Here is a 57,127-nt window from a genome sequence, read left to right on the forward strand (position 1 = left end):
TCATGAAAAAACCTAACGCGCGATGGCTGCTTTAAGGGCGTGATATGACGCTTTGGGTGTGCGCTTCAAGCTATCAAAATCAACATGTACCATGCCGAACCGCTTTTCATAGCCAAAGGCCCATTCATAATTGTCGAGCAACGACCAATAAAAGAACCCTTTGACGTTGGCACCTGCGTCAATCGCGTGTTTTGCTGCCATGATGTGGTCAGAAACATATTTCATACGAACCGGATCATAGACCGACCCGTTTTCAACATGATCATCCCAGGCCATACCGTTTTCGGTGATATAAATTGGCATATCACCCACATAATCGTGGGCCATGCGAGTCAGTATGTTTTGCAGACCCGCTGGATAGATTTCCCACCCCATTTGCGTCACATCCAATGTGGTTTCGGCGGCTTTCAGGCTGGGCCAAGGGGCGGTGGGATCGGGCAGTATTTCATGACGGGTGTAATAGTTCACGCCAAGCCAGTCCATTTTTTGGCTGATTTGGGCCATGTCGTCCTGCCAGCCCTTTGGCATATGGTTGCCAAACCCATCTAGCACCTCTTGCGGGTAACTACCTTTGGTCGCCGCTTCGATGAACCAACGGTTATAGATTGCATCTTGCAACGCTGCTGCCGCGATGGTTTCAGGGGCATCATTGGCGGGGGGGCTATGTTCAAAATTCAGCACTATCCCGCAATTATCCATGCCTTTTGCGCGCAGGCGTGTCATGGCCTCGCCGTGCGCGAGCATGATATGGTGCATCGCACGCGCAGTCGCGCGGATATCGCGTAAACCGGGGGCGTGGTGGCCCAAGAAATGCGATAGAAATGATACACACCACGGTTCATTGATCGTCGCAATTGCCGCCATCCGGTCACCAATTTTATCCGTGATAACATCTGTGTAGTCACCAAAGTATTTGGCGGTGTCACGGTTCGTCCAGCCACCTTTGTCCGCAAGCGCCGACGGCAATTCCCAATGGTACAGCGTTTGATAGGGCTTTAGCCCGCGCTCCAAAATCGCGTCAGTGAGACGGTCGTAGAAATCGAGCCCTTCGGGATTGACCGTGCGCCCATCCGGCATGACCCGCGCCCAAGATGTGGAAAAGCGGTAAGCGTCCATGCCCGCATCTTTGAGCAGGTCAAGATCTTCGGGGAAACGGTGGTAGTGGTCACAGGCCAGCGCACCGTCTTCGGCGCGGATGACGTTGCCGGGTGTCGCTGCAAATGTGTCCCAATGTGTGGACCCGGCGCCGCCAAATTTGTGCCCCTCAATTTGATAGGCCGCCGTCGCTGCCCCAAATAGAAAATCTTGAGGGAAATTAGAGCGTTTAAAATCCATGTTCATCCTTTCGGGGGGCCGGGCCCGTTGAGTGTCCGACCACAAATTCACATTTAAGAATGGTTTCTTGTGGCGGGTTATTTGGGTGTTCGATGGCGTGAAGCAGGCTTTCTGCCAATCGCCGCCCTGCGGTGCGCACAGAGGAGCGTGTCGCGGTAAAAATTGGCGTTTCCCCGCCGTTTTGAAGATACGACAGCATATCGTCATGGGTAATCACAGAGACGTCTTTGCCCATTACCAAGCCGCGTTCTTCAATCGCGCGGCGCACGCCAAGTGCGCTGATTAATGACGCGCAAATAAAGGCGGTCGGCGCGTTGCTGTTTCCAAGTAAATCGCGCGCGGATTCATATCCGAGCACTTCGGTCATTTCGCTTGATCGCATCAGCGCAGGATCGATTGCCACCCCATGGGCGCGCAGCGATGCTTCGTAACCAGAACGCCGCCGATAAGCAAAATCCATGGTTTCAAGCCCGTTGATCAGCGCGATCCGTCGATGCCCAAGATCAAACAGATAGTCGGTCGCAGTTGCAAACGCATCGTGGTTGTCGACGTCCAAAAACGTATAGGGCAGGACGTTATGGGTGACTTGCCCGTGGACCGCGAAAGGCATCCCAATTTCGGACAAAAGGGCAATACGCGGATCATCAATGCGCGGGCCGTGGACGATCACACCATCCACTGCGCGCCGTAATTTGAGGCTGCGATAAATCTGATCTTCATTGGAATCGTCGACGATCGACAGGATCATCTCATAGCCGTTACGCGCATAAGTTTCGCCTGCGCCCGCGATGAAATCACCAAAAACAGGGTTCACCATTTCATGTTTGGTGGACATCGGGATGACATGTCCAATGGCTAATGCACGCCCTGTTGCCAGTCCTTTTGCACGCGTGCTGGGGTGATAATTAGATTCTTTTGCAGCGGCTTCAACGCGGAGCCGGGTGGCAGCGCTCACCTCTGGATAGCCGTTCAGTGCACGGCTGACGGTTGTTTGGCTAAGGCCAAGTTGTTCAGAGAGCTGCTTAAGGTTCATCTGTCTTCAAAATGCTGCTTTGTTGGTCCGCGTTCCATGGTTTAAGCCCGCGAAATGGGCAAAAGTAATAAGCGTAATCGTTTCAGTACTGAGCATTCGTGCAAATTCCAAGACATTTTTATAGAAATGATCTGGTTGACACTATCGCGGAGTTGGCAGAGTTTAACCATACCCAAAGCGCTTTGGAAGCCATTGATTCCACCGCTCACCAATAGGTCCAAACGCTTGAACACGCATTTTAAACCACGCCAATTGGCGTGACAGGGAGGAGAGACAGATGAAAACGAACCTATACGTAGGCGTCGCTGCAATTGCTTTGAGCGCAGGCATGGCCCACGCGGGCGGTCATGTTGAGCTAACACCGGGCGAGGGTGATTTCACTTGGGATAGCTTTACTGCATTTGCTGACGCAAACGATTTCGCCGGTGAAACAGTCACAATCGCGGGTCCTTGGTTGGCTGAAGAAGCTGACAATTTTACAAACATGGCGCATCTGTTTGAAGCCGCGACTGGCGCATCTGTCTCTTATGTTGGCTCAGATGGTTTCGAGCAGCAAATCTTGATAGATGTTGAGGCCGGTTCCGCGCCTAACATCGGTGTATTTCCGCAGCCGGGTCTTGCTGCTTCACTGGCATCGCGCGGCCTTTTGACACCGTTGCCAGCAGGCACAGATGCATGGATTGCCGATAACTATGCTGCTGGATCATCATGGGTTGATCTGGGCAGCTATGCCAATGCGGATGGCGCGACAGAAACCTATGGGTTCTTCTTTAACGTCAATGTGAAATCATTGGTTTGGTACATTCCTGAGAATTTCGAAGACGCAGGGTATGACGTTCCCGAAACGATGGAAGAATTGCTTGCGCTTTCCGACCAAATCGTCGTTGACGGTGGCACACCTTGGTGCATCGGTCTGGGGTCGGGGCCCGCAACGGGTTGGCCTGCGACTGACTGGGTCGAAGACATCATGCTGCGTACCGCATCACTGGAGACTTACGATGGTTGGACAACAAACGAAGTTGCGTTTGACGATCCGGCTGTGATCAACGCGATTGAAACTTTCGGCAAATTCGCACGGAATGATGCCTGGGTCGCTGGTGGTGCAGGTGCTGTTGCAACGACTGATTTCCGCGAAAGCCCAAAAGGCATGTTTGACAGCCCGCCACAGTGCTACATGCACCGTCAGGCATCATTCATTCCGTCCTTCTTCCCAGAAGGCACAGAGCTGGGCGAAGATGCGGATTTCTTCTACTTCCCATCTTTTGAAGCCGAAGATCTGGGCAATCCAGTTTTGGGTGGTGGCACATTGATGGCGATTACATCTGCGTCAGACGCAACCAACGCATTCATGGAATTCATGAAACTGCCTGTCGCCCACGAAGCAATGATGGCCCAAGGCGGTTTCTTGACTCCATATTCTGCTGTGAATACAGCGACTTATGCGGACGACACGCTGCGCGGGCAAGGCGACATCTTGCTGAACGCGACTTCGTTCCGCTTTGACGGCTCTGACCTGATGCCGGTTGCCGTGGGTGGCGGATCTTTCTGGACAGGTATGGTTGATTTCACAGGCGGTAAAGATGCAGCTGAAGTAGCGGCTGACATCCAAGCGTCATGGGACGCAATCAAGTAAATACACGCGTCTATGAAACTAAAGGACAGCGCAACTAATGTTGCGCTGTCCTTAACTTAATTGATCCCGAGGGGGACGGACAATGCATCCTGCGTTTCAGGGCTTCGTGACAATTTTTCTAGGAGTAGGTGGCTGCCTTGCCTATTTCTATTTCTCGAACCAGTTCTTGGATAAGGTGCTGTTTCCGGCCAAAGGTGAAAACATTGGCCGCAATATCAACCGCGCGAACCTTGTGCGCCCTTGGCTGTTTCTTTTCCCCGCAATTTTTGCGCTTGGCCTGTACCTCGCTTACCCTGTTTTTGCGACGCTGTGGTATTCTTTGACGGATCGGGAACAAGGCGGTGCGTTTGTCGGTCTTGCGAATTACCAACAAATGTTCGCGGACCCAAAATTCTGGGAAGCGCTGAAGAATAACATGCTTTGGCTGGTTGTTGTGCCCGCGGCATCGACTGCGTTTGGTATGCTGGCCGCGCAACTAACCGACCGGATCAAATGGGGGGCGATCGCAAAATCCCTGATTTTCATGCCGATGGCGATTTCCTTTGTTGGGGCCTCGGTGATTTTTAAACTGATCTACGACACGCGCCCGGTTGGCCAAAGCCAGATTGGGGTGTTGAATGCGGTTTGGCTGCAATTTGACGGCGGCGTTGGATCGTTCCTCATTCTACGGCTTGTCCCTGGGTTGCTGATGATTTGTGCCGCTGCCGCAGCGTTGTTTGTTGCGTGGAATTTGGTGCAGACTGCGCGCAGCAGTAAGGGCGGCGGCTTGGCCAAGGGATTGCGCGCGTTGGGCGCCATGACCCTTACGGCAATTGCCTTGACCGCGCTTTCGTTCGCGTTTGGGGCGTTCACGAAAGCCTATAATTTTGGTGTGCCGCAAACATGGCTGACCATTCCGGGATGGAATTCGTTTTTCTTAATGATCGTGCTGATCTGGATTCAAACAGGATTTGCGATGGTGATCCTCTCGGCGGCGCTGCGCGGTATCCCCGAAGAAACCATTGAGGCGGCGATTGTCGACGGCGCAAACCCGTTCCAAGTGTTCTTTAAAATCAAAATGCCACAGATTTCAGGTACAATCGTCGTGGTTTGGACAACAATTACGCTGGTTGTTCTCAAAGTGTTCGACATCGTCTTTGCGATGACAAATGGGCAGTGGGAAACCCAAGTCTTAGCCAACTACATGTATGACAAATTGTTCCGCGCGAACGACTGGGGATTGGGATCGGCTAGTGCCATGATCATCATGTTGCTTGTCTCACCGATCCTCATTTGGAACGTCTATAACGCCCGCAAGGAGATGCGCTGATGGATAACATCGCTGGTAACAAGTCGTCACTGACGTGGATCGTGCATATTTCTGTGGTGCTGTTGGTCGCACTTTGGCTGTTTCCGACCGTTGGTTTGTTGGTGTCATCGTTCCGCACGACAGATCAAATTTCTAGTTCTGGCTGGTGGCAATCGCTGTTCCCGACGGAACAGAACGTAACGCTGCGCGCAACTGATCCTGATGATGAAGGTGTGCAGACCCTGATCGATGGCGTTTACACCATCACGGGCAATCTGTTCGAGGAACCAGGTGCTGAAATCGGGGTTTGGGGCACGTCTTCGCGGGCGATTGATAGCTATGTTGCCGGTGACACGGCAGATTTAGGCGATGGTGAGACAATTACGGTACAGGCCAATGGGGACTATGTCTGGACGGGCACCGTTGAAATGTCGGGCCGTGGGCAGCGTGTGTTTGCAACCGCTGCGACCCCGCCCGATTTCACCCTTGATAACTACGATAAGGTTTTGTTCAGCGGGTCACAGACCGACAATATGCTGAAGGCCTTTACAAATACGCTCACGGTTACAATTCCGGCAACGATCATCCCAATCGTGATCGCGGCCTTCGCGGCCTATGCGTTGGCGTGGATGGATTTTCCGGGGCGCGCGATCTTGATTGCGATGGTTGTGGGGCTTTTGGTGGTGCCGCTGCAGCTCGCGCTGATCCCACTTTTGAAGCTGCATCTCAATATTGGGATCGGCAAAGGGTATTTGGGGGTTTGGTTGGCTCATACGGGCTTTGGCTTGCCGCTCGCGATCTATTTGCTCCGTAACTATATGGTGGGGCTTCCCCGCGATATTATCGAAAACGCGCGCGTTGACGGGGCGACGGATTTCCAGATTTTCACCAAAATCATCCTGCCGCTGTCATTTCCCGCGCTCGCGTCATTCGCGATTTTCCAGTTCTTGTGGACGTGGAATGACCTGCTGGTTGCCAAAGTCTTTTTGATCGATTCAACCGGCCAAACCACGGTGATGACCAACCAGATCGTTGAACTTTTGGGGACGCGAGGCGGCAATTGGGAAATCCTGGCGACGGCTGCTTTTGTTTCGATCGCGGTGCCATTGGTCGTGTTTTTCGCGATGCAAAAATACCTTGTGCGTGGGCTCTTGGCGGGGTCCGTCAAATAATCTGTTTACAACCAACTAACCACCTCGGGCCGTTCATGGGCAGAGGCGAAGGAACGACACTATGACGACGGCACTTGCCACAACACCTGAAACCGCCACCGATAAAGACTGGTGGCGCGGCGCGGTGATTTATCAAATCTATCCACGTAGCTATCAAGACAGCAATGGCGATGGCATTGGTGACCTGATGGGGATCGTGCAGCGGTTACCCTATATCGCGACGCTTGGTGTCGATGCGATTTGGATTTCGCCCTTCTTCATGTCGCCCATGAAGGATTTTGGCTATGACGTCAGCGATTACTGTGACGTTGATCCGATGTTCGGGAGCCTCGCTGATTTTGACGCGGTGATTGAAACCGCGCATCAGCTGGGGATCAAAGTGATGATCGATCTCGTGCTAAGCCATACAAGCGAACAGCACCCGTGGTTCATCGAAAGCCGGGCGAATAAATCAAACGAGAAATCAAATTGGTACGTCTGGGCAGATCCGAAACCGGATGGCACCGCACCCAATAATTGGCTGTCGATTTTTGGCGGCTCTGCGTGGCAGTGGGATGCGCGCCGCGAACAGTATTACATGCACAATTTTCTGGTCTCGCAGCCTGATCTGAATTTCCATGAACCCGCCGTGCAAGAGGCGCTGTTGGATGTCGCTCGGTTCTGGCTGAATCGGGGCGTTGATGGGTTCAGGCTTGATACGATCAATTTCTATATGCATGACGAACAACTGCGCGATAACCCGGCCTTGCCGCCTGACCAGCGCAACGCCAATACTGCACCGGCTGTGAATCCTTACAACCACCAAGAACATATCTACGATAAAAACCACCCCAAGAATGTCGATTTCTTGCGTCGTTTGCGCGCTGAGATGGAACCATTTGGTGCCGCCGCCGTGGGCGAGGTCGGCGATAGCCAGCGTGGGCTCGAGATTTTGGGCGAATATACACGCGGTGATGATCTCATGCAGATGTGCTACGCGTTTGAATTTTTGGCAGCGGATGCGCCAACTGCCTCGCGTTTCGTCGAAGTTATGGACGAGGTCGATCGCGTCGCCGGGAATGGTTGGGCCTGTTGGGCGTTTTCCAACCATGATGTCGTGCGCCACGCGACCCGCTGGGATCTGGCACCTGGCGCGCAGCGGATGTTTGCGACATTAATCATGTGTTTGCGTGGATCGGTCTGTATTTATCAGGGCGAAGAATTGGGCCTGCCAGAGGCTGATGTGTCTTTTGACGATCTGCAAGATCCTTACGGTATCGAATTTTGGCCCGAATTCAAAGGCCGGGACGGGTGCCGGACGCCCATGGTCTGGACTCCTGACAATCAAAACGGCGGCTTCTCAGATGGCAAACCTTGGTTGCCTGTTGGAACTGAACACTTGCACTTGGCCGTTGCCGCACAAGAGGACTCGCCGGGCGCATTGCTGCACCACTATCGCAAAGCCATTGCATTTCGTCGGGAGCATCCCGCGCTAAGCCGGGGTGACAATGACAAGATGCGCGCCAATGGCGATGTCTTGTACTTCACGCGACGCGACGATGACCAAGAGATTTTCTGCGCGTTCAACGTCAGCGCAACACCGTCAGATTTCGATATGCCAGCTGGGAACTGGTCAGAGATTGGCGGCGAACTGGGGGCTGCACATGTATCAGTGGACGGGAAATTACACCTTGGGCCTTGGCAGGTTTGCCTCGCGCTGAAGGCAGAAGGTTAAGAGGGGAACGACAAATGGCTGACCTAAAACTCACGGATATTGCCAAGACCTACGGTGGCAAGGTTGATGTGCTCAAACACATTGATCTTGAAATCGAAACCGGCGAATTGATCGTTTTTGTGGGCCCCTCTGGCTGCGGGAAATCGACACTTTTGCGGATGATCGCCGGGCTTGAAAAGATTACAGACGGCACGTTGGAAATTGATGGTCAGGTGGTCAATGATGTGCCGCCCGCACAGCGCGGCATCGCGATGGTGTTTCAGTCCTATGCGCTTTACCCGCATATGACCGTGCGCGAAAACATGTCGTTTGCGTTGAAGCTGGCCAAAAAAACCGCGACTGAAATCGACGCCGCTGTCAGCAAAGCCGCCAAAATTTTGCAGCTTGAAGACTATCTTGATCGGCTGCCAAAGGCGCTGTCTGGCGGGCAACGCCAACGGGTTGCGATTGGGCGGTCCATTGTGCGCAATCCCAAGGTCTATCTGTTTGATGAACCGCTTTCGAACCTTGATGCTGCATTGCGCGTGGCGACGCGCATTGAGATTGCGCAACTCAAAGAATCGATGCCTGAAAGCACGATGATCTATGTGACCCATGATCAAGTCGAAGCGATGACACTGGCCACGCGGATCGTGGTTTTGGCCAATAAAGGGATCGCACAGGTCGGCACCCCGCTTGAGCTCTACGAACGTCCTGAGAATGAATTTGTGGCGCAGTTTATTGGATCACCTTCAATGAACCTATTAGCGGGGGAAATCGTCGCTACAGGGGAACAGACAGTTGTAAAGCTCGACGGTGGCGGCACGGTGACATCTGCGGTGCCAACGCTAGATTCTGACAAGGGCCTCAAAGTGAACGTTGGTGTGCGTCCCGAAGATATGATCGCGACCACAGACGACAGCTATCTGTTTGAAGGAAAAGTGCATATTACCGAAGCCCTGGGCGAGGTGACGTTGCTTTATTTTGATAAAATCGGCGGTAATGATGCGGTAATCGGTAAGCTACCCGGCATTCATACGGGCCTGCGGGGGGAAACGGTTCGGATGCATGCAGCACCCGAAAAAGTGCAGATTTTCCACAACGGTCAATCGCTCTATTATCGCTAGGGTACTTTGCAAAAAAAAAGGCCGCTGATTTGTTCAGCGGCCTTTTTCTTTTCGTAGCTGTTTAGCCTTATCCGCGACGACGTCGCCCCGTGCGTGCGCGCCCTTCTCCTGCTTTGACAGGGGCGCGGTTGAATTTGATCCAGTCAGCGCCTGACGGGTCATTGTCGGTCAAGAAGTTTGCGGCGCGAATGGCTTCCATTTCGGAGCCCGCCTTGGCTTTTGTCGATCCCATGCCAAAGAGCGTCACAAACAGTTCATCGTCGATATCTTCTGGCAGGATAATGCCGGCAGCGGCTATTTCAGCCTTTTTTTCGGCGATCTTTTTGGGCCCGACGGGCAGGGCGATTGGGTTCATGATGGCCGATGTCATGCCGGCTTCCATTGCCATTGGCAGGAACGCGTTGTTGACGCCGTGCCGGTTGGGCAGACCAAAGCTGATGTTGGACGCACCGCAGGTGGTGTTGACGCCCAATTCGTCGCGCAGACGTCGGACCAAGGTGAAAACCTGTAAACCAGCTGTGGCCATTGCACCAATCGGCATCACCAGCGGGTCAACCACGATGTCATGCGCTGGGATGCCAAAATCAGCAGCTCGTTCGACGATCTTTTTGGCAACAGCAAAGCGCACGTCGGGGTCTTCGGAAATGCCCGTATCATCGTTGGAAATCGCAACGACAGGAACATTGTATTTCTTGACCAGTGGCAGCACCAATTCAAGACGCTCTTCTTCGCCGGTGACGGAATTGAGCAGCGGGCGCCCTTCGGCTGCGGCCAGACCGTTTTCAAGCGCGCCGGGCACAGAACTATCAATACACAGCGGCGTATCGACAACCGCTTGCACGCGCTCAATCAATTCCTTCATTAGCGGTGGTTCAACAAAGTTATTGTCGGCGTAACGTGGATCTTCGGCCATCTTGTTGGAAAACACAGCGCCTGAATTCACGTCGAGAATATTTGCGCCCGCAGCAGTCTGTGCGATGGCATCGGCTTCGACGCGGCTGAAATCGCCTTGCTCAAGCTCTGCGGCCAAAATTTTACGGCCCGTCGGGTTGATCCGTTCACCGATCACGCAAAATGGTTCATCGAACCCGATGATAGCTGTCTTCGTTTTTGATTCAACAATCGTACGGGTCATTGGTTTTCCTTGGTCAAATTAGCTGGGGTAGCGTTGCTACCGCCGTTCTGGATGGCCCAATTTGCATTTGTTTTGATCCCGCCAAGCGGAAAGAAATGCACATTGGTGATGTTGAAATCCGGATGTGCGGCTTTGTGAGCCGCCAATTCGGTAAGCACATCAGTTGGTTCGTATGGCAAAAGAAGCTTCGTCACATCCATCGCGCGTTTTTGCAGGACCTTCAGTGATGGCCCAACTCCGCATGCAATCGCAAATTTGATCAGCGTTTGCAACTTGGCCGGGCCAGCGATACCAATATGGATCGGGATCGTTATCCCTGCATCTCGTAGCGCATCCGCCCAGGCGATCATCGGCTTTGCTTCAAAGGCGAATTGCGTCGCGAGTGCCATGTCAGCGCTTGTTGTTTCGGAAAATCGTTGTTTCCAACGCAACGCTTCCATCACGTTGTGATCACTGCCGTCCTTGTCGATATCGCGGTTGCCTTCGGGGTGGCCTGCAACATGCAAGCGTTTGAAATCACCAAACAGCCCGGTTTCCATCAACTGCATTGAACTATGAAAATCACCCTTGGGCTGCGCAACACCGCCAGCCAGTAAAAGCGCCTGATCAACACCAGCTTCGCCCTGATAACGCGCGATCCAGTCGGCAAGCTCAGCTCTATCCGCAATGATGCGCGCCGGGAAATGCGGCATAACGCGGTAGCCATCATCCGCCAGACGTTTCGCTGTCGCGACCATGTCGTCAATCGGCGTGCCATCGATATGAGCGATGTAAACGCGTGTGCCTGTGGGCAGATAGTCTTTGAAATCATCGACTTTTTCAGCGGTCCGCGGCATGACCTCGATAGAGTAATCTTGCAAAAACGCCGTGATTTCAGGGTTTTCACCCGACGTCGTGATATCTTTGCGTTTCATAAAAGGCAGCAGCGACATGGCGATCTCCGATATGCGGGTAAAAGGGGTCAAGCCCAACCGTCGTTTGCGATCAGGGTTTTTAGACGGGTTTGGTCGAACTCAGCATCAATGCGGGCGGCTTCGGCTTCGGCGGCCTCTTGGGGCGTGCCTTCAACCGGGTAGGGGGCGGCTTTGCGGAAACCAGCAAGGTAATCATCCGATTCAGCCGCACCTGATTTCATTGCAGCGCGGTCGATTGCCTGTTCAAACCGCTCTGGCAGCGGCATTTTCGCGCCTTTGCGCCCACGGCCAACGATGACTTGGGCGGGCATATCGCGCCAATAAACTATGGTGACATCGGGCATGTGGGTGATTCCCCTTGTTGTGTTACTTCGGTTCTAGCATTCGAAATGCGTCCACAATGTCGGTTTTCGACATCGCAGACGCATTGAGCGACCGACCTTTGCTAACCCGTTGGTCACGCGCGGGCCAGTGGGCGGCAAGATCATAATTTTCATGTTCCAGATGTGCGAAATTCAGATTGGGGCTGCATTGCGCGATGCCCAGTCGATGAAACTGATCACAATAGGTCGACGCCCCTTGCGTCGCGGCCCGCTGCGGCCTAGCTTGGGGATAACTCGAAATGGAGGGCGTGTATCATGGCGCCCAAGCGTCCCAAAGGTGCGGGCGCGTTCCCCAAAGCGGTCGAAACCCCCGCGCCAAATCCGCCTGATCCGGCGTCGCTTTATGCAGCACTGGATTTAGGAACAAATAGCTGTCGCATGTTGATTGCCCAACCGAAGGGTAGCCAATTTCATGTGGTAGATAGCTTTTCAAAGTCTGTGCAACTTGGGCATGGGCTAGAAAGCACGGGGCGGCTATCGCGCGCCTCGATGAATCGTACCGTGTCTGCGATGCGGATTTGCCGTGAAAAACTTAAACGACATGGTGTCAAACATATGCGGCTTGTGGCGACCGAAGCCTGTCGGCGTGCGCAAAACGGCAGCAATTTTATCGCGCAGGTGCGGCGCGAGACCGGGTTGAAGCTTGAAATTATTAAACCCGAAGAAGAAGCACGTCTTGCGGTGATTTCCTGCGCACCGTTGGTTAGCGTCAACACAGAGCAGCTGCTTGTTGTCGACATCGGCGGCGGGTCGACTGAACTGGTTTGGATTGATTTAACCAAGGTTCCCAAACGCGAAAGACCGCGCGCAATCATGCGCTTACACGCCGGATTTAAATCTGATCCGGGGCCGTTTGCAGCGGCCAAAGTCGTTGATTGGATTTCTGTGCCTCTTGGCGTTGCGACGCTGCGCGATCAATTTGCCGATGTTGAAGATGACGCCGCACGCTTTGCCTTGATGAGCTGGTTTTTTGAAGAAAACCTTGAAGAATTTTCACCCTATGCCGCGACGCAAGCCCGCGAAGGGTTCCAAATCATCGGCACCAGCGGCACGGTGACAACGGTTGCGGCCAGCCATCTGGGGCTCAAACGTTATGACCGGACCAAAGTTGATGGGTTGCGCATGACGTCTGACCAGATCGACACGGTGATCCGGGATTACTTGTCGCTTGGCCCGATTGGCCGGCGTGCAGACCCGCGTATAGGCAAGGATCGGCAGGCACTGATCATGTCAGGTTCTGCGATTTTGCAGGCGTTAATGCGGCTTTGGCCGACCGATCGGCTTTCTGTGGCGGATCGTGGGCTGCGCGAAGGGCTTCTTTATGCGCAGATGTCGGCAGATGGGGTCTTGGAAGATGCGCCGTTTTAGGCGATAGGCAGTGGTATGGCCAAGAAAACAACAAAAAACTCATCCGGACGCGGGCAACGCGATCTGACCGTGAAGGTAAAGACGGCGAAAGGGCGCAAGATTAGCTCGACGTTGTGGTTGCAGCGGCAGTTGAATGATCCTTATGTCAAACGCGCACAAGCCGATGGCTACCGTGGGCGCGCGGCCTATAAGATTCTGGAACTTGATGATAAATTCCGCTTTCTTGTGCCGGGTGCGCGGATTGTTGACCTTGGCTGTGCGCCGGGCGGCTGGTTACAGGTGGCTGTCAAACGCGCGAATACTTTGGGCGAACGTAAAAGCAAGGCACAAGGCTATGTGCTGGGTGTCGACCTGCAAGAGGTAGAACCGATTGCGGGCGCCGAGGTGCATCAGCTTGATTTTCTCGAAGATGACGCTGACAAAAAGGTTATGGGATGGCTTGGCGGGCCTGCCGATGTTGTGATGTCTGACATGGCGGCTTCGGCCTCTGGGCACAAGCAAACCGACCACTTGCGGATCATGACCCTGTGCGAGGCCGCAGCCTATTTCGCTTTTGATGTGCTGAATGAGGGCGGCACATTTGTGGCCAAAGTTTTGGCAGGGGGCGCCGAGGCTGATTTGCAAAAACTGCTCCGGATGAACTTTACCAAAGTCTCTCATGTGAAACCGCCTGCGTCGCGGTCTGACAGTTCAGAAAAATTTGTCGTTGCGACCGGGTTTAAAGGGCGTCCGTCAGAAGAAGACTGATCACGATTGCGCCTGTTCCCATGTCTCAAATTCTTCAGGGCGCTTCGCGTGCAACCGGGCTGAAACTTCTGGTGAAAGCGCAAGTTCCATCCGAGGTGAGACGTTTTTGCGCGGCAGATCGATTACACCCCCAAGACGGTCTTCTAGGAACATTCTAATCTTGTCTTGTGCCTCGTATTTAAACAGATGATCCACGCCAATTTGACCGTCATTCAGACGGACAAATTTACTTTGTGATCCAAGCGCGGCAAATGGCGCTGGCGTGCCCTTGCAGTATTCCAGCACAAAATCATCGAAGCTGACATCTATGGTGCTGTTTTCATGACCTTGTAAGGCCTCGCGTGAACGGTAACGATACCAGCTGCCAAGCCAGTCGATAGGGTTTCTAACAATCGCCATGATTTCCGGTGTCCCGCCCAGTGATTGTTCCACAAACGGGCGTAAGAATCGGTGGTAGCGGCGCATTGGCGTGTGTTTCATAGCGGGCGGACTACGCAAAACCATAGAGGCGCGGGGGGCAAGAACGGCCGAGATCGCCGTGGTTCCTGTTTTGGGCACCGCAAGGATAACCAATTGTTCTTTTGAAAAAACAAGCATTTACGCGGCAGTCCTTAGTTAACGCTGTCGAAGTTATACGGCATCAACACATTTTTAACCACTCTCATCAAATCTGTTGAAAGAAAAATTTTAGTTGCAATGTTCCTATTTTGATCTCATGTATATTGAGAACATAAAAAGAACAAAGCAGTGATTGCTGCCCCGGCGGGCGCGTGAAATAAGGGTTAGAAACATGGCAACGGCAGAGCTTCTCAAAATGGCAGATAAGAAAACCGCAGACAAAGAAAAAGCGCTCGAAAGTGCATTGGCACAGATCGAACGCCAGTTCGGTAAGGGCTCTATTATGAAGCTCGGCGGCGATAATAAGATGGCCGATATCGAGGCGACATCAACCGGATCGCTTGGTTTGGATATCGCGCTCGGCATTGGCGGTCTGCCTAAAGGGCGCGTGATTGAAATTTACGGCCCAGAATCATCCGGGAAGACAACGCTAACGCTGCACGCGATTGCGGAAGAACAGAAAAAGGGAGGCGTTTGTGCTTTTGTTGACGCGGAACATGCGTTGGACCCGCAATATGCCAAAAAGCTTGGCGTTAACCTAGATGAATTGCTGATCTCGCAACCTGATACGGGTGAACAAGCGCTCGAAATTGTCGATACGCTTGTACGGTCAAACGCCGTGTCACTGGTTGTGGTCGATTCTGTTGCTGCGCTGACACCAAAATCAGAACTTGAAGGCGATATGGGCGACAGCAGCGTTGGCGTGCATGCCCGGTTGATGTCACAGGCGATGCGCAAACTGACCGGCTCTATCAACCGTTCCGGCTGCATGGTGATCTTCATTAACCAAATTCGGATGAAGATCGGCGTGATGTTTGGGTCACCTGAGACAACGACTGGCGGGAACGCGTTGAAATTCTACGCCTCTGTCCGTCTCGATATTCGCCGCATCGGCGCAATCAAAGACCGGGATGAAATCGTCGGGAACGCGACTCGCGTGAAAGTCGTTAAAAACAAGGTGGCGCCGCCGTTTAAACAGGTGGAATTCGACATCATGTACGGCGAAGGGATTTCCAAAATGGGCGAGCTGCTGGATCTTGGCGTTAAAGCTGGCGTTGTCGAAAAATCCGGCGCTTGGTTCAGCTATGGCGATGAACGTATGGGGCAGGGGCGTGAAAACTCTAAAAGCTTCTTACGTGAGAACCCCGCTGTGGCCGAGGAAATCGAAGATAAAATTCGCGCGGCACATGGGTTAGATTCGACTGGGGCCGTTGGCGGCGCGGATGACGACGATCTTGTCGAAATCTAGGGCAATTTTTCTGTTTTGTGAAACAAAGGCGTCGCACAAGCGGCGCCTTTGTTCGTTTCATTGGGTCATCAGCGACAAGATGTTGCGCGCGCTGTGGACAGTGGGCGGGCACAGGGCTATTTCTGCCTATCAAATGACGTATAAATGAGAGCCTGCCATGACAAGCCTTGCTGAAATTCGATCTACCTTTCTGAACTATTTTGGCAAGCAAGGCCACGAGGTTGTCGCCTCCAGCCCGCTTGTGCCACGCAATGACCCAACCTTGATGTTCACCAACTCGGGTATGGTCCAGTTTAAGAACTGTTTCACTGGCGTCGATAACCGCGATTATACACGCGCAACGACCAGCCAAAAATGTGTCCGCGCGGGCGGCAAGCACAACGATCTTGATAATGTCGGGATGACCGCGCGGCACCTGACATTCTTTGAAATGCTCGGCAATTTTAGCTTTGGCGATTATTTCAAAGAACAAGCGATCCCCTACGCATGGGAGATGGTCACCAAAGAGCTTGATATCCCCGCTGAAAAGCTGCTGGTGACGGTCTACCACACGGATGACGAAGCCGCTGATCTGTGGAAAAAGGTCGCAGGCTTGCCGGACGAACGGATCATCCGTATCCCGACAGATGACAATTTTTGGCGAATGGGGCCAACCGGGCCATGTGGCCCCTGTACCGAGATTTTCTTTGACCATGGCGATCACATCTGGGGTGGCCCTCCGGGATCACCCGAAGAAGACGGCGACCGCTTTATCGAAATCTGGAACCTCGTTTTCATGCAAAATGAGCAATTCGAAGACGGCACGATGCAACCGCTTCCCATGCAATCCATCGACACCGGTATGGGGCTGGAACGTATTTCATCGCTGCTGCAAGGCACCAATAACGTTTTTGAAACAGATCTGATGAAGGCGCTTGTCGATGCGTCTGCCAACGCGACATCGACCGGCACGGACGAGAGCATCGTAACGCACCACCGCGTGATTGCGGATCACTTGCGGTCTACCTCATTCTTGATTGCCGAAGGTGTGCTGCCTTCAAACGAAGGGCGCGGTTATGTGCTGCGCCGTATCATGCGCCGTGCGATGCGCCATGCGCATTTGCTGGGAGCAAAAGACCCTGTGATGCATCAATTGGTGCCCGCGTTGGTGCAACAGATGGGTGCCGCCTATCCTGAGCTAGGCCAAGGCCAGCGTTTGATTGAAGAAACGCTGCTCAACGAGGAAGTGCGCTTTAAGCAGACGTTGGACCGTGGGCTTAAGTTGCTCGATGATGAGGTGTCAGGGCTGTCAGAGGGCGATGCCTTGCCCGGTGAGGCCGCGTTTAAACTATACGACACCTACGGGTTCCCGCTTGATTTGACCCAGGATGCGCTGCGCGAACGTGGTGTGGCTGTCGATACTGACGGGTTCGATACCGCAATGGCTGCGCAAAAAGCCAAAGCCCGCGCCGCATGGTCCGGTACAGGTGAGGCCGCGGATAGCACCATTTGGTTCGACGTGGCTGATCAACACGGCGCCACAGATTTCTTAGGCTATGACACGACAACCGCTGAAGGGCAGATTGTGGCGCTGGTGGCCGATGGTGGCATGGTTGATAGCGCGGATGGTGCCGTACAGATCGTATTGAACCAAACCCCGTTCTATGCCGAATCCGGTGGCCAAGTTGGCGACGCTGGGCAACTGGCAACCGATACAGGTACAGCCGAAATCACCGATACCAAAAAGGTTGAAGGCGTCTATATCCACTTTGCGCGTGTGACCTCTGGTACGATCAGCGCGGGGCAGGGTGCGGCGTTGGCTGTTGATCCGGCACGCCGTGACACAATTCAGGCCAACCACTCGGCGACACACCTGTTGAACGAAGCGTTGCGTGAGGTGCTTGGTGATCATATCGCACAGCGCGGGTCGCTGAATGCGCCCGATCGTTTGCGGTTCGACTTTAGCCATACCAAAGCACTGACTGCCGATGAATTGGCAAAGGTTGAACGCGATGTGAACGCGGTGATCCGCCAAAACACCAGCGTTGAAACCCGGATCATGACCCCGGATGATGCACGCGCGCTTGGAGCGCAGGCGTTGTTTGGTGAGAAATACGGTGATGAGGTCCGTGTCGTGTCGATGGGTCGTCAAGATGGGTCCGGCAAGGGCACATCAGGCGATACTTATTCGCTTGAGCTTTGCGGTGGTACGCATGTGAACCAGCTTGGTGAGATCGGCGTTTTTGTGGCTTTAGGCGATAGCGCCTCTAGCGCAGGTGTCCGTCGGATCGAAGCATTGACGGGTCAGGCGGCCTTGGATCATCTGCGTGCGCAAGATGCGGGGCTGAACGCCACCGCCGCTGTTCTTAAGGCACCGGCTGGCGAAGTGGCCGACCGGGTCAAAGCCTTGATGGACGAACGCAAAGCGCTGGCAAACGAGGTCGCGCAATTGCGTCGCGAGGTTGCGATGGGCGGCGGTGCCGCCGCGGCCGCCCCGGCTGAAACGATCAATGGCGTCCCCTTCCAAGCACAAGTCTTGCAAGGCGTGACCGGCAAAGACCTACCCGCGTTGATCGATGAGATGAAAACCGCAATGGGCAGCGGCGCTGTGTTGTTGATCGCGGATACTGGCGGTAAGGCCGCAGTCGCTGTGGGCGTGTCCAAAGATTTGACCGACCGTGTGTCAGCGGTGGATATTTTGCGCGCTGTGACTCCTGAACTGGGCGGTAAAGGTGGCGGCGGCCGCCCCGATATGGCCCAAGGCGGCGGCGCATCGGCTGAAAATGCAACAGCTGCGATTGCGGCTGCAAAAACTGTGCTGGAGGAATTGAAATGAGCGCACTCTGGATTGCCCATGTCACCGTGACGGATGATGAGGCCTATAAGAAATACGCGGAACTCGCGGGACCTGCGATTGCTGCACATGGCGGATCATTCATTGCCCGTGGTGGCCGTTACGTGCAGCTCGAAGGTAAAGAACGCCCGCGCAATGTCGTGGCACGGTTCCCTTCGGTAGAGGCGGCGGTGGACTGCTATAATTCCGACGCCTATCAAGCCGCACTTGATCATGCGCGCGGCGCATCTGAACGTGAATTGATGGTTGTAGAAATTTCTGAATAAAAAATCATAGTTTGATGCACAAAGGGCGGCCCGTTTGGACCGCCCTTTTTTCGTGTTTTGTCAGCGAATTACGCAGAGCGTGACTGGCGCTTGCGCTCATGCGGATCAAGGTAACGCTTGCGCAGACGGATGGCATTTGGTGTGACTTCAACCAATTCATCATCGTCAATGTAAGCGATCGCTTGTTCGAGTGACATCGTCACAGGTGTTGTCAAACGGACCGCTTCGTCGGTGCCAGACGCACGCACGTTGGTCAGTTTCTTACCTTTCAGCGGGTTCACTTCAAGATCGTTTTCACGGCTGTGTTCGCCAATGATCATCCCTTGGTACACAGGTTCTTGTGCGCCGATAAACATTTTGCCGCGGTCTTCGAGGTTCCAAAGCGCAAATGCGACCGATGTGCCGTTTTCCATAGAAATCAGAACACCTTGGCGACGGCCTTCGATCTTACCTTTGTAAGCGGTGGTCCCGTGGAAGATACGGTTCAATACGCCAGAGCCGCGCGTATCGGTCAAGAATTCGCCGTGATAGCCGATCAGGCCACGTGATGGGACATAAGCGATAATCCGTGTTTTGCCAGCGCCTGCTGGCTTCATCTCGATCAGCTCGCCTTTGCGCGGGCCGGTGAGTTTTTCAACAACAACACCGGTGTATTCGTCATCAACATCGATGGTGACTTCTTCGACGGGTTCCATGCGTTGGCCGTCTTCTTCGGTAAAGATCACCTGCGGACGTGAGATGGACAGCTCAAAGCCTTCACGGCGCATGTTTTCGATCAAAACACCCATTTGCAATTCGCCACGACCTGAAACTTCGAATGCGTCGCCGCCGGGGGTGTCGGCGATTTTAATCGCAACGTTCACTTCGCATTCTTTTTCAAGACGGTTGCGGATGACGCGTGATTGCACGTGTTTGCCGTCACGACCAGCAAGCGGGCTGTCGTTGATGCCAAAGGTCACGGTGATCGTTGGCGGGTCAATCGGTTGGGCGGGGATCGGTTCATCGATGCTGACATCACAAAGCGTGTCGGCAACGGTTGCTTTGGTCATGCCTGCGATGGTGACGATATCGCCAGCTTCGGCCACATCAATGGGCTGCTGTGACAAACCACGGAACGCCAAAATCTTGGAGACGCGGAATTGTTCGATCTTTTCGCCTGTGCGTGACAGCGCTTTGATGGTGTCGCCAGCTTTCAATGTGCCAGTTTCAACGCGGCCGGTCAGAATACGGCCAATGAACGGATCCGCAGACAGGGTGGTTGCCAGCATTTTGAATGGCTCGTCTTTGTGTTCGATCTGCTTTGGCGTTGGGACGTGTTTGACGATCATGTCGAACAGCGCATCAAGGTTTTCACGCGGCCCGTCCAATTCATCATCACACCAGCCAGAGCGGCCAGAGGCAAACATGGTTGGGAAATCAAGCTGATCGTCGTCAGCTTCAAGTGCTGCAAACAGATCGAATACAGAATCAACGGCCTGATCAGGCTCGCCATCTGGTTTGTCGACTTTGTTCACGACAACGATTGGACGCAGACCAAGGGCCAGCGCCTTTGACGTCACAAATTTTGTTTGTGGCATCGGGCCTTCGGCGGCATCCACCAACAAGACAACACCGTCAACCATCGACAGAATGCGTTCAACTTCGCCACCAAAATCAGCGTGGCCGGGCGTATCAACGATGTTGATACGTGTGCCTTTCCATTCAACGGAGGTACATTTCGCAAGGATCGTGATGCCGCGTTCGCGTTCGATGTCATTGCTGTCCATCGCCCGTTCTTGGGTGGCTTCGTTTTCCCGGTATACACCGGATTGCTTAAGAAGTTCATCGACAAGGGTCGTCTTGCCGTGGTCAACGTGCGCGATGATCGCGATATTGCGGATATCCATAGGTCTGCCTTTTGGGTAAGTTGCCGCGCGGATACCGTGCAATCGCAGCAAAAGCTAGCCCTTATTATCAAGACGCGCCGTTAGTGTGCCGAAGTGTTGGAAAACAGGTGGATGACGAGGATGCCGATAAGAATCAGCGCGAGACCTATGACCGCGGGTAAGTCCAACTTCTGTCCGAATACCACATAGCCAATCCCTGCGATCAAAACGATCCCAAGACCGGACCACATCGCATAAAGAATACCAACCGGGATGACCTTTAGCGCAAGCGCCAAAAGATAAAACGACGCCGCATAGGCGACCACCACGACAACCGAGGGCCAGAACCTTGTAAACTGTGCGCTGGCTTGCAACGCAGAGGTGCCAATCGTTTCAGCGATCACGGCGATGATGAGGTATATATAGTGTGCGGGCATGGCAGAGGCATAGCTGATGGGCCGGGCGCTGTCTGCGCCATTTACGACGACTTGTTGAAAAAATCCGCCGATCTTGATTCTGCCTATAGAGGTCTGGCGCAGACACGCTATAGTTTGCTTAATTGTGCGGCACAAAATGGTCGCGTGGCCAAACCGATGATGCAAAGGGACACTTATGACCACCACTGCGACGAAATCGATGATTCTAATTGCATTGCTTGCCACGACAGCGTGCGGCGGCGGGGGCGGAGATGAAGACCCGGTGGTCACACCTGACCCTAGCTCGAATGGGTTGCCATACGGTGTGGTGGGTCAAGATCTTTCAGATGCTGAAGGAACAGAAATGTCTTTGGCAGCTGCTGGCTATGATACGACGGCTGGTGCCACTGTCACGCAGGGTGGCACAGTTACGTTGGCGACGAATTTCCTGACTGGCGGACCCGCTAACCTTAGCGCGCTTGACGCCACGATTGAAATGTTCGGCGAGACAGTCACAATATCGAACGGTAGCGGGACATTGCCGAACGGCAATATTGTGACCTTAACCTATGAACCAAGTCGCACTGGCGATTACGCTGGCGCGATTTCGATTGCGAACCATACATCGGGTGGTGTTTATCAGGGCGAAACGGCTTATGTATTTGGCTTTGAAACCGACCCTGCAGATTTGGAAACGATTGGAACTGTGAACTATAGCGGCGGTTTCTTGGCGCAGGGTATTTCGGGCGGATCCGAAGCCGAATATGAGGGCACGATTGCGATTGCCGTGAATTTCGCAGGCACCGCAACGGGGTCGCTTGACGGGGTAGTCGGCGGGTCAACTGATATGGATATGACTTTGTCCGGCGGCACTTTGTCTGGGAATACAATTACAGCAGGTCTGGACTGTAGTGTAGGCTGTTCAGGCGACGGCGATTTGGACGCGACTTTTTATGGGCCAAACGCAGATGAGCTTGGCGGCGTTTTGGCGATTGATACAAATACATTTGAAGGTGCTGGAACGTTTATTATCACCGTAACGGGCAGTTAGCGCGCCATGTAGCGATCGGGCCGGTGGTTCACTGCGATTGTCAGGTTGATAATTACCGCGCCCAGTAGCGACCAGATCACCAGATGGAATGGTAGGATAAAGAACGCGACGCCGAACAAGATCGCGTCAATCAGCAATTGGAAATACCCGGCGCGAAATCCGGTGGTGTCTTGTACGATCAGCGCCATGACACCGAATCCGCCAAGTGATCCATTGTGGCGGAACATGGCTAGCAGCCCGATTCCAGTTGTGCAGCCTGCGATCACCGCGGCTAACCAAGGCGTGATCGTGCCCATTTGCCAGCCTAAGGGGAGTAATTCGGTCACGGCGGACAGCACGGTCACCGAAATCAGTGATTTCAGCGTGAACACCGCCCCAAGCCGGAAATAGGCGAGCGCGTAAAAGGGGATGTTGATGACAAAGAAGACAGCCCCAAACGACCACCCCGTAAGATAGCTGATAATCACGGCTAGTCCAGCCGTCTGTCCGGTGATCAACCCAACATGGGTCAGAATGTGCAGGCCAACGCCGCATAAAAACACCCCGAGCGCGAGCCCTTGGAGATCGTCAATAAAACTATGCTTGGATGATGTGGCGGATTCTGTCATGGCGCATATATAGGTCAATATTTATGACCTTTGCAATCGTTATTGCGCCAGCGGTGGGGGGCGGCAGATCCGCCCCCAATCTATCATTACATCGCGGCGTTCAGGTTCTCATCGATCTTTTCAAGGAAACCTTCGGTGGTGAGCCAGCTTTGATCGGGGCCAACCAAAAGTGCGAGATCCTTGGTCATATGGCCGCTTTCGACGGTGTCCACGATGACTTTTTCAAGCGTTTCCGCAAAGCCCATCAGCTGCGCGTTATCATCAAGCTTCGCACGGTGCTTCAAGCCCCCCGTCCAAGCAAAGATCGACGCGATAGAGTTGGTCGATGTTGCTTGCCCGGCTTGGTGTTGGCGGTAGTGACGGGTCACGGTGCCATGCGCAGCCTCAGCTTCGACGATTTTGCCATCGGGGGTCATCAGTTGCGATGTCATCAAACCCAGAGATCCGAACCCTTGCGCGACAGTGTCGGACTGTACGTCGCCATCGTAGTTTTTACAGGCCCAAACAAATTTGCCCGACCATTTCATAGCGGACGCGACCATATCATCGATCAAGCGGTGTTCGTACCAGATGCCCGCCTCTTTGAATTTCTCGGCGAATTCTTCGTCGTAAATTTGTTGGAACAGGTCCTTAAAGCGGCCGTCATAAGCCTTAAGGATTGTATTTTTTGTCGATAGGTACACGGGCCAGCCAAGGTTCAAGCCATAGTTCAAAGACGCGCGTGCGAAATCGATGATGGATTGATCAAGGTTATACATGCCCATCGCGACACCTGCGGCGGGGGCGTCGTAGACTTCTTTTTCTATGACAGTCCCGTCTTCACCGACAAATTTCATCGTCAGCTTTCCCGGTCCGGGCATCAGGAAATCGGTGGCCTTATATTGATCACCAAAGGCGTGACGGCCAATGACGATAGGGTGGGTCCAGCCCGGTACAAGACGCGGCACGTTTTTACAGATGATTGGTGCACGAAACACAACACCACCCAGAATGTTGCGGATCGTGCCGTTTGGGGACCGCCACATCTGCTTAAGGCCAAATTCTTCTACGCGGCCTTCATCGGGGGTGATCGTCGCGCATTTCACGCCAACCCCATATTTTTTGATCGCCTCGGCTGCATCAATTGTGATCTGGTCGTTTGTTTGGTCGCGTACTTCCATGCCCAGATCGTAATATTTCAGATCCAGATCCAAATAGGGCAGGATCAGCTTTTTCTTGATGAAATCCCATATGATACGGGTCATTTCATCACCGTCGAGTTCGACGATCGGGTTCTCTACCTTGATCTTTGACATGGGGTTCTCCGGTTTGGGTGGATTCTATAACGGCATAGCGTAAATATGTGATTACGGGAAGGCTGTATGCGGTGGTATACATAATATAATGATGTGGTTTTTGTGGCTCTGCGTGGGGGCGTGGGCGAGGATTTAGTGCAAATTGGCCACCACGAAATATTTCATAATTGCAATGGGATGGCGGTATTCGCTGCAAAACATAATCTGCGTCCAGATACGGCGCAATTGCCGTGTTCTTATTAAAAAGGTTTAAATAATGTCTTCACTCTTTAACGTTAGCTGTATTGCAATTGTTGCCGCGTCCTTCGCAATTTCCGCGCAGGCGCAATCTGTCGAAATCTACGGCGGTGCAACCCTTGGCGGGCAAGATCTTAATTACGGTCCCGTGCCACCAAGCAACCCAAATTTGCAACAGATGGACGCGGGATATTTGTTCGGTGCCGGTGTTTATTGGGGCATCCCTGGCGGTTTCGAGGCAGGTCTCGACGCGATGTATACGAATCAAGGCTATAGCAGCTGGGGGCCGGGTTCGACACTCGAATCGCTTTCAGTCATGGCGAACGGCCGCTACGTCTTTGCGATTCCTAACGTAAATATTACGGGTTATGTCGGGGCAGGTGTTGGTTCAATCCAGCTGACCTATGATGACCCCGCTGCATTCTTGGACGGAGATGATTCCGTGATGGGCTGGCAGGTTGAGGGCGGTTTGCGTTACACATTGGGTGCCTATGAAACATTCACCGCCATCAAATACCAAGAAGGGTTTGATGAAGCGTTGATTCAGTCTGAATCGGTTGAGTATAATTCACTAAGCTTGCTCGGCGGTATCCGCTTCTAATCGATGATGGCGCCGGGATTCCGGCGCCATCTTTTTGGTGGTAAAGGGAAGTCGGTATCAGAAGGAATTGCGATCGAATGGTAACGGCAGTTCTGAGCCCAAAGCGACAAAGACGCAGCCACCTTGACACATTCAGAACATTAGTCCCTCTTACGGCGTATGAAAAAACTGATCCTAACTCAGTCAGCCAGTGCCGGTGGCACAATCCGTAAGTTGTTGAGAAGCAGGCCACAAAAAGTGGAGTATCGGGTCGAGGCAGGTTTTGACGATTTTTCGCATGGGTCGCTAACGTCGAGTGGTACTGTCGCTGACTTTTGTCAAACCCGCCAAGCGTTTTGGAAGTCGGTGGACTTAGCTGACGTTGATCAGGCCTACTCATTTGACTATCTATCCGAGTTTCAGAAGACTATTGATGCGGTTCTGCGTGCAGACCAAATCGAATTTTGGTGCACTCATACTGTTAAAGATCAGTTTTATCTGACCGTGATGCTCCACCTTTTTGAAGTCCAAGGTGTAAGCTTTCATAAGTGCAAGGTTCGTCAGATGACATATCAAGATACCGATCTTGGTCTAGGAGTTTTAGATTTCAAACGGTTAGGTGAAATTGCAGATAGAACTGATACGGTTGCCATCAACGCAGGTCTCTATCGCGAAGCTTGGCATGTCCTTGAAGAGCAAACGGGAGCAAGAGTTAATGAATTCGTTTTCAACGCAAACGCAGACGAACCCATTGCAAGGGCATTTGCCGCCTTCTTAATGCGGTTTCCCGAGTTTAACGGTGGTCTAGGGTCGATAGAACGCGCATTGCTTGGTGCGGGCAACATAGAAATGAGGAAGTTTCCTTACACTGTGGGCACAGCGATGGCTTTCGGTGAACCAACCATTGATGTCATTGGCGACTGGCTCCTATCCAAACGGCTTGTTGAGCTAAGCAAAGTTCAAAGCTCTCCTTGGTTCGAGGTAGAGGGCGACCTGCGAAAACCAAGGTTTTGCAATGCTCGACTTACCGCCAGTGGCGATCAAGCTAGGCGGCAATTTTCGGTCAAAACTCTCTAGCTTCGAACGGCGGCAAATTCCGCATTGCGGCCGTCCACCTTTGCACGATGCGGCTAACTACTGGGGCGAAACGCTGGGGTAATCCGTCACCTAACTATTTGATATTGTTATTGGTGGGGTTTGCCCCACTTACCTCACGAATAGTTATAAAACCACCAATTTAAGGGGATGTGGTAGGCCCGGAGGGACTTGAACCCCCAACCAAAGCGTTATGAGCGCTCTGCTCTAACCAATTGAGCTACAGGCCCCCTTGCTGCCATGAAGTACCAGACATGGCCGAGGCGTCAAGCAACAGTTTGATAGGCTTGCCAAAATGAACAGCAGGCGCGTTCGGAAATCCCGAACCGCCTGCCGTTGCTTACACCTAGAGATACCGTTGAAGTCGAGGAGGGCTCCGATCTCGGGTCTATATTGACCTGCAAATAGTTAATAAGGAGTAAGCAAATCGCGATTTTATCGCAGTTTGTGCGAGCGCATGCGTTGCGTCACGGCGGGGCTTGGGCTATCGCAATTGCAACTTATGAATGGGGTATCACGATGACCAAGAACGGCCTGACCTACGCAGATGCAGGGGTGGATATCGATGCGGGCAATACGCTTGTGGATCGTATTAAACCGGCGGCAAAGCGCACGGCGCGTCCCGGAGTTATGGCTGGGCTTGGTGGTTTTGGGGCGCTGTTTGATCTGAAATCTGCCGGATATAACGACCCGATCTTGGTCGGGGCCACTGACGGTGTTGGTACCAAGCTGCGCATCGCGATTGATACGGGTAACGTGGACACTATCGGCATTGATCTGGTGGCGATGTGCGTCAATGATTTGGTCTGCCAAGGGGCAGAGCCGCTGTTTTTCCTTGATTATTTCGCGACCGGCAAGCTCGAGCTGGATCAAGCGACCCGGATCATCGAGGGGATCGCTGCTGGCTGCGAGGCATCAGGTTGCGCATTGATTGGCGGCGAAACGGCTGAGATGCCTGGCATGTATCACGATGGTGATTTCGATCTCGCAGGCTTTGCCGTGGGGGCGATGGAGCGTGGCACTGATTTGCCTGCCGGTGTGGTTGAGGGTGATGTCTTGCTTGGCCTCGCATCCGATGGGGTGCATTCGAACGGTTATTCGTTGGTGCGCCGCGTGGTGGAACTCTCTGGGCTGGATTGGTCGGATGCTGCGCCATTTGCAGATGCGACATTGGGCGAGGCATTGCTTGCGCCGACACGTCTTTATGTAAAACAAACACTTAGCGCCGTACGGGCAGGGGGCGTGCATGCGCTGGCCCATATCACCGGGGGTGGTTTAACCGAAAACCTGCCGCGCGTGCTGCCTGAAGGGTTGGGCGCGCAGGTTGATCTTGGCGCTTGGGAATTGCCGGCGGTGTTTCGTTGGTTGGCAGAAACGGGCGGTATGGCCGAGGCTGAGTTGCTTAAGACATTTAACGCAGGCATCGGAATGGTACTGGCGGTTGACGCCGCCGAAGCCGAGGCGCTGACTGTTCTCTTGGCAGAAGCGGGCGAAACGGTGCACCACCTTGGCACCGTGACCAAAGGCGAAGGCGTTAGCTATACAGGCGCGCTTTTGTGAGCAAACGCGTTGCGATTCTGATTTCTGGCGGCGGCTCCAATATGGTGTCGTTGGTCAAGGATATGCGGGGCGACCACCCGGCACGCCCCGTCTTGGTCTTGGCAAATGACCCAAATGCGGGCGGGCTTGAAAAAGCGCGCGCATTGGGCGTGCCGACCGCAACGGTGGATCATAAGCCCTACGGCAAAGACCGCGCCGCCTTTGAAGGCGCGTTACAAGACACCTTGATGGCCGCCCAACCTGACATCATCTGTCTGGCTGGTTTTATGCGTATTCTGACCCCTGAATTCACACGCAAATGGGAAGGCCGGATGATCAACATCCACCCGTCGCTTTTGCCGAAATACAAAGGGCTGCATACCCACGCACGCGCCTTAGAGGCCGGGGATGCCACGCACGGCTGTAGCGTGCATGAGGTGATTGCCGAATTGGATGGTGGGCCGATTTTGGGGCAGGCGAAAATTCCGGTAAACGCAGATGATACGCCTGACAGCCTAGCCGCCCGTCTACTGCCGTTTGAGCACCAGCTTTACCCGCAAGTGTTGCGCCGTTACGCCGCTGGAGATCGGACACCGCTGTTGATCAACGGCTAAGCTTTCCATTGTTAGGTCAATCGCCTATCAAGCGGGACCACTGTAGTACTGCAATGAACGATTGACGGGCGACGTATGAAAAAGATTACCACGACCGAAGCTTTGGCGAGTTTTTGCAAGGAAGCTGCGAAGCGGGCCTATGTGACCGTCGATACTGAATTTCTGCGCGAACGCACCTATTATTCCAAACTTTGCCTTGTCCAACTGGCCTATCAGGATGAGAATGGCGAAGACGCTGTGCTGGTCGATCCGCTGGTTGATGGGATTTCGCTTGAACCGCTTTATGATCTGTTTCGCGATCATGGCGTCGTTAAAGTGTTCCATGCGGCACGCCAAGACCTTGAAATTTTCTATGTAGACGAAGGTGTTATCCCAGAACCTTTATTCGATACACAAGTTGCCGCGATGGTCTGCGGCTTTGGCGAACAGGTCGGATATGAAACGCTTGTGCGCAAAATCGCCAAGGCCGATTTAGATAAGTCTTCTCGGTTTACCGATTGGTCCCGCCGCCCGTTGACGGATGCGCAGGCGACCTATGCTTTGGGCGATGTGACGCATTTGCGCGATATTTATGAATTCCTCTCGGCGCAGCTTGCTAAGACGAGCCGCAAGAAATGGGTCGCCGAAGAAATGGCCGTTTTGCAAAACCCGGAAACCTATCAGGCGGACCCGGAGAATGCATGGAAGCGGGTCAAGACGCGCACGCAATCGGGACGCTTTTTAGCAATCGTACGCGAACTTGCGCGGTTCCGCGAAATCTATGCCCAAGAACGCAATATCCCACGTAACCGCGTGTATAAAGACGATGCTTTGGTTGAGCTCGCATCCACCAAACCGAAGTCTGAACAGGATCTAGGTCGTTTGCGCCTTTTGCTGCGCGAAGCTCGCAAAGGTGATATTGCGCAGGGCATTCTGAAAGCCGTGCAAGACGGGCTGAACGTGGCCCCCGAAGACATGCCAACCGTCGTGAACCCGCGTGCTAAACTGCAGGTAAACCCGGCCTTGGCGGATATGTTGCGCGTTTTGCTCAAGGCGAAGACAGACCATGAAGGTGTTGCGCCAAAGCTGATCGCGACCTCTGCCGATTTGGATGCGCTTGCTGGCGGCGAACGCGATGTGCCTGCTCTCAAGGGGTGGCGACGTGAGGTCTTTGGTCATGATGCGCTGCGCATGTGTGATGGGCTTGTGGGGCTAGCTGTAAAGGGCCAAAAGGTTGTGACCGTCGCCCTTTGAACGACAAAGATTGAGAATACAAATGGCAAACGCTGACTTTGAAGACCTCGTCGACACCTTTGAATTCCTTGAGGATTGGGAAGACCGCTATCGCCATGTGATCGACATGGGCAAGGCGATGGACCCGCTAGAAGAAGCACTGCGCGTGCCTGCAACCAAGGTTGATGGCTGCGCCAGTCAAGTCTGGCTCGTGCCACAGATCAATGACGGTGTGTTTACCTTTCGCGGGGCATCGGATGCGATGATCGTGCAGGGGCTGATTGCGGTTTTATCAGCGCTGTATAATGGCCAGCTTGTTGCGGATGTGCTGAAAACGGATGCGCCCGCTGAATTAGCGCGTTTGGGGTTGAATGATCACCTTTCGGCGCAGCGCTCCAATGGGTTGCGCGCGATGGTCGAGCGTATTCGCGAAACGGCTGCTGCAGCTTAAGCTTCCCCGATTGCCGCGGCTAAGTCGCCATAGCCGGTAAACCGATATTCGAATTCCAGCCCCAGCCGATCTGCGCATTCACGTGCCTTTTCAAACAGTTCTGGGTCTTTGACTTGCGCTTGATAAACCAGCTTTTCGTAGTTCCCAAAATACATGTCGCGCAGTTGCGGATGCTTGGAAAGGCCCAGAGGTTCCCAGACAAAGGCATCAAATTGGCGGACCAAGAAATCCGTGAGATAAAAGGACGTGACCTCATCAAGGGCGGCAAAGGCGTCATTGCCTTCATAAAATGAATAGCAATGCGGCCCGGCGATCATTTTTACGCCCATTTCATCGCAGGCGGCTTGTAGCCCTCCGCCGGTGCCGCAATCTGCGTATACAACAAAGATACGATCATACTGGGCGCGGTTTTGCGTTACGATTTCGCGGACGGCTGGCGTGATTTTTTCGGGGTGATTGTGATAGATGGCAGGTAGGCATTGCAGGTCAAGGTGGTCCCACCCGTTCCCTTTGCGCAGCGCAATGATTTCACGCGCAAGCGCCCCGCAGGCGATCAACAAGACCCGTCCATGCCCTTTGGGCGCTAAACCATCATGCGTGAGGCTGGCGTCTGTGCTCATCGTTTCGTCGCAAGAAAGCGTAGGCCAATGGTCAGCGCCAAAAGGATCACGACGCCAAATGGGGTCAACCCGCCTGCGCGGGTGAGTACCCAAACAGTCACCGCCGCAAGGGCGATGACGCTGATGAGAAGAATGGCAAGTGTTCTGCGCGGCATCTGATCTCCTGTCATGGGATATAGATAAGATGCCGCGTCATAATTGCTAGATGGCAGCAGCACCTTGATTGTGTTTGCGGGCCATGAAATCTTTGGCGGTTTCCACGGCGACAGCCGCATCACGGCAATAGGCGTCTGCGCCAATGGCTTTGCCGAATTCTTCGTTCAGCGGCGCACCACCGACCAGCACGATATAGTCGTCGCGCATGCCTTTTTCGATCATCGTGTCGATCACGACTTTCATATAAGGCATTGTGGTGGTCAACAGGGCGGACATGCCCAAAATATCAGGCTGTTCTGCTTCGATGGCTTCGAGGTAGGATTCAACAGCGTTATTGATGCCCAGATCCAAAACCTCAAACCCGGCGCCTTCCATCATCATTGCAACAAGGTTTTTACCGATGTCGTGAATATCGCCTTTGACGGTGCCAATAACCATTTTGCCCATGCGCGGTGCGCCTGTGGCAATCAGTAGTGGCTTGAGGATGGCCATGCCGCCCTTCATCGCGTTGGCGGCCAGAAGAACCTCTGGGACAAAAAGAATCCCGTCGCGGAAATCATGGCCGACGATGGTCATGCCACCGACAAGCGCTTCGGTCAGGACCTTGTAAGGTGCCCAGCCGCGCGCGATCAGAAGGTTCACACCTTCTTCGATTTCGTCCTTCATCCCATCATAAAGGTCGTCAAACATCTGCGCGACAAGATCTTCGTCGTTCAGTTCGGACAGGATGATGTCATCTTCTTCGTCGGACATTTGGCACCTCGTTTGCGTTTCTCCTTACGTAATGCGCCCAAAATGATTTGGCCAGCCAGTGAATTGCGACATTCGCAAATTCAAACCCGACTTACCGTTGCTTGCGTTCTTCATTTGTTCTAATTTGTGGATGGGCAAGGTGCCCATTGTGAATAGATTTGCCGTTATGACTGATTTTTGGTCCCATTTCCCCCCCCAAAATACCCGCACCCACGAGGCATGCGGGCTTTCGGCGCCTGCGTTTGCTGCTGCTTTGGCGGGTCATCTGTGCGGGGCGAACGGTAAAACGGTGTTTTGGCTGCGCGAATCGTGGCAGAACGCGCAGCTGAACCCGGTTGGGTTTGCGTCTTATTTGGACCCCAAGCAGTTGCTTATTGCCCAAGCTGCGCGCCAGATCGATGCGCTCGCCGCCGCAGAGGAGGCCTTGCGATCAGGCCATATCGCCCTTGTGGTGATCGAACTGAGCCAAGGGATCGGGTTGACCGAAGGGCGGCGATTGCAGCTCGCCGCCCAAGAGGGGGGGGCGACGGGTCTATGTCTGCTGTCCGAGGAAATGGGCAGTAATGCCGCACAGACCCGCTGGCGATGTACCCCGGTTTTTGATCCAAACGAGGCGGCTGTGGACTCGACTTTGCAGAATTGGGAAATTATAAAGAACAAATCGGGAACGTTGACAAATTGGAACGTAGGGTGGCATGCGCAAACGCGTCGTATCAATGTGGTTTCCAAATCTGCCCAGCGATAGGGTTGTGCGCGCTGGAGCGCTAAATGGCGATGACACGGGCCCCTTTGTTGTCACACATCACGCGAAAAATACTGACCGGATTTATTGCCTGAACAATGCGGCTGCGGCCCAAGGGCTGCACCGGGATATGGGGTTTTCGGACGCGCGCGCCTATTGCCCTGATCTGCAAAGCTGTCCCGCTGATCCGATTGCTGACGCGCGGTTTCTGCACATGCTTGCACGCTGGGGAAAACGCTATTGCCCTTGGGTGGGGGTCGACGGGAGTGATGGGCTTTTGCTGAACATCGCAGGGTCGGCGCATCTGTTTGGCGGTGAAGACGCCATGCTTAACGACATGCGCCACCGTTTGACGCACGCGGGGGTGCAGGGCCGTGTGGCTGTGGCTGATACGCGCGGTGCGGCTTGGGCGTTGACGCATTTCGGGCAAAGGGCGCAGGGCGAAGACATCGCGCACCTGCCTGTTGCCGCGCTGCGGTTAGATACCAAAACGGATGCCACGTTGCAGCGGCTTGGTTTGCGTAATATTTCGGATCTGATCGCGCTCCCACGGGCCACAATCGCGCGCCGCTTTGGCCCCGATGTGGTGCTGCGTTTGGATCAGGCAACAGGCGCGCGCGACGAAGATATTTCTCCGCTCAAAGACGCACCCAATTACGGGGTGCGGATGACCTTGCCTGATCCTATCGGGCTGAGTGGTGATGTGATGGCGGGGGCGGAACGGTTGTTAGAACGGCTGTGTGCAAAGCTCAAAGATCAAGACATGGGCGCGCGTAAATTGCAGCTGCATTTGCGCCGCGTTGATCAAGGCGCGCAGATTGTCGAATTGCGACTGGCCGCGCCCATGCGCGATGCGGCGCGGATTTTGCCACTGTTTGAACGCGGCGTTGACGAGGTCGACGCAGGCTATGGTATTGATCAGATAAGATTAACGGCCATTCAGGTCGAACCCTTGCCCAAGGCGCAGATCACCCATGGGGTGGCCACGCGCACCCAAGGCATCGACGATTTGATTACCCGTATTGGCAACCGGATTGGATTAGACAACATTCATCGGTTTTTGCCCGCCGATAGCCATATCCCCGAACGCAGCTTTCAAATCGCCGCGGCCGCCTATAGCCGGGCCGAAGGCGCATGGGCGGCATTGCGTCCACGCCCATTACAATTGTTTGCGCCCGAACCGATTGCAGGAGCAGGCGCGCGCCCACCGCAGCACTTTCGTTGGCGGCGCATGGCATTGACGGTGGGGCATGCAACAGGCCCCGAACGGATCGCGCCAGAATGGTGGCTGGCGGATGATAATTGGCGGTCTGGCCTGCGTGATTATTGGAAGGTGGACACGGTGCAAGGGCGCAGGCTTTGGCTGTATTACACGCCGCAAAATCCGGGCTGGTTTGTGCAGGGGGAATTCGCATGATCGCGCGCCCACCATCTATCGCACCGGGCTATGCCGAATTGGGGGTGACCACAAATTTCACCTTTTTGCGCGGCGCGTCGCACCCCGAAGAAATGATCGCGCGGGCTGCTGAGTTAGGGCTGCAGGCGCTGGCGATCACGGACCATAATTCACTGGCGGGGGTGGTGCGCGGGTTTTCGGCGCTGCGCGAATTGCGCCGCGCGGTCCCTGACCGCCATTTGCCTAAATTGATCATCGGCACGCGGTTAATCTTGCGTGATTGCGACACGCATTGGTTGGCACTACCGCATGATCGGGCGGGCTATGCCAATCTGACGCGATTGCTGACCTTGGGGAAACGGCGGGCACCTAAGGGCGACTGTTATTTGGACCTGCGCGATCTGGAACAGGGCGGGGCAGGGATGACGCTGATCGCCTTGCCACAAAAAGGGTTACGCGCCAGCCAAGCCGATATCACGCGCCTGCGCAAATGCTATCCAAGTGATGTCTATCTGGGGGCCGCCCCCCGCTATGACGGCAGCGACCAACGTTATTTTGATGCCTGCGCGCGGCTTGCGCTGCGCTGTGCTGCACCGATGGTGGCGGTGGGGGATGTATTGATGCATCACGGGTCGCGCCGACAGCTTGCCGATGTGCTGACCTGCATGCGCGAGCATATCACGATTGATCAGATCGGCACGCGCGCACTGCCCAATGCGGAACGGCGGCTGAAAGGCGCGGGCGACATGCAGCGGCTATTTGCGCGCCACCCCGCCGCCTTACGCCGCACGGTGCAAATCGCCGCCAAATCCAGCTTTTGCCTATCGGAGTTAAGCTATGAATACCCCGATGAGATTTCCGGCGATGAACCCCCGCAAGATCGGCTCGTGCGGTTGGCGCATGCAGGGCTGCAAATGCGCTATCCACAAGGGGCGCCAGACCGCGCGATTGCGCAGATGCATAAAGAGCTGGATCTTGTCAAAGCGCTTGATTTTCCTGCCTATTTTCTCACGGTTCATGACATCGTGCAATTTGCACGCGGGCAGGGGATTTTGTGCCAAGGGCGCGGATCAGCGGCCAATTCTATCCTGTGTTATCTGCTTGGGATCACCGATGTCAGCCCCGAAACCATTACGATGGTGGTGGAACGGTTTGTGTCTGAACACCGCGGCGAGCCGCCAGATATCGACGTTGATTTTGAACATGAGCGTCGCGAAGAGGTGATCCAGCATATCTATGCCAAATACGGGCGACACCGTGCCGGGCTTTGTGCGACAGTGATCCATTTTCGGTCGCGTGCTGCCATCCGCGAGGTGGGCAAAGTTATGGGGTTGTCCCAAGATGTGACCGCCAACCTGTCGGGGCAAATCTGGGGCATGTCGAACGGCGGGGCGGACCCCGAACGGATTAAAGAGTTGGGTCTTGATATGTCTGACCCACGACTGGCGCAGACGATCAAGTTGATCGGCGACATCATCGGGTTTCCGCGCCATCTGTCACAACATGTTGGCGGGTTTATCATCACGAAGGGGCGGTTGGATGAACTCTGCCCGATTGAAAACGCCGCGATGGATGACCGCACGATTATCGAATGGGACAAGGACGATATCGACGCGTTGGGGATTCTAAAGGTCGATATTCTATCACTGGGAATGCTGACCTGTATCCGCAAAAGCTTTGATCTGATCGCGCAGCATGGCGGGCCAGACTATAGTATTGCCAGCGTGCCGCAGGGGGACGAACGGACCTTTGACATGCTCTGCGTGGCCGATGCAATTGGTGTGTTTCAGGTCGAAAGCCGGGCGCAGATGAACTTCTTGCCACGGATGCAACCGCGCATATTTTACGATCTGGTGATCGAGGTTGCCATCGTGCGTCCCGGGCCGATCCAAGGGGGGATGGTGCACCCTTATATCAACCGCCGGCAAGGCAAAGAGCCAGTGTCATTCCCGTCGACAGAGCTTGAGAACGTGTTGGGCAAGACGCTAGGCGTGCCTTTGTTCCAAGAACAAGCGATGCAAATTGCCGTGGTGGCCGCCGGGTTTTCACCGTCCGAGGCGGATAAGCTGCGCCGGTCTATGGCGACGTTTCGGCGGATGGGCACCATCGGAGAATTGCGCGACAAGTTCATCGCAGGGATGCGCGCGCGCGGGTATGAACCCGAATTTGCGCAAAGCTGCTTTTCACAGATCGAAGGCTTTGGGGAATACGGGTTCCCCGAAAGCCATGCCGCCGCCTTTGCGATGCTGGCCTATGTGTCGGCTTGGCTCAAATGTCACCATCCGGCGGCGTTTGCATGTGGGCTGCTTAATTCGCAGCCGATGGGGTTTTATGCGCCTGCGCAAATTGTGCGCGATGCACGCGAACATCAGATTGAGGTCCGCCCGATCTGCGTGAATACCAGTGACTGGGACAATACGCTTGAAAAACGCAGCGATGGGGCGCTGGCGCTGCGGCTTGGGTTTCGCCAAATCAAAGGGTTTCGCGCAGAGGATGCCGCGTGGATCGTGGCCGCGCGGGGCAACGGCTACCGTGATCCGCAATCATTATGGTTGCGCGCGGGCGTTGGCCCGCCTGTTCTGGAGCGTCTGGCCGAGGCAGACGCCTATGCAGATATGGGGCTGGGGCGGCGCGATGCGCTTTGGGCGGTGAAGGCGATCAAAGGCAACCAGCCGCTGCCGCTGTTCAGCGATCCATTGGACGGTGAGGGTATCGCAGAGCCGCCCGTGAACTTGCCCACCATGCATCTGGGCGAAGAGGTTGTCGAAGATTACGTCGCGATGCGCCTGTCATTAAAGGCGCACCCAATGGAGCTTTTGCGCCCGCATATTATGGGGCTCACGCCGCATGCCAGCCTGCCGGATGTACCTTTGGGGCAGGTGCAGGTGTGCGGGCTAGTGATCACGCGCCAACGCCCGGGCACTGCATCCGGTGTGGTGTTTTTGACGATTGAAGATGAAACAGGGGTGGCAAATGTTGTGGTTTGGAAAACAATCTATAAACAGTTTCGCTGCGCCGTGATGGGCGGGCGGCTGTTGCGGATCACCGGGCATGTGCAACGCGAAGGCATTGTTGTGCATGTGATTGCGCAGCATGTTGAAGATATATCAGATCAGCTACGCACACTTGGGCATCCGATGGATGAGGCGGTGGGGATTACCCAACCGCAAGCGGATGATGCACCGCGCCCACGGGCGCAGGCGCGCGCGATGCATCCGCGCGATCAGGCAAAGCGGCTCTTTCCGAGCCGCGATTTTCACTAGGCCTTGCGGCGGCGACCACGGCGCGGTGCAGCCTCTGGCCCGGCACCATCTGTGCCATCCGACGCGGATGAAAACCCGCCAAGCGCTTCGGAAATCTGTTCTAACGTGGGGCGATCCCCGCGCGGGCGTGTTTCCAAGGCTTCGCGCATGGCGCGCAGATGCTCTGGCGTAGTACCACAGCACCCGCCAATGATCGTCGCACCGCAATCGCGGGCAAGAACGGCGTAATCACCCATCAATTCAGGGGTGCCATCATAGTGGATGTGGCCGTCGTGATATTTCGGGATGCCCGCATTGCCTTTGGCGATGATCGGCACGGTTGTGCCTGCCGCTGAAAAACCTAGAACCGTACGCAGCAAATCAGACGCGCCCACGCCACAGTTGGCCCCAAAGCCCAGCGGTTGATGCGCGATCTTGCCAATCTCTTTCACAAGATCGGCAGATGTTAGCCCCATCATCGTGCGGCCAGCAGTGTCAAAACTCATGGTGCCACACCACGGCATATCCGCCAGCGCAAAGGCTTCGGCGGCGGCTTCGAACTCTTCAGCGGCTGAAATCGTTTCAACCCAAAGAACGTCAACGCCACCAGCCTTAAGCCCCTCGGCTTGTTCGTGGAACATTTCAACCGCGCGTTCGTGGGTCAATGTGCCCATCGGCGACATGATCTCGCCCGTGGGGCCGACAGAACCTGCGACCACGATTTTGCGGCCTGATGCATCGGCAACTTCGCGGCCTAGTTCTGCGGCGGCTTTGTTCAATTCATGCACACGCGATTCAGCACCATGCAATTTCAGGCGCGACGCGTTTGCACCAAAGCTATTGGTCAGAAAGATATCGCTACCCGCATCCGCCGCACCTTTATACAGGGCTTTGATTTTGGCGGTTTCTTCGATGTTCCACATTTCGGGGGCGTCGCCGGACATCAACCCCATGTTAAACAGGTTAGTCCCCGTCGCGCCATCAGCCATCAGCCAGTCGCGTGTTTCAAGCAGTTCTGAAAGGACGTTTGTCATGATCTCTGAGGCCTTTGGTTATGTTGTAACCGTCGCTTGTCACGTTTGGAGCAAAACTTCAATTCCAAAGGGAATAATTTCATCCAATGCGACACCCGCAAAGGGGAGCATGCCTGCGCCCGGTGTACGTAGGTGAAATGAATCACCCCTTAACCGATGATCATAATGCGCCGTTTTATGCACTAATTTTCAGCAGTGATCTGTTGTTTGGCCACAAGCATCAGTGCCGTCATCTGGGTTTGTAGGGTTTCTTGATCAACCCGGCCGCCCAAATCTTGGGTCAACCTTTCTGCCAAAGCATCATCGCTAGGGCTTTGGGTGGCTAGCTTGACGATTTCAGTCGTGTAAATATCTGTTTCTGCGTCGCTTTTCTGCATCAGCGTCGCAGCCCATAGGCCAAGCAAATGGTTGCGTCGTGCCGTTGCATTAAATTGCATTTCTGCATCATGGGCGAATTTGGCTTCAAACGCGCGTTCGCGCTCATCTAGCGTGTTCATGGCAACCTCGTGGTTTTGTTGAACCTATCTATCAGATATGGGGGCGCAGGCGCTTGCTCGCAAGGTTTGCTTGCACTATGACGCGCCTATGACGCGGCCCAGGGCGGGCAGGCGCAGCATAAAGGGGTGAGCATGGCACGCCGCAAAAAGATATACGAAGGCAAGGCAAAGATCCTTTATGAAGGTCCTGAGCCGGGGACGCTTGTTCAATATTTCAAGGACGATGCGACCGCCTTTAATGCCGAAAAGAAAGCCGTCATCGACGGCAAGGGTGTGTTGAATAATCGTCTGTCTGAATTCTTCATGACAGGGCTGGCCAATATTGGCATTCCGACGCATTTCATCAAACGCTTGAATATGCGCGAACAGCTGATCCGCCAGGTTGAGATCATTCCGCTTGAGGTTATTGTGCGTAACGTGGCCGCCGGATCGATGGCGAAACGTTTGGGCATGGAAGAGGGCACGCCGCTGCCGCGTCCGATTGTGGAATTCTCTTACAAAGACGATTCCTTGGGTGATCCGCTGGTCCCCGAAGAATATATCATCGCCTTTGGCTGGGCGAACCAGCAAGATTTGGACGATATTATCAGTCTTGCGCTGCGTGTGAACGACTGGATGTCGGGCGTGATGTTTGGTGTTGGCATCAAACTGGTTGATTTCAAAATTGAGATTGGCCGCGTTTGGGACAATGAATTCCCACGCCTGTTGCTTGCTGATGAAATCAGCCCTGATAGCTGCCGTCTGTGGGATATTGAAACGGGTCAGAAACTCGACAAAGACGTATTCCGACGCGATCTGGGTGATTTGGCTGATGCCTATACCGAAGTCGCCAAGCGTCTGGGCGTGATGCCGTCTAACGTGACCCACGCGACCAAACCCACTTTGATTAACTAAACTTGATCCGTCACAAACCGATCTCAAACAAGGGAACCCGCCGATGAAAGCCCGCGTCTATGTAATGTTGAAAAACGGTGTCCTTGATCCTCAAGGAGAGGCCGTGCGTCATGCACTTGGAACACTTGGGTTTGACGGGGTGGAGGGCGTCCGCCAAGGTAAGGTAATTGAACTTGATCTTGCAGATGGCACATCAGAAGCAACCGTTGAGCAGATGTGTGAAAAACTGCTCGCGAATACGGTGATCGAAAGCTACCGGATCGAGGTGCAGTAATGCGTGCTGCAGTCGTCGTTTTCCCCGGATCAAACTGTGATCGCGATATGGCTGTTGCCTTGCGCGCGGCTGGCGCGGATGTGCAAATGGTTTGGCACAAAGATGCTGCTATGCCAGACAACATCGATCTGATTGCCGTACCGGGCGGGTTTTCGTTTGGTGACTATCTGCGCTGCGGGGCAATCGCGGCGCAATCACCAATTTGCAAAGCGGTCGTCGACCACGCGCAGCGGGGCGGCTATGTGCTTGGGGTGTGTAACGGATTTCAAGTCTTGACGGAAACCGGGTTGCTTCCCGGCGCGCTGATGCGCAATGCGAATCTTAAATTCATCTGTAAGGATGTTGATTTATTGGTTAATTCATCCAATTCGGCATTCACTTCTGGTTACGGCGTCGGCGACACTGTTTGCTATCCGGTGGCGCATCACGACGGCAATTATTCGATTGATGACGAAGGATTGGCGCGGATCAAAGACGAAGACCGTATCGCATTTACCTATACAAATAACCCAAATGGCTCGGTTGCCGATATCGCCGGCGTTTTGTCTGAAAATCGCCGCGTGCTTGGCATGATGCCACACCCGGAACGCGCGGTTGATGCAGGGCATGGCGGGACGGATGGACAGGCGCTTTTCCGCGGGTTATTTGACCAAATGGTTTCTGCCTAGGCTTGCGTCCTTGCTGCGCGGCGTGGCTAGTCTTAGACTGCGCGGATGGTGAGTGCGCGAAATTCAGGTAACGGACGGGGCAAGGGGCGGTGGTTTTTACGCCTTTCGATCCTTTTGGTCTGCCTGTTCGCACTGATCGTCGTCTACGTCTCTAACCAGCTTTTGACGCAGCGCTTTGCCAACGACATTGCCGACCGCTCAGAAGTCCGCCTGTCGCTCTATGTGACCAATTTGACAAGCGAGTTACAGCGCAACTCTGTTGTGCCGCAGCTTTTGGGGCGTAGTCCCGAATTAGCCAGTGCGCTGATGTCGCGAGATTTTACCAACTCCTCGGCGCATTTGGTCTCATTTGTCGCCGAAATTGGTTCAGCCTCGCTTATGTTGCTTGACAGAGACGGCATGACGGTCGCCGCAACAAATGCAGATGAAATTGGCGTTGATCACGCCGACGCCCCTTATTTTGTGAACGCGTTGGAAAGTGACTTAACCGTTTATGCGACGGCACGCGATCAATCGGGACAATACCGTTATGTCTTTTCGCGCAAAATCTTGTTGCAAGGGCAACTGCTGGGGGTGATCGCGGTCGAAGTGAATTCCGCCTTGCTGCAAGCGGGATGGGTCGGCGGGTCAGAGGCCGTTCTTGTGCTTGATAGTGAAGGCCAAATTATCATGTCGACTGAACGGGGGTGGCGTGGATTGACAGAAACAGCCGCGCTCAATCTGAACCACACGATTACTGTGACGGAACGGTTGCAACGAGTTGCGCGCACGTTGGCAGGCTTGGACGCCGATGCCTATCTCCAGGGCGAGGCGATGTTGCGCCACGAGGCCCGTGTGCCGCATCAAGGCTGGAAAATGGTGAGCTACACCGCCTATGATACAATACGCAGTCGCGTGAACGGCATTCTCGCGCTCGAAGTGATGGTCTTTGCGATTATCCTTGCGGTGATGTTTTGGCTTATGTCGCGCAAAACCGCGTCGCGGCTAGTGTTCTTTCAGCGTGAATCAGCTGAACTTCGCGCCCTAAACCGCCGTTTGCAAAGAGAAGTTGCAGAACGCGAGAAGGTCGAGCAAACCCTGCAGGTGGCAGAACAAACGATTGCACAATCTTCAAAGCTAGCGGCTCTTGGCGAGATGTCTGCAGCAGTCAGTCACGAACTTAATCAACCATTGGCGGCGATGAAGACATATCTTGCGGGCGCGCGGCTCTTGTTAGAGCGTGAGCGCCCCGAAGAGGCAATGTCGTCATTTCAGCGCATTGATGACCTGATTGAACGAATGGGCGCCATCACCCGTCAATTAAAATCTTATGCGCGCAAAGGTGATGATGCCTTTGAGCCGATGGACATCCGAGCTGCAGTGTCCACCGGGCTGGCCATGATGGAACCACAGCTTAAGATTCGGGACGTGAATATTATACGGTCTTTGCCGAATGAGCCGGTGATGGTACTTGGAGACCGGTTACGGCTAGAGCAGGTCATTGTGAACTTGCTGCGCAACGCTTTGGATGCCACAAAGGGGGCAAGTAACCCGACAGTTGAAATCTTGCTCGTGTCTGGCAACACGATCAGCCTGCAAATTCGGGATAATGGTGAAGGTATCGAAGACCTCAATGCGTTGTTCGAGCCATTTTATACAACCAAACAACCCGGGGACGGGACGGGGCTGGGGCTTGCGATTTCTTCTGGAATTGTCACCGAGTTGGGCGGGCGGTTAACCGCTCGTAATGCTGCTGACGGTGGCGCAATCTTCGAAGTTCAGCTACCCCGGCTAAAACATGACGCGGCAGCGGCAGAATAGGATTAAGACAAATGAATAAGGCGATGAAAGTAGCGATTGTTGATGATGAAACCGATATGCGGCAGTCAATTAGCCAATGGTTAACGCTGTCTGGGTTTGAGACAGACACATTCGCTTCCGCCGAAGAAGCGCTGAAGGGGCTTGGGACGGAATACCCCGGTATCGTGGTGTCCGATGTGCGTATGCCGGGGATGGATGGCATGCAGTTTTTGAAAAAAATCAAAGGCATCGACAGCACGTTGCCTGTGATCATGATCACAGGTCACGGGGACGTTCCCATGGCGGTAGAGGCCATGCGCGTCGGCGCGTTTGATTTCCTTGAAAAGCCTTTTAATCCTGACCGGATGACGGAACTCGCCAAGAAAGCAACGCAAGCCCGTCGCCTTACGCTTGATAACCGCGCGCTACGACGTGAATTGTCGGATGGAACGGCGCTGATCAAGAAATTGATCGGACAATCACCTGTTATGGAACGTCTGAAAGAAGATATCTTAGATTTGGGGCAGGCCGATGGCCATGTTTTAATCGAAGGCGAAACGGGCACAGGTAAAACACTGGTGGCCCATGCGCTCCACGCTGTGGGTGCGCGTGCCTCCAAGAAGTTTGTGCTGCTTAGCTGCGCGGCTTACGACGAAGAAACGCTAGGTCGCGTGATCTTTGGGCCTGCGCGCGACGATGAACCTATCCCAGCAATTGAAGAAGCCCGCGGAGGCACCTTGGTGCTTGAAGACATCGAAGCATTGAGCCACGCGCTACAGTCGCGTTTGCTGACAGCGATCAATGAACAGGGCTCGCCCGCTGAAACGCGGATCGTTGCGATCTGCAATCTGCAAGAACAGGATAAAACCTGCGAAAGCGTGTTGCGCCCAGACCTGTTTTACCGTCTCGCGGCCCTTCGGATCACTGTCCCACCACTACGGCAACGCGGTGAAGATATCCTGACGCTGTTCACACGGCTCAGCGAGCAGTTCTCGGACGAATACGGTTGTGACGCCCCCGAAGTGAGCGCGCAAGAGGCCGCACAACTCTTGCAGGCACCTTGGCCGGGCAATGTGCGCCAACTGATCAATGTGGCCGAACGGGCTGTGCTGCAAAATCGGCGCGGGTCGGGATCTATCGCATCCTTGTTGATGGCAGATACCGAAGAAATGAAGCCGGCCATGACAACCGAAGGCAAGCCGCTGAAAGAGTTTGTTGAGGCTTTTGAACGCATGCTGATCGACAATACCATGCGGCGGCACCGCGGATCGATCGTATCGGTTATGGAAGAGCTTTGCCTGCCGCGTCGGACGTTGAACGAAAAAATGGCCAAATATGGCCTGCAACGGTCTGACTATTTGTAACAACCTTACGGGCGCGCCACTAAACCGCGCCCGTACAATTTGGAAACAGTCATCTAATATTTAAATATTTGGTACAGTTTACCGCAACCTCTTGTGCATTGTGACCTTCCTACACTATGTATGGTCTACGGACGCCCGCGCGATGGTTGCGCGTCGAGGTCCGATCTAGAATTCTCTGCCCGGTTTGAACAAACGAATGTGGTGCAGCTGATTTGATCCCAAGGGATCAGAAGAACGCCCTGGTCGCGCGAATTTCTATGCCGACCGGGCCCTGAACGGGCCTTGGACAACCAAGGTCGGAGAAGCAACGCGATGAAACGCGCGCAACATAGAGGCAAGGATGCAGCGGCCCTGAGGGGCCCCGTATTTGCCCGCGCGCAGATCGCCTTAATCAGACATGTAACCCGAACTGCGGCGCCCCCTGGGGCGGCTATCGGATTACGTGCGAACGGAAAATATGCCAAAGAAAATGCTCATCGATGCGACACACGCGGAAGAAACCCGCGTTGTAGTCGTAGACGGCAACAAGGTCGAAGAATTTGATTTTGAAAGCCAATTTAAGCGCCAGCTAGCTGGCAATATCTATCTCGCAAAGGTAACACGCGTCGAACCATCGCTACAGGCCGCATTCGTGGACTACGGTGGCAATCGTCATGGGTTCTTGGCGTTCTCAGAGATTCATCCCGATTACTATCAAATCCCGGTCGCTGATCGCGAAGCGTTGATCGCAGAAGAAAAAGCCTATGCCGAAAGCCTGAAGGCCGCAGCTGAAGCCGAAGATGAAAAGCCAAAACGCCGCCGCAGCCGTGCAAAGCCAAAGCCAGCCGTCGTCGAAACCGATGATGCGGTCGTGACTGCAGATGTTGAAGAATTACAAGCCGAAACACCTGAAGAAGAAACTTCGGGTAATATTGCGGGTATGGAAACGATCGATCTTGATGCCGCAGGCGAGGGGGATTCCCCGATGGTTCTGGTGGCAGATACCCCTGTTGAAACACCCGAAACCGATGATGACAGCTCGGATGATGAAACAGACGAGCAGCCACGCATCGACGCAAAAAGTAAAGATGACAGCATCGAAAGTGTCGCCGAAGAGGATGACACTGATGAGGTGCGCCCATTGCGCAAACCACGCCCAAAACGTTATAAAATCCAAGAGGTCATTAACGTTCGCCAGATTCTTTTGATCCAAGTTGTCAAAGAAGAGCGCGGCAACAAAGGCGCGGCACTGACAACTTATCTATCGCTTGCAGGTCGCTATTGCGTCCTGATGCCAAACACCGCGCGTGGTGGCGGCATCAGCCGTAAAATCACCAACCCTGCGGACCGCAAAAAGCTGAAAGAAATTGCAGGCGAAATGACCGTGCCAGATGGCGCAGGTCTGATTATTCGCACGGCAGGCGCGCAGCGCACGAAGGCGGAAATTAAACGCGATTATGAATATCTGCAACGCATGTGGGAACAGATCCGCGCGCTGACGTTGAAATCTGTCGCCCCTGCAAAGATCTATGAAGAAGGCGATTTGATCAAACGCTCGATCCGCGATCTTTATTCCAAAGAAATCGACGAGGTCATCGTCGCGGGCGAGGCGGGCTACCGTACAGCCAAAGATTTCATGAAAATGATCATGCCGTCGCATGCCAAAAACGTGAAATTCTACACTGAACAGCTGCCGCTTTATGCGCGCTATCAGGTCGAAGGCTACTTGGGCGGCATGTTTAACCCGACCGTCCAACTACCATCCGGCGGCTATATTGTCATTGGGATCACCGAAGCGCTTGTCGCGATTGATGTGAACTCTGGCCGCGCCACCAAAGAAGGCTCGATCGAACAAACCGCCACGAAGACGAACCTTGAAGCCGCCGATGAGGTTGCGCGCCAGTTGCGTCTGCGCGATTTGGCTGGGCTGATCGTGATCGATTTCATCGACATGGACGAGCGCCGCAATAACACGGCCGTCGAAAAGCGCTTTAAGGAAAAGTTGAAAACAGACCGCGCCCGTATTCAGGTCGGTCGGATTTCTGGCTTTGGCCTGATGGAAATGTCGCGCCAACGTCTGCGCCCCGGCATGCTCGAGGCGACGACGCAGATGTGTCCGCATTGTCACGGCACGGGCTTGTTGCGGTCGGACGATAACGTCTCGCTCGCGATTTTGCGTCAGCTTGAAGAAGAAGGCGTGCGCGGTCGTACCAAGGAAGTATTGGTCAAAGCGCCGATCTCCATTGCTAACTTCTTGATGAACGGGAAACGTGAACATATCGGCGAGATCGAAGCGCGCTACGGCCTGTCGGTGCGCATCGAATGTGACCCAACGCTTGTCTCACCCGACTTCGCGATCGAGAAGTTCAAAACCGCTACCCGCATTGTTCCAGAGGCTGCGCCAGTTGTGACCTCAACCGTCATTATGGACGACGACGATGATGTCGTGACAGAGGTTGAAGAAGATCAAAACGAGGTCGCCACAAGCGATGAAAATGCGGAAGACCGTCCCAAGCGCAAACGCCGTCGGCGCCGTCGGCGTCGGGGTGGGAATGGCAATGGCAATGGTGAAAACCCACAAGCTGACGGTGAACAGGCATCTGACGCGCCCGCCGCAGAGGCCGAGGCGACGCCAGAGCCGGTGACAGAGGTTACAGATGCGCCAGAAACTGACGCGCCCGCCGCAGAGGAGAAGCCAAAGCGGACCCGCACACGCAAACGTAAACCTGCTGCGAAATCAGCTGAGACTGCGGCTGAAGGTGACGCCGTAAAAACGGATGCGGCCGTCGCTGAGGTCGCGGCTGATGAAAAGCCTGCGCCGAAAAAACGCACGCGCACACGTAAGAAACCTGTCGCGGTCGAGCCGGAAGCAGAGACTGAAACAGCCGCCCCTGAGGCAGAGGCAGAAGCCGCCCCGGAAGAAAAGCCGAAGCCAAAGCGTAAAAGCCGTGCAAAGCCCAAGCCAAAAGCAGCTGAGCCTGCCGAAGCTGAAGCAACGCCAGAAGTGACAGCACCAGTCGCCGAAGCACCTGCGCCAGAACCAGCCGCCGAAGCTACGCCAGAACCTGCGGCCCCTGCGCCGGTTGAAACACCGGCACCTGCAACGGATGAACCTGCGAAGCCAAAGCGCAAAGGCTGGTGGTCACTCGGACGCTAAGCCGAGCTTACACGAAACATAAGAACGCCGCCCCAGAACTCGGGCGGCGTTTTTCGTTTCTTAGGCTTTTTGGATCAAATAGGCTTGGGCGCCATCGATGTCTTGCGTGTTGAGTAGCTGATGCCCGGCTTCGGCGCAAAAATGCGGCACATCGATGATAGCTGCGGGATCATCGGCGACCATCCGCAAGATTTGCCCGGATTGCAGCGCTTGCAATCGCTTGCGCGCTTTGAGAACAGGCAGCGGGCACAACAGGCCCCGCGCATCAAGATCAGCATCATATGTCATAGGTTGCGATTAGGGCTGATATTTCAAAATGTCCACTAAGATGTGACAATTGGGTGCGTGACCTAACCCGCGCGACCGCATAGGAAAGGGGCAGAGGTATATAGATGTTTGAAGCCACCACAATTCTAGACGCGGCCCTGATCCCTGCAATGTTTGTCGCCTTGGCGGCTGGGGTCTTGTCGTTTCTTAGCCCCTGCGTTTTGCCGGTGGTGCCCCCATATTTGGCCTATATGGGCGGTGTGTCGGTCAGCGAATTGGAACAACAAGCTGCTGCACGGCGCCGGGTTTTGGTGGCCGCTCTCTTTTTTGTGCTGGGGCTATCAACCATCTTTATTTTGCTCGGGCTTGCGTTCTCGACGATGGGCCGCGCGTTCTTGCAATACCAAGATCATTTCAACACGGTCGCAGGCGTCGTGGTGATGGTTTTGGGTGCGCATTTTGTTGGGGTCTTTCGGATTGGGTTCTTGGACCGTGAAATGCGGCTTGATGCAGGGGATAAAGGCGGGTCCGCCTTTGGGGCCTATCTGCTTGGGCTGGCTTTTGCATTCGGCTGGACGCCGTGTTTAGGGCCGATCCTTGGTGCGATCCTTAGTCTCGCGGCATCAGAGGCAAGCGTCGGCCGCGGCACGGCGTTGCTTGCGGTCTATGCAATTGGCCTTGGCATTCCGTTCTTGCTTGTCGCGGCGTTCTTTCCGTGTCTGAAGGGAGCGATGGGGTGGATGAAACGTCACATGGATAAGATTGAACGCACCTCTGGCCTGCTGCTGTGGACTGTGGGGCTGATGATGTTGACCGGGCAGTTCGCCGCGATGAGCTATTGGCTGCTCGAACGTTTCCCGGCTTTGGCTGCCATTGGTTAAGGCTTATGTTTTCGATTGTGATCCGCTAGCTTGCAGACAGGCAAAGCGATGAGGATCGGCAATGGATACGCCCAGTAAACAGGTCAAACGACGGCGGGTGTTTCATATCCCCGGATATGACCCTATGCCGCCGCGCCGTTACCGCGAATTATATCGGAGCGAAAGCCAGACCCAGGCCGAAATCAGCGGGTACCAGATTGATGTAAGGGCGCGCGCCACTGATGCGACGTTCGGCTGGATCGCAGGCGCAAAAATTGATGATCAAACGGTATTGGCCCGCGTGGATGTTTTGGTTTGGTCCGACATTGTCCGCGATAGTATGGCGCAATCCATTCTTGCGACCTACTGGCAACTTTTGCAAACGGCGTGGATTTATATCAGTACAGGCACATTACGACGGCTGATGTGGATGCGCAAAGGGCCGGTGATTGCGGCGCTTTATCCGGTTGGGATGCTGTTATTGCAATTGGTCGCGGCATTGGGGATTGGGGCTTTCCTTGGAAATACACTTCAGGCCGGTCTCGTCTGGTTGGGCGCTGTTACAGGGGTACAAGTAATTGCGGTAGCCCTTGGGTGGCTCGGGTTTGCCGTAAAATATGTACTTTGGGGCGCAGTCACCGTTTTCTTGCTGCGCTGGTTCAAATCCAAAGATAGCAAGCTGTTCGCCCATTATCTGATGCATGATTACGCGTTTTCTGCGCGCGGCGCCGGGAAAATTCCAGAGGCGCTTGATACGCGGATGGCCCAGTTTGGCGATATGATTGCGGCGGCTTTTCAAGAAGATGTGGATGAGGTCTTGATCGTCGGGCACTCATCGGGTGCACATTTAGCAGTGACCGTTTTGGCCGATTTGATCCGGGCGGACAAGGTCCCAGTAGAGGGCCCGGAGCTTGCGTTTTTGTCATTGGGGCAGGTGGTGCCGATGGTGTCATTCTTGCCGCGCGCCACGCGGCTCAGGACGGATCTTGCATTCTTAAGCACCCAAGAAAATATCACATGGGTCGATGTGACGGCCCCCGGCGACGGGTGTTGTTTTGCGCTTTGCGATCCTGTTGCGGTCACCGGGGTGGCCCCGCCGGGCAAGCGCTGGCCCTTGGTTATCTCTGCCGCTTTCAGTCAAAGTCTGACGCCTGCGCGTTGGAAGGCATTGCGCCGGCGGTTCTTTCGGCTGCATTTCCAATATCTTTGTGCTTTTGATCAGCCCAAAGATTACGATTACTTTCAGATTACCGCGGGGCCACTCACACTGCGCGCGCGTTATCAAGGGCGGCCCCCTTCAAAATCGCGGATCGATGTGGTTGCATCAAAATATAGGAACGTTTTGGCTGAATGACGGATCTGCCGCCCAAACCAGCCGCGCGCCCTGATAAAGTCTCGCTGTGGCGATATTTGCGATTGTTTCGGCGCGATATTTTATCGGCGCAGCCCGCCAAGCTTTACCGCGCGTGGATGGCCGAATTTCGCACGCCGTTCTTTCGCAGCTATCTGATCAATGATCCTAAGTTGATTGAAACCGTGTTGAAAACCCATCCAGATGATTTCCCAAAGTCGGACCGGATTTCTGCTGGGTTGCGGCCGCTGTTGGGCGAAAGCGTATTTTTGACCAATGGTGCGGTTTGGAAACGGCAGCGGCGCATTATTGATCCCGCATTCGAAGGCGGACGGCTGCGCGATACGTTTCCGGGCATTTTTGCTGCGGGGCAGGCGGGGGCGGCACGGTTGGTCGCGGATGATACCCCCCAAGAGATAGAGGCCATCGCCAGCCATATTGCCGCCGACGTCATTTTTCGCACACTTTTTTCCCTGCCAATCGAAGATGTAACCGCGCAAAAGGTCTTTCTTGAATTTCGCAATTATCAGCGCTCTCAGCCGATCCTGAACCTTGCAGCATTCATTCCCGGCCCGCGCTGGATGCCACGGTTCTTTCGCCAAGCAACGCGACGTTCAGCAAAAAATATTCGCGCGTTGATCACGCAACTGACCATTGCACGGTTGGAAATGATCGCGGCAGGAACCGCGCCCGATGATCTGGCGACAAAAATTATGACGACGCAGGACCCTGAAACCGGCGAGACATTTAGTGTTTCAGAAATGGTGGATCAAGTCGCGATTTTCTTTCTGGCGGGGCATGAAACAAGCGCTTCAGCTTTGGCTTGGACGTTGTATCTTTTGGCGCGCGCCCCTGAATGGCAAGAAAAGGTGGCTACCGAAGCCGCGCAGTTTGACGGGGATTTTGCCAGTCTGTCACAGCTAAAGATCACGCGCGATGTGTTCCGCGAGGCACTGCGACTTTATCCGCCAGTGCCGATGATGGTGCGCGAAGCCTATGCGCCGACGCGGTTTCGTGATCGCGCGGTCAAACGTGGGGCGCAAATTGTGCTCTCGCCGTGGCATCTGCACCGCCACAATCGGCTTTGGGACAATCCCGATGGGTTTGACCCAAACCGCTGGCAGAGTGAGAATGGCAAATCCTGCGTGCGCACTGCGTTTATGCCATTTTCAGCAGGACCGCGTGTGTGCCCCGGCGCGGGATTCGCGATGATCGAAGGGGTGACGTTGCTCGCGAATCTGCTCAAGAATCATGAATTTCACCTGCCGCAAGACCGAACCCCCACCCCGGTTGCCCATCTGACAGTGCGTGCTGAGGACGGAATCTGGCTGCGAATCGTGCCGCGATTGCATACGTGAATTTGACTGAATGATTAAAAAAGTGGCGCAGGTTTTGAATTCTGACGGAAATATGGCGCCTTTTCGCCCTGATTATGTTGGATTGTGCAGGAATTCGCTCACAGTTAAGTGTAACGCGGGGTTTTTGTCGACATTTGGCTACCTCCGAGGATAAGGTAATGAGAGACGCAAAAGAGCGCGATCTTAATCAAGTGTTAACTTTCAGCGAGACGAGAACAGATATGACTATCGCACTTCCAGGTTCTTCCAAAAAAGGTATCGGTGGTCTCTTTGGGCGCAAAGCGAAAGTTGAAAAGAAAGCGTCGACTGCTGAGAAACAGCTTTCACGTCAAGACGTCGCTAAAATGTTCACTGCAAAGCCTGAGCCACGCGAAGTGGTAAAGCCAGCGCGTTTGAACCGTCTAGAGCGCGAAGATCGCGCAGAGTTAGGCAGCCTGCGCGGCGCACTTTACTCAAAAGACTGATTAAGCGCTTTTTCTAATACGTAGACCCGTAAAGCCGATGCGAGACCGATGTCTCCGCGGCTTTCGTCAATTTCTGCGGCAAGACCATTGATGGTTTTTCCGTTTTGGTCTGCAATTAGTCGGAACTGATCCCAAAATATATCTTCGAGCGAAACACTTGTGCGGTGCCCGCGAAGTGTGAGCGAGCGCTTAACCGGGCGCGCGTGATTACTCATCTTCGAATTTCAACTGTGAGAGCCGATCGCTGGCTTGCTGTTCGCGTGCCGCATCCAATAGCTGTTCAGCCTTTGAGCGGCCAAAGCGGATCGCATTTTGATCCGCTTTGGCTTTGGCCTCGGCGCGGGTGCGCGCTTTGCGGGCCTGATTTAGGTTGATGGGCTTCACTTGGGGCCGATCATATCTTCGGGGCGCACGACCTTGTCGAATGTCGCCTCATCGACAAAGCCCAAGTTGATGGCTTCTTCTTTCAACGTGGTGCCGTTTTTATGCGCAGTTTTGGCAACGGTTGTTGCGTTGTCATAGCCAATGGTCGGCGCCAGAGCGGTCACCAACATCAGGCTTTCACGCATCAACTTTTCGATACGGGTGCGATCCGCGCGAACACCAACGACGCAGTTATCTGTAAATGTTGCAGAGGCGTCACCGATAAGTTGCATAGATTGCAAGACGTTATAGGCCATCATTGGCTTCATCACATTGAGTTCAAAGTGACCTTGTGACCCGGCAAAACCCACGGCCGCATCATTGCCCATGACATGGGCGCAGACTTGGGTGATGGCTTCGACTTGGGTTGGGTTTACTTTGCCCGGCATGATAGATGAGCCCGGCTCGTTCTCAGGCAACATCAATTCACCCAGACCACAACGCGGGCCAGAGCCGAGCATCCGTATGTCGCAAGCTATTTTATAAAGGCTCGATGCCACGGTTTTCAACGCACCTGACATTTCAACCAATGCGTCATGCGCGGCAAGGGCTTCGAATTTATTTGGCGCGGTGACAAAGGGGAGACCTGTGATTTCCGCCATATTCGCCGCAACAGTTTCGCCCCAACCTTTGGGCGTGTTCAACCCGGTGCCAACCGCGGTGCCGCCTTGGGCCAATTCGTAAATTGCGGGTAGGGCGGCTTTGATCCGGCGCAAGCCCATCGCAACCTGGTGGCTGTAGCCGCTGAATTCTTGACCCAATGTCAAAGGGGTCGCATCCATTGTATGGGTGCGGCCGATTTTGATAATATCGTTGAATTCTTCTTGTTTTTCGATCAATGCGGCGTGCAGTTTTTCCAATCCGGGGATCAGCACGTCGCGCGCAGTGGTGGCGACAGCGATATGCATGGCGGTGGGGAATGTGTCGTTTGATGACTGACCCATGTTGCAGTGGTCATTCGGGTGAACCGGATCTTTCGACCCGATCACGCCGCCCATGATTTCGATCGCGCGGTTGCTGATAACCTCGTTGGCGTTCATATTGGACTGGGTACCGGACCCGGTCTGCCAGACGACCAATGGGAAATGATCGTCAAGCTTACCCGCAACAACTTCCGACGCGGCTTCGATCATCGCGTCAGCCTTGTCCGCGTCCAATTTACCGCGCTCTTTGTTGGCCATGGCGCAGGCTTGTTTCACAACGCCAAGTGCGCGCACAATCGCAACGGGCTGCTTTTCCCAGCCAATCGGGAAATTCATCAATGAACGCTGCGTTTGCGCACCCCAATAACGGTCTGCTTGGACCTCAAGCGGGCCAAAACTGTCGGTTTCTGTGCGTGTGGCGGTCATGATGGATACCCTTATGAAAAATGATCAATGGGGGTTTAAGCCGCGACAGGCCAGATCGCAAGGCTTTGGTCTATTTACGGAACTGATCAAGGCTGACAACTTCGGCCTCTTTGCGTTCTTGCGGATCAGGTGAAGGTTCGACCATTTCGTCCATCGGGGCTTCGTCGATTTCAAGAATATCGGCATCGCCGTCTTCGTCATCCTCTGGAGATTCAAAGCGCAGCCCGAATTCGACGGATGGGTCAACAAACGTACGGATCGCATCATATGGCACATAAAGCCGTTCAGGGTTATCGCCAAAGTTTAGCGTGATTCCAAAGCCTTCGTCGGTGACGTCAAGATCGTCAAACCAATGTTGGATCACCACTGTCATTTCGCCGGGATAGCGGTCTGACAGCCAATCAGCGATTTCGACGTCGGGGTGCATCGTGTCAAAGGTGATAAAGAAATGATGTTCCCCCGGCAGACCATCCTTGGCCACATCGGTCAGCACATTTTGGATTAGGCTCCGCATTGCGCGGTGCATAAGGTTTCCATAGTCGATGGTGCTGGTCACGGTCACTTCCCCAATTGTGATTGCCCTAGCATACGAGCTTTTCACCAAGTGAAAAGAGCCGTTATCAGTTTGCGAGCGTAACGAGCCCTGCAAAAGCGGTGATTGCTAAGACAAGAGGCAATGGCCAGTTCCGCCGAAGCAGAAGTAAGGCCGCAAGCAATGCAAGAAAAACCGCCATAGGTTGCAAGGTGCCAAATTCGGGCGAAACAACAGTGATCGCCCCCCAACGCAGGGTGCTTACTGTTTCAAAAAACACATGTATGGCAAACCACAAGGAAAGATTGGCGATGACACCGACAACCGCTGCGGTGATGGCAGACAGCGCGCCGCGTAACCGTGGGCGGCTATCGAGCCAATCGATCATAGGCGCGCCTGCGAATATCCAAATAAAGCAGGGCACAAAGGTAACCCAAAGCGTCAGCATACCCGCCAAAAGCGCCAATCCGATACCGCCTTGCGCCATGCCCGCAATCATGCCCACAAACTGCGTCACAAGGATCAGCGGCCCCGGCGTTGTTTCTGCAAGTCCCAGCGCGTCCATCATCTGCGCCGTGCTAAGCCACTGATACGACACGACGACCTCTTGCGTCATATAGGCTAAAACGGCGTAGGCTCCGCCAAATGTAACGACCGCCAATTTCGAAAAGAAGAACCCAATTTCAATCAAAAATGACTGGTTGAACGCCGCCAAGATGACCAATGGCGCGGCCCAAAGGAGCGTGCCGATCGCGATTGTCTTGAGGGTCTGTTTTAGGCTGGGGAGCACGTTTTTCTGGGCGGTTTTTGCACCTGTAAGCGTGATCGCCCCGATTACTCCCGCGCAGAGAACGACAAGGGGGAACGGCAACGCGAACAAGAACAGCGCGATAAATGCGCCCAAGGCGATCAGCCCCTGCACAGGCCCAATGATCGCGCGCTTTGCCACTTTCAGCAGAGCCTGGATGACGATGACCACAACACAGGCTTTCACGCCTAAAAACAGGGCCTGTACCCATGGCAGGTTGCCATAGGCGCCATAGGCCAACGCCAGCCCCATAATGACCAAAGCGCCGGGGATCACGAAAAGCCCGCCACCAATGAGCCCGCCTACGACGCCACCACGTTTCCAACCCGCGTATGTCGCGAGCTGCATCGCTTCGGGCCCCGGCAACAGCATGCAAAACGACAGGGCCTTCAGAAACTCCGCCTCGCTGAGCCAAGGGCGGTCTTCGACCAATTCTTTATGCATGAGCGCGATTTGTGCGGCCGGGCCGCCAAATGAAAGCAATCCAATGCGCCCGAACACGCGTATCAATTCATGTTTCAATATCAGCCTATTACCTTGCTTACTTCACGTAATATCTTCGCTCTGATTGCTTCTGGATATTGGCGGTGTGTCCGGGCTGTCATCACGAATCCTTCGGGCGTGATTACCCGGCTATTGTAAAACCTTGTTATCGTGAGACCCAGAAATTCGATGGCAATCGCGTTAATCGTGACATCTTGACGCGTTGCCGCCACGCGGGCAAAGTTGACGTTACTTCCGGCGTTGGGGGTGCCGTCACCTGAAATATCGATGACCTGCCGCGTGCAAGCTGGTGCGCTGGCGAAGAGATCCAATGCGCTATAAATCGCCTCGGCTGGGGCCGTGCCTGAGAGTGTATAGGCCCGCTCGATCGAACGCGCACGGTCGGCGAGAAGGCTTGCGTCAAATGTCGTGCGGATTTGCGTCCAGGGAATCGAAAGCTGTTGTTCGTCCGCGCCCGACCACTGCATAACTGCGATGGCCACATCACCTGTGACCAATGCCTCCACAATTTCAGGGTCGCGCAATGCATCTGCCATGCCATCTATTTGCAGCCGGTATTCAGCGGAATCGATGGAATTGGATACATCTATTGCCAGCACTAGCGCCACGTCACAGGCCGCGAGAGGTGACGCGCATAACAGTGCAAATAGTGAAGGGATCAGACGCATAAGCCCATCATGGCAGGCGATTTTAAGAATGGGAAGGTGCAGGTTTCTGTTGCCAGGTACCTGCGGACCCCGCCAGAGGCTGCAAGCCTAAGGACTTAAGGTTTCGATATTTCGCACAGCTTACGCTGCGAGAGCCATCGGTGCTTTGTTGTCATTTGCAACTAGCTTTATCGTACCGATAACGGTGGTAACTCACCGAGATAAAGCAAACCCCTTTAGACGTTCGTCGATCCTATTTCGTCCCCATGTGCCCTAAGCCATACCCCAAATGAGAGTTGACCGAGGAGTGATTGGTGGAGACGCAGGGTACCGCCCCCTGGTCCGATCCGCTTATTACGAGCGCGTTTATATCCATAGTCCCGAAGGACATTCAACAGATAGGGACTTGCAGGCGGCTTCGCAAGAGGCATTGCGTAAGAAAAGCGCATATGAATTAGGCAGTCACGGGGCAAGAAATGCCGTTAACAAGAAGTTGATGATCAGGCTCTGGCCAGTGCACACCTGAAGAACTAAGCGACGATCATGCGAGGTATAGGTGTTTTGGATGTTTGTTTTGGCCCGCAGTGGAATCGCTGCGATCTTTTGTTTTCATTGCTTTTCGGCGCCTTTGACGGCCCAAGGCAGTGCAGAGGGATGGGTTTCATCGGGAGCCATAACCTCTGACGAATTGACGACTGGCTACATATATGGTGACTTCACGCTCAGGGCCCTCGAGGGTCAGTGGGGCGCTGAGTTAGGGATGTTTGGTGTCGTTGGGCGGCTACATGAAACCTATGCCGCAGCGACATGGCAGCGCGATGGGCATAAGGTCGAACTTGGCTTTCCGCGTCCGGCCTATGATCGATATGCTATTTCTGGCCTGACGCAGGTGATGCCACGGCAGGCATTGGAGTCGATTTCGACGACACGTAGTCGGGCGACATCTGGCGTCTTTACGGAATCAGAATTTTTGCCCTATGGCATTGCCTACAGCATTGGCGACACCGCGTTTTCGCTGCACGGTGTGCCTGACACAGATATTGTTATCGCGGGGGCAGGGGCGCGCAAAACCGCTGCCGGCTGGCAATTGGACTTCGGGATAGAGGCCGTTTCGGAAGCTGACGCAATAGACTGGAACGCCAAAGCGCAGCTGATCCGCACGATGGGGGCTTTGGATTTGGGGCTGGGGCTTTATGCGGGGGATGCGAATGGCGCGTCCCATGTCGCAGAGCTATTTGCCCAAACCCCAGTGGATAGCCACTTGTCGCTGATCGGGCTTTTACGCCAGACACAAGGGGATGATCCGCTGGTGGGGGCGAAGCTGACCTATGCGTTTGAAACGGGTCTTTTGACGGATGTTGCGGTCACCAGTGGCACGGATGACATCAGCATCGCAACCTCGGTAGGTTACCAGTTCTAACGTATTATGATGCTTGAGAATATTGCGCTGTGATATCGCTGAACCCGTCATAGCGCTGTGCGATAATCCGGGTGAGCGGGCGCCCTTCTGCTGTGATCCGCAGGTGGTTGCCATCTTGGACAACATGACCTGCAAATTCTTCTAATATGGCGGCGTGGATCGGGGCCAATGCCGCGCCACCAGGGCGTGTGCTGAGGCTTGGGATATCAATTGCGAAATTGCACATGAGCATATTGATCGCGGCTGCGCGGGTTTGATCCTCTGGGGTCATTGCATAGCCACGGTGCCCGGCAAGCGCACCGGATTCGATCCGCTGCGTATAGGCGGCGGTTGCGGCGGCATTTTGGACATAGCCCTGCGCAAATTGCGAAATAGATGACGCGCCAATACCAATCAGCGTGGGGCAGGCATCATCCGTATAGCCTTGAAAATTGCGGCGCAAATGACCGGTATGATGGGCGCGGGTCAGGCTGTCGTCGGCTTTACCAAAATGATCGATCCCGATGGCCGTATAGCCCATGCTGGTAAAGGCCCGCGCGGCCTGTTGGGCAAGGTGATAGCGGGTTTCTTCGGCGGGCAGGGCGGATTCTGGGATCAGTTTTTGCCGTTTGGCAAAGTTTGGCACATGCGCATAGCCGAATAGCGCGATCCGGTCGGGATCAAGCGCGCGGACCTTTTCGATTGTATCGGCCAGCTTATCAGTGGTTTGAAACGGCAACCCGTAAACAAGATCCGCATTGAGCGACCCAATCCCTGCGGCCCGCAGCGCATCGACGCAAACACGGGTGGTTTCAAAGCTTTGTTCGCGCCCAATCGCGGCCTGTACGTCCGT

At 54.4% G+C, this 57,127-nt stretch carries 55 protein-coding genes, 1 tRNA gene and 1 other RNA gene (2 of these 57 running past the window's edge); 31 read left to right on the forward strand and 26 right to left on the reverse strand.

The window, feature by feature from the left end:
- The 3 genes in view from Yoon_RS07730 to Yoon_RS07740 are tightly spaced (at most 8 nt apart) and all read right to left on the reverse strand, a layout consistent with a single transcriptional unit that may run on beyond the window.
- Positions 1-4: the 5' portion of a glucokinase gene (locus tag Yoon_RS07730; protein WP_238111554.1), read on the reverse strand. Its footprint begins 974 nt before the window's first position; only the first 4 of its 978 coding nucleotides appear in the window; its start codon is at positions 2-4; its stop codon lies off the left edge, out of view.
- 8 nt (positions 5-12) lie between these two features.
- Positions 13-1,335, reverse strand: coding sequence for a GH1 family beta-glucosidase (locus Yoon_RS07735; protein WP_238111555.1), 1,323 nt, complete (start codon positions 1,333-1,335; stop codon positions 13-15).
- Entirely contained in the window at positions 1,325-2,368 is a 1,044-nt protein-coding gene (locus Yoon_RS07740) for a LacI family DNA-binding transcriptional regulator (RefSeq protein WP_238111556.1), read from the reverse strand. Before Yoon_RS07740 ends, Yoon_RS07735 begins: the two co-directional genes overlap by 11 nt.
- Positions 2,369-2,645: 277 nt before the next feature.
- Here Yoon_RS07740 and Yoon_RS07745 point away from each other — a divergent pair, with 277 nt between their 5' ends.
- From Yoon_RS07745 to Yoon_RS07765, 5 genes are all read left to right on the forward strand, one after another.
- Positions 2,646-4,001, forward strand: a complete 1,356-nt coding sequence (locus Yoon_RS07745; protein ID WP_238111557.1) for an ABC transporter substrate-binding protein — start codon at positions 2,646-2,648, stop codon at positions 3,999-4,001.
- An 82-nt stretch (positions 4,002-4,083) separates the two neighbouring features.
- Entirely contained in the window at positions 4,084-5,310 is a 1,227-nt protein-coding gene (locus Yoon_RS07750; protein ID WP_238111558.1) for a carbohydrate ABC transporter permease, read from the forward strand.
- Entirely contained in the window at positions 5,310-6,461 is a 1,152-nt protein-coding gene (locus Yoon_RS07755) for a carbohydrate ABC transporter permease (RefSeq protein WP_238111559.1), read from the forward strand. Before Yoon_RS07750 ends, Yoon_RS07755 begins: the two co-directional genes overlap by 1 nt.
- Before the next feature lie 61 nt (positions 6,462-6,522).
- The gene (locus Yoon_RS07760; protein WP_238111561.1) at positions 6,523-8,175 is read left to right on the forward strand and encodes an alpha-amylase family glycosyl hydrolase; all 1,653 of its coding nucleotides are present in this window, start codon (positions 6,523-6,525) and stop codon (positions 8,173-8,175) included.
- Positions 8,176-8,189: 14 nt separating this feature from the next.
- Positions 8,190-9,281, forward strand: coding sequence for an ABC transporter ATP-binding protein (locus Yoon_RS07765; RefSeq protein ID WP_238111563.1), 1,092 nt, complete (start codon positions 8,190-8,192; stop codon positions 9,279-9,281).
- Positions 9,282-9,348: 67 nt separating this feature from the next.
- Here the strand turns inward: Yoon_RS07765 and Yoon_RS07770 are convergent, their stop codons facing one another.
- The 3 genes from Yoon_RS07770 to Yoon_RS07780 are packed head-to-tail and all read right to left on the reverse strand — an operon-like array spanning position 9,349 to position 11,674.
- Positions 9,349-10,416 (reverse strand): methyltetrahydrofolate cobalamin methyltransferase, encoded by a 1,068-nt coding sequence (locus Yoon_RS07770; protein ID WP_238111565.1) that lies wholly within the window; start codon positions 10,414-10,416, stop codon positions 9,349-9,351.
- Positions 10,413-11,348 (reverse strand): methylenetetrahydrofolate reductase, encoded by a 936-nt coding sequence (locus Yoon_RS07775; RefSeq protein WP_238111566.1) that lies wholly within the window; start codon positions 11,346-11,348, stop codon positions 10,413-10,415. The genes Yoon_RS07770 and Yoon_RS07775 overlap by 4 nt, the downstream gene beginning before the upstream one ends.
- Before the next feature lie 29 nt (positions 11,349-11,377).
- Positions 11,378-11,674 carry a virulence factor gene (locus Yoon_RS07780; RefSeq protein WP_238111568.1) on the reverse strand — a complete coding sequence of 99 codons (297 nt, stop codon included), beginning with the start codon at positions 11,672-11,674 and terminating at the stop codon, positions 11,378-11,380.
- Positions 11,675-11,968: 294 nt separating this feature from the next.
- On the opposite strand from Yoon_RS07780, the gene Yoon_RS07785 reads away from it, so the two are divergent.
- Both Yoon_RS07785 and Yoon_RS07790 read left to right on the forward strand, forming a co-directional pair.
- Complete coding sequence (locus Yoon_RS07785; protein WP_238111570.1) at positions 11,969-13,081, forward strand: Ppx/GppA phosphatase family protein; 1,113 nt, start codon at positions 11,969-11,971, stop codon at positions 13,079-13,081.
- Positions 13,082-13,096: 15 nt separating this feature from the next.
- Positions 13,097-13,828 carry an RlmE family RNA methyltransferase gene (locus Yoon_RS07790; protein ID WP_113775909.1) on the forward strand — a complete coding sequence of 244 codons (732 nt, stop codon included), beginning with the start codon at positions 13,097-13,099 and terminating at the stop codon, positions 13,826-13,828.
- Here Yoon_RS07790 and Yoon_RS07795 read toward each other — a convergent pair whose 3' ends face one another.
- Positions 13,829-14,425: a sulfotransferase family 2 domain-containing protein gene (locus tag Yoon_RS07795; protein WP_238111571.1), complete on the reverse strand. Its 597-nt coding sequence runs from the start codon at positions 14,423-14,425 to the stop codon at positions 13,829-13,831.
- Positions 14,426-14,618: 193 nt separating this feature from the next.
- Here Yoon_RS07795 and recA point away from each other — a divergent pair, with 193 nt between their 5' ends.
- From recA to Yoon_RS07810, 3 genes are all read left to right on the forward strand, one after another.
- Positions 14,619-15,695 carry a recombinase RecA gene (recA, locus tag Yoon_RS07800; RefSeq protein ID WP_238111572.1) on the forward strand — a complete coding sequence of 359 codons (1,077 nt, stop codon included), beginning with the start codon at positions 14,619-14,621 and terminating at the stop codon, positions 15,693-15,695.
- 157 nt (positions 15,696-15,852) lie between these two features.
- Positions 15,853-18,510 carry an alanine--tRNA ligase gene (alaS, locus tag Yoon_RS07805; protein WP_238111573.1) on the forward strand — a complete coding sequence of 886 codons (2,658 nt, stop codon included), beginning with the start codon at positions 15,853-15,855 and terminating at the stop codon, positions 18,508-18,510.
- On the forward strand, positions 18,507-18,794 hold the full coding sequence (locus Yoon_RS07810; RefSeq protein ID WP_238111574.1) for a DUF1330 domain-containing protein: 288 nt from the start codon (positions 18,507-18,509) through the stop codon (positions 18,792-18,794). Before alaS ends, Yoon_RS07810 begins: the two co-directional genes overlap by 4 nt.
- A gap of 68 nt (positions 18,795-18,862) precedes the next feature.
- Here Yoon_RS07810 and typA read toward each other — a convergent pair whose 3' ends face one another.
- Together typA and Yoon_RS07820 are read right to left on the reverse strand one after the other, a co-directional pair.
- Complete coding sequence (typA, locus tag Yoon_RS07815) at positions 18,863-20,680, reverse strand: translational GTPase TypA (protein ID WP_238111575.1); 1,818 nt, start codon at positions 20,678-20,680, stop codon at positions 18,863-18,865.
- An 80-nt stretch (positions 20,681-20,760) separates the two neighbouring features.
- Positions 20,761-21,096 (reverse strand): multidrug efflux SMR transporter, encoded by a 336-nt coding sequence (locus Yoon_RS07820; protein WP_238111576.1) that lies wholly within the window; start codon positions 21,094-21,096, stop codon positions 20,761-20,763.
- A gap of 175 nt (positions 21,097-21,271) precedes the next feature.
- Here Yoon_RS07820 and Yoon_RS07825 point away from each other — a divergent pair, with 175 nt between their 5' ends.
- On the forward strand, positions 21,272-22,126 hold the full coding sequence (locus Yoon_RS07825) for a transferrin-binding protein-like solute binding protein (RefSeq protein WP_238111577.1): 855 nt from the start codon (positions 21,272-21,274) through the stop codon (positions 22,124-22,126).
- Here Yoon_RS07825 and Yoon_RS07830 read toward each other — a convergent pair.
- Both Yoon_RS07830 and Yoon_RS07835 read right to left on the reverse strand, forming a co-directional pair.
- The gene (locus Yoon_RS07830) at positions 22,123-22,734 is read right to left on the reverse strand and encodes a YitT family protein (RefSeq protein ID WP_238111578.1); all 612 of its coding nucleotides are present in this window, start codon (positions 22,732-22,734) and stop codon (positions 22,123-22,125) included. The two genes, Yoon_RS07825 and Yoon_RS07830, sit on opposite strands and share 4 nt — an antisense overlap.
- Positions 22,735-22,820: 86 nt before the next feature.
- The gene (locus Yoon_RS07835; RefSeq protein ID WP_238111579.1) at positions 22,821-24,029 is read right to left on the reverse strand and encodes an NADP-dependent isocitrate dehydrogenase; all 1,209 of its coding nucleotides are present in this window, start codon (positions 24,027-24,029) and stop codon (positions 22,821-22,823) included.
- 256 nt (positions 24,030-24,285) lie between these two features.
- Between Yoon_RS07835 and Yoon_RS07840 the strand changes: the two genes are divergently transcribed.
- Positions 24,286-24,867: an outer membrane beta-barrel protein gene (locus tag Yoon_RS07840; protein WP_238111581.1), complete on the forward strand. Its 582-nt coding sequence runs from the start codon at positions 24,286-24,288 to the stop codon at positions 24,865-24,867.
- A 159-nt stretch (positions 24,868-25,026) separates the two neighbouring features.
- Positions 25,027-25,923, forward strand: a complete 897-nt coding sequence (locus tag Yoon_RS07845) for a DUF1835 domain-containing protein (RefSeq protein WP_238111582.1) — start codon at positions 25,027-25,029, stop codon at positions 25,921-25,923.
- A 171-nt stretch (positions 25,924-26,094) separates the two neighbouring features.
- Here Yoon_RS07845 and Yoon_RS07850 read toward each other — a convergent pair.
- Positions 26,095-26,171 (reverse strand) — tRNA-Ile (locus tag Yoon_RS07850).
- 283 nt (positions 26,172-26,454) lie between these two features.
- Between Yoon_RS07850 and purM the strand changes: the two genes are divergently transcribed.
- The 4 genes from purM to Yoon_RS07870 all read left to right on the forward strand — a co-directional run bounded on the left by purM (position 26,455) and on the right by Yoon_RS07870 (position 29,757).
- Entirely contained in the window at positions 26,455-27,501 is a 1,047-nt protein-coding gene (gene purM, locus Yoon_RS07855) for a phosphoribosylformylglycinamidine cyclo-ligase (protein ID WP_370642150.1), read from the forward strand.
- Positions 27,498-28,094: a phosphoribosylglycinamide formyltransferase gene (purN, locus tag Yoon_RS07860; RefSeq protein WP_238111584.1), complete on the forward strand. Its 597-nt coding sequence runs from the start codon at positions 27,498-27,500 to the stop codon at positions 28,092-28,094. Before purM ends, purN begins: the two co-directional genes overlap by 4 nt.
- A gap of 75 nt (positions 28,095-28,169) precedes the next feature.
- On the forward strand, positions 28,170-29,327 hold the full coding sequence (gene rnd, locus Yoon_RS07865) for a ribonuclease D (RefSeq protein ID WP_238111585.1): 1,158 nt from the start codon (positions 28,170-28,172) through the stop codon (positions 29,325-29,327).
- Between the two features lie 22 nt (positions 29,328-29,349).
- Positions 29,350-29,757, forward strand: coding sequence for a SufE family protein (locus Yoon_RS07870; protein ID WP_238111586.1), 408 nt, complete (start codon positions 29,350-29,352; stop codon positions 29,755-29,757).
- Here Yoon_RS07870 and Yoon_RS07875 read toward each other — a convergent pair.
- Genes Yoon_RS07875 through Yoon_RS07885 form a run of 3 tightly spaced genes read right to left on the reverse strand, consistent with a single transcriptional unit; the run spans position 29,754 to position 31,286 of the window.
- Positions 29,754-30,377, reverse strand: coding sequence for a DUF1638 domain-containing protein (locus Yoon_RS07875; RefSeq protein ID WP_238111587.1), 624 nt, complete (start codon positions 30,375-30,377; stop codon positions 29,754-29,756). The genes Yoon_RS07870 and Yoon_RS07875 overlap by 4 nt on opposite strands.
- The gene (locus Yoon_RS07880) at positions 30,374-30,532 is read right to left on the reverse strand and encodes a hypothetical protein (protein WP_238111588.1); all 159 of its coding nucleotides are present in this window, start codon (positions 30,530-30,532) and stop codon (positions 30,374-30,376) included. Before Yoon_RS07880 ends, Yoon_RS07875 begins: the two co-directional genes overlap by 4 nt.
- 46 nt (positions 30,533-30,578) lie before the next feature.
- A complete protein-coding gene (locus Yoon_RS07885) occupies positions 30,579-31,286 on the reverse strand; it encodes a B12-binding domain-containing protein (RefSeq protein ID WP_238111589.1) in 708 nt (235 codons plus the stop codon).
- A gap of 166 nt (positions 31,287-31,452) precedes the next feature.
- Here Yoon_RS07885 and Yoon_RS07890 point away from each other — a divergent pair, with 166 nt between their 5' ends.
- Genes Yoon_RS07890 through Yoon_RS07900 form a run of 3 tightly spaced genes read left to right on the forward strand, consistent with a single transcriptional unit; the run spans position 31,453 to position 36,687 of the window.
- Positions 31,453-32,031 carry a hypothetical protein gene (locus Yoon_RS07890; RefSeq protein ID WP_238111590.1) on the forward strand — a complete coding sequence of 193 codons (579 nt, stop codon included), beginning with the start codon at positions 31,453-31,455 and terminating at the stop codon, positions 32,029-32,031.
- Entirely contained in the window at positions 31,982-33,445 is a 1,464-nt protein-coding gene (locus Yoon_RS07895) for a DNA polymerase Y family protein (protein ID WP_238111592.1), read from the forward strand. The genes Yoon_RS07890 and Yoon_RS07895 overlap by 50 nt, the downstream gene beginning before the upstream one ends.
- Positions 33,442-36,687 carry an error-prone DNA polymerase gene (locus tag Yoon_RS07900; protein WP_238111593.1) on the forward strand — a complete coding sequence of 1,082 codons (3,246 nt, stop codon included), beginning with the start codon at positions 33,442-33,444 and terminating at the stop codon, positions 36,685-36,687. Before Yoon_RS07895 ends, Yoon_RS07900 begins: the two co-directional genes overlap by 4 nt.
- Here the strand turns inward: Yoon_RS07900 and bmt are convergent.
- Both bmt and Yoon_RS07910 read right to left on the reverse strand, forming a co-directional pair.
- Positions 36,684-37,700, reverse strand: coding sequence for a betaine--homocysteine S-methyltransferase (bmt, locus tag Yoon_RS07905; protein ID WP_238111594.1), 1,017 nt, complete (start codon positions 37,698-37,700; stop codon positions 36,684-36,686). The genes Yoon_RS07900 and bmt overlap by 4 nt on opposite strands.
- A 182-nt stretch (positions 37,701-37,882) precedes the next feature.
- A complete protein-coding gene (locus Yoon_RS07910; protein WP_238111595.1) occupies positions 37,883-38,197 on the reverse strand; it encodes a DUF1476 domain-containing protein in 315 nt (104 codons plus the stop codon).
- Positions 38,198-38,329: 132 nt separating this feature from the next.
- Here Yoon_RS07910 and purC point away from each other — a divergent pair, with 132 nt between their 5' ends.
- From purC to Yoon_RS07940, 6 genes are all read left to right on the forward strand, one after another.
- Entirely contained in the window at positions 38,330-39,091 is a 762-nt protein-coding gene (gene purC, locus Yoon_RS07915) for a phosphoribosylaminoimidazolesuccinocarboxamide synthase (RefSeq protein ID WP_238111596.1), read from the forward strand.
- Positions 39,092-39,134: 43 nt separating this feature from the next.
- On the forward strand, positions 39,135-39,365 hold the full coding sequence (purS, locus tag Yoon_RS07920; protein ID WP_238111597.1) for a phosphoribosylformylglycinamidine synthase subunit PurS: 231 nt from the start codon (positions 39,135-39,137) through the stop codon (positions 39,363-39,365).
- A complete protein-coding gene (purQ, locus tag Yoon_RS07925) occupies positions 39,365-40,033 on the forward strand; it encodes a phosphoribosylformylglycinamidine synthase subunit PurQ (RefSeq protein ID WP_238111598.1) in 669 nt (222 codons plus the stop codon). Before purS ends, purQ begins: the two co-directional genes overlap by 1 nt.
- A 45-nt stretch (positions 40,034-40,078) precedes the next feature.
- Positions 40,079-41,833, forward strand: coding sequence for an ATP-binding protein (locus Yoon_RS07930; RefSeq protein ID WP_238111599.1), 1,755 nt, complete (start codon positions 40,079-40,081; stop codon positions 41,831-41,833).
- Between the two features lie 11 nt (positions 41,834-41,844).
- A complete protein-coding gene (locus Yoon_RS07935; RefSeq protein WP_238111600.1) occupies positions 41,845-43,176 on the forward strand; it encodes a sigma-54 dependent transcriptional regulator in 1,332 nt (443 codons plus the stop codon).
- Positions 43,177-43,633: 457 nt separating this feature from the next.
- The gene (locus Yoon_RS07940; RefSeq protein WP_238111601.1) at positions 43,634-46,312 is read left to right on the forward strand and encodes a ribonuclease E/G; all 2,679 of its coding nucleotides are present in this window, start codon (positions 43,634-43,636) and stop codon (positions 46,310-46,312) included.
- A 60-nt stretch (positions 46,313-46,372) separates the two neighbouring features.
- Here the strand turns inward: Yoon_RS07940 and Yoon_RS07945 are convergent, their stop codons facing one another.
- Positions 46,373-46,600, reverse strand: a complete 228-nt coding sequence (locus Yoon_RS07945) for a sulfurtransferase TusA family protein (RefSeq protein ID WP_238111603.1) — start codon at positions 46,598-46,600, stop codon at positions 46,373-46,375.
- Between the two features lie 104 nt (positions 46,601-46,704).
- Between Yoon_RS07945 and Yoon_RS07950 the strand changes: the two genes are divergently transcribed.
- The 4 genes from Yoon_RS07950 (at position 46,705) to Yoon_RS07965 (ending at position 50,612) form a co-directional block, all read left to right on the forward strand.
- Positions 46,705-47,460: a cytochrome c biogenesis CcdA family protein gene (locus Yoon_RS07950; RefSeq protein ID WP_238111605.1), complete on the forward strand. Its 756-nt coding sequence runs from the start codon at positions 46,705-46,707 to the stop codon at positions 47,458-47,460.
- Between the two features lie 61 nt (positions 47,461-47,521).
- Positions 47,522-48,793 (forward strand): hypothetical protein, encoded by a 1,272-nt coding sequence (locus Yoon_RS07955; RefSeq protein WP_238111606.1) that lies wholly within the window; start codon positions 47,522-47,524, stop codon positions 48,791-48,793.
- Positions 48,790-50,148 carry a cytochrome P450 gene (locus tag Yoon_RS07960; RefSeq protein ID WP_238111607.1) on the forward strand — a complete coding sequence of 453 codons (1,359 nt, stop codon included), beginning with the start codon at positions 48,790-48,792 and terminating at the stop codon, positions 50,146-50,148. The genes Yoon_RS07955 and Yoon_RS07960 overlap by 4 nt, the downstream gene beginning before the upstream one ends.
- A gap of 158 nt (positions 50,149-50,306) precedes the next feature.
- Positions 50,307-50,612: a hypothetical protein gene (locus Yoon_RS07965; RefSeq protein WP_238111608.1), complete on the forward strand. Its 306-nt coding sequence runs from the start codon at positions 50,307-50,309 to the stop codon at positions 50,610-50,612.
- On the opposite strand, the gene Yoon_RS07970 is transcribed toward Yoon_RS07965, so the two are convergent.
- The 7 genes from Yoon_RS07970 to ssrA form a co-directional block, all read right to left on the reverse strand.
- Positions 50,597-50,827 carry a ribbon-helix-helix domain-containing protein gene (locus tag Yoon_RS07970; protein WP_238111609.1) on the reverse strand — a complete coding sequence of 77 codons (231 nt, stop codon included), beginning with the start codon at positions 50,825-50,827 and terminating at the stop codon, positions 50,597-50,599. The two genes, Yoon_RS07965 and Yoon_RS07970, sit on opposite strands and share 16 nt — an antisense overlap.
- Positions 50,820-50,996 carry a DUF4169 family protein gene (locus Yoon_RS07975; protein ID WP_238111610.1) on the reverse strand — a complete coding sequence of 59 codons (177 nt, stop codon included), beginning with the start codon at positions 50,994-50,996 and terminating at the stop codon, positions 50,820-50,822. Before Yoon_RS07975 ends, Yoon_RS07970 begins: the two co-directional genes overlap by 8 nt.
- A complete protein-coding gene (fumC, locus tag Yoon_RS07980) occupies positions 50,993-52,384 on the reverse strand; it encodes a class II fumarate hydratase (protein WP_238111611.1) in 1,392 nt (463 codons plus the stop codon). Before fumC ends, Yoon_RS07975 begins: the two co-directional genes overlap by 4 nt.
- A gap of 70 nt (positions 52,385-52,454) precedes the next feature.
- A complete protein-coding gene (locus Yoon_RS07985; protein ID WP_238111612.1) occupies positions 52,455-52,940 on the reverse strand; it encodes a ClpXP protease specificity-enhancing factor SspB in 486 nt (161 codons plus the stop codon).
- A gap of 64 nt (positions 52,941-53,004) precedes the next feature.
- A complete protein-coding gene (gene chrA / locus Yoon_RS07990) occupies positions 53,005-54,249 on the reverse strand; it encodes a chromate efflux transporter (protein WP_238111728.1) in 1,245 nt (414 codons plus the stop codon).
- On the reverse strand, positions 54,249-54,896 hold the full coding sequence (locus tag Yoon_RS07995; RefSeq protein ID WP_238111613.1) for a DUF1194 domain-containing protein: 648 nt from the start codon (positions 54,894-54,896) through the stop codon (positions 54,249-54,251). Before Yoon_RS07995 ends, chrA begins: the two co-directional genes overlap by 1 nt.
- A gap of 35 nt (positions 54,897-54,931) precedes the next feature.
- Positions 54,932-55,303, reverse strand: a transfer-messenger RNA (tmRNA) gene (gene ssrA, locus Yoon_RS08000).
- Positions 55,304-55,635: 332 nt separating this feature from the next.
- Between ssrA and Yoon_RS08005 the strand changes: the two genes are divergently transcribed.
- Positions 55,636-56,295 (forward strand): hypothetical protein, encoded by a 660-nt coding sequence (locus tag Yoon_RS08005; RefSeq protein WP_238111615.1) that lies wholly within the window; start codon positions 55,636-55,638, stop codon positions 56,293-56,295.
- Between the two features lie 4 nt (positions 56,296-56,299).
- Here the strand turns inward: Yoon_RS08005 and hemN are convergent, their stop codons facing one another.
- Positions 56,300-57,127 carry the 3' portion of an oxygen-independent coproporphyrinogen III oxidase gene (hemN, locus tag Yoon_RS08010; RefSeq protein ID WP_238111616.1) on the reverse strand. Its footprint extends 522 nt past the window's final position, so only the last 828 of its 1,350 coding nucleotides appear in the window; the start codon falls outside the window, past its right edge; it ends in the stop codon at positions 56,300-56,302.

It is taken from the genome of Yoonia sp. I 8.24, assembly GCF_022096995.1.
Taxonomy (GTDB): domain Bacteria; phylum Pseudomonadota; class Alphaproteobacteria; order Rhodobacterales; family Rhodobacteraceae; genus Yoonia.

Coding starts and splice junctions, on each gene's coding strand:
- purS (WP_238111597.1), top strand. CDS start 39,135: ATGAAAGCCCGCGTCTATGTAATGTTGAAAAACGGTGTCCTTGATCCT.
- purC (WP_238111596.1), top strand. CDS start 38,330: ATGGCACGCCGCAAAAAGATATACGAAGGCAAGGCAAAGATCCTTTAT.
- Yoon_RS07810 (WP_238111574.1), top strand. CDS start 18,507: ATGAGCGCACTCTGGATTGCCCATGTCACCGTGACGGATGATGAGGCC.
- Yoon_RS07770 (WP_238111565.1), bottom strand. CDS start 10,416: ATGACCCGTACGATTGTTGAATCAAAAACGAAGACAGCTATCATCGGG.
- typA (WP_238111575.1), bottom strand. CDS start 20,680: ATGGATATCCGCAATATCGCGATCATCGCGCACGTTGACCACGGCAAG.
- Yoon_RS07970 (WP_238111609.1), bottom strand. CDS start 50,827: ATGAGTAATCACGCGCGCCCGGTTAAGCGCTCGCTCACACTTCGCGGG.
- fumC (WP_238111611.1), bottom strand. CDS start 52,384: ATGACCGCCACACGCACAGAAACCGACAGTTTTGGCCCGCTTGAGGTC.
- Yoon_RS07900 (WP_238111593.1), top strand. CDS start 33,442: ATGATCGCGCGCCCACCATCTATCGCACCGGGCTATGCCGAATTGGGG.
- purQ (WP_238111598.1), top strand. CDS start 39,365: ATGCGTGCTGCAGTCGTCGTTTTCCCCGGATCAAACTGTGATCGCGAT.
- Yoon_RS07835 (WP_238111579.1), bottom strand. CDS start 24,029: ATGTCAAAGATCAAGGTAGAGAACCCGATCGTCGAACTCGACGGTGAT.
- Yoon_RS07760 (WP_238111561.1), top strand. CDS start 6,523: ATGACGACGGCACTTGCCACAACACCTGAAACCGCCACCGATAAAGAC.
- Yoon_RS07935 (WP_238111600.1), top strand. CDS start 41,845: ATGAATAAGGCGATGAAAGTAGCGATTGTTGATGATGAAACCGATATG.
- Yoon_RS07820 (WP_238111576.1), bottom strand. CDS start 21,096: ATGCCCGCACACTATATATACCTCATCATCGCCGTGATCGCTGAAACG.
- Yoon_RS07950 (WP_238111605.1), top strand. CDS start 46,705: ATGTTTGAAGCCACCACAATTCTAGACGCGGCCCTGATCCCTGCAATG.
- Yoon_RS07755 (WP_238111559.1), top strand. CDS start 5,310: ATGGATAACATCGCTGGTAACAAGTCGTCACTGACGTGGATCGTGCAT.
- Yoon_RS07870 (WP_238111586.1), top strand. CDS start 29,350: ATGGCAAACGCTGACTTTGAAGACCTCGTCGACACCTTTGAATTCCTT.
- Yoon_RS07960 (WP_238111607.1), top strand. CDS start 48,790: ATGACGGATCTGCCGCCCAAACCAGCCGCGCGCCCTGATAAAGTCTCG.
- Yoon_RS07880 (WP_238111588.1), bottom strand. CDS start 30,532: ATGCCGCGCAGAACACTTGCCATTCTTCTCATCAGCGTCATCGCCCTT.
- bmt (WP_238111594.1), bottom strand. CDS start 37,700: ATGACAAACGTCCTTTCAGAACTGCTTGAAACACGCGACTGGCTGATG.
- Yoon_RS07775 (WP_238111566.1), bottom strand. CDS start 11,348: ATGTCGCTGCTGCCTTTTATGAAACGCAAAGATATCACGACGTCGGGT.
- Yoon_RS07940 (WP_238111601.1), top strand. CDS start 43,634: ATGCCAAAGAAAATGCTCATCGATGCGACACACGCGGAAGAAACCCGC.
- Yoon_RS07735 (WP_238111555.1), bottom strand. CDS start 1,335: ATGGATTTTAAACGCTCTAATTTCCCTCAAGATTTTCTATTTGGGGCA.
- Yoon_RS07750 (WP_238111558.1), top strand. CDS start 4,084: ATGCATCCTGCGTTTCAGGGCTTCGTGACAATTTTTCTAGGAGTAGGT.
- Yoon_RS07875 (WP_238111587.1), bottom strand. CDS start 30,377: ATGAGCACAGACGCCAGCCTCACGCATGATGGTTTAGCGCCCAAAGGG.
- rnd (WP_238111585.1), top strand. CDS start 28,170: ATGAAAAAGATTACCACGACCGAAGCTTTGGCGAGTTTTTGCAAGGAA.
- Yoon_RS07745 (WP_238111557.1), top strand. CDS start 2,646: ATGAAAACGAACCTATACGTAGGCGTCGCTGCAATTGCTTTGAGCGCA.
- Yoon_RS07785 (WP_238111570.1), top strand. CDS start 11,969: ATGGCGCCCAAGCGTCCCAAAGGTGCGGGCGCGTTCCCCAAAGCGGTC.
- Yoon_RS07945 (WP_238111603.1), bottom strand. CDS start 46,600: ATGACATATGATGCTGATCTTGATGCGCGGGGCCTGTTGTGCCCGCTG.
- Yoon_RS07780 (WP_238111568.1), bottom strand. CDS start 11,674: ATGCCCGATGTCACCATAGTTTATTGGCGCGATATGCCCGCCCAAGTC.
- Yoon_RS07995 (WP_238111613.1), bottom strand. CDS start 54,896: ATGCGTCTGATCCCTTCACTATTTGCACTGTTATGCGCGTCACCTCTC.
- recA (WP_238111572.1), top strand. CDS start 14,619: ATGGCAACGGCAGAGCTTCTCAAAATGGCAGATAAGAAAACCGCAGAC.
- Yoon_RS07885 (WP_238111589.1), bottom strand. CDS start 31,286: ATGTCCGACGAAGAAGATGACATCATCCTGTCCGAACTGAACGACGAA.
- Yoon_RS07910 (WP_238111595.1), bottom strand. CDS start 38,197: ATGAACACGCTAGATGAGCGCGAACGCGCGTTTGAAGCCAAATTCGCC.
- Yoon_RS08005 (WP_238111615.1), top strand. CDS start 55,636: ATGTTTGGTGTCGTTGGGCGGCTACATGAAACCTATGCCGCAGCGACA.
- Yoon_RS07765 (WP_238111563.1), top strand. CDS start 8,190: ATGGCTGACCTAAAACTCACGGATATTGCCAAGACCTACGGTGGCAAG.
- Yoon_RS07895 (WP_238111592.1), top strand. CDS start 31,982: ATGCGCAAACGCGTCGTATCAATGTGGTTTCCAAATCTGCCCAGCGAT.
- Yoon_RS07965 (WP_238111608.1), top strand. CDS start 50,307: ATGAGAGACGCAAAAGAGCGCGATCTTAATCAAGTGTTAACTTTCAGC.
- Yoon_RS07840 (WP_238111581.1), top strand. CDS start 24,286: ATGTCTTCACTCTTTAACGTTAGCTGTATTGCAATTGTTGCCGCGTCC.
- Yoon_RS07955 (WP_238111606.1), top strand. CDS start 47,522: ATGGATACGCCCAGTAAACAGGTCAAACGACGGCGGGTGTTTCATATC.
- Yoon_RS07740 (WP_238111556.1), bottom strand. CDS start 2,368: ATGAACCTTAAGCAGCTCTCTGAACAACTTGGCCTTAGCCAAACAACC.
- Yoon_RS07930 (WP_238111599.1), top strand. CDS start 40,079: ATGGTGAGTGCGCGAAATTCAGGTAACGGACGGGGCAAGGGGCGGTGG.
- alaS (WP_238111573.1), top strand. CDS start 15,853: ATGACAAGCCTTGCTGAAATTCGATCTACCTTTCTGAACTATTTTGGC.
- Yoon_RS07845 (WP_238111582.1), top strand. CDS start 25,027: ATGAAAAAACTGATCCTAACTCAGTCAGCCAGTGCCGGTGGCACAATC.
- Yoon_RS07830 (WP_238111578.1), bottom strand. CDS start 22,734: ATGACAGAATCCGCCACATCATCCAAGCATAGTTTTATTGACGATCTC.
- Yoon_RS07795 (WP_238111571.1), bottom strand. CDS start 14,425: ATGCTTGTTTTTTCAAAAGAACAATTGGTTATCCTTGCGGTGCCCAAA.
- Yoon_RS07890 (WP_238111590.1), top strand. CDS start 31,453: ATGACTGATTTTTGGTCCCATTTCCCCCCCCAAAATACCCGCACCCAC.
- Yoon_RS07825 (WP_238111577.1), top strand. CDS start 21,272: ATGACCACCACTGCGACGAAATCGATGATTCTAATTGCATTGCTTGCC.
- Yoon_RS07790 (WP_113775909.1), top strand. CDS start 13,097: ATGGCCAAGAAAACAACAAAAAACTCATCCGGACGCGGGCAACGCGAT.